At 65.7% G+C, this 57,671-nt stretch carries 45 protein-coding genes (1 of these 45 cut by a window edge); 21 read left to right on the top strand and 24 right to left on the bottom strand.

The features are described from left to right. The 3 genes from ABZ293_RS04440 to ABZ293_RS04430 all read right to left on the bottom strand — a co-directional run. Window positions 1-3,411: the 5' portion of a lipid II flippase MurJ gene (locus ABZ293_RS04440; RefSeq protein ID WP_355177296.1), read on the bottom strand. The gene continues 1,041 nt to the left of window position 1, outside the view; 3,411 of the gene's 4,452 nt are visible here — the first part of the coding sequence; its start codon is at window positions 3,409-3,411; its stop codon lies off the left edge, out of view. A gap of 184 nt (window positions 3,412-3,595) precedes the next feature. Continuing rightward, complete coding sequence (locus ABZ293_RS04435; RefSeq protein ID WP_355177295.1) at window positions 3,596-6,316, bottom strand: DUF6049 family protein; 2,721 nt, start codon at window positions 6,314-6,316, stop codon at window positions 3,596-3,598. Continuing rightward, window positions 6,313-6,849 carry an NUDIX hydrolase gene (locus ABZ293_RS04430; RefSeq protein WP_354960251.1) on the bottom strand — a complete coding sequence of 179 codons (537 nt, stop codon included), beginning with the start codon at window positions 6,847-6,849 and terminating at the stop codon, window positions 6,313-6,315. Before ABZ293_RS04430 ends, ABZ293_RS04435 begins: the two co-directional genes overlap by 4 nt. Before the next feature lie 381 nt (window positions 6,850-7,230). On the opposite strand from ABZ293_RS04430, the gene ABZ293_RS04425 reads away from it, so the two are divergent. Beyond that, on the top strand, window positions 7,231-8,691 hold the full coding sequence (locus ABZ293_RS04425) for a CCA tRNA nucleotidyltransferase (RefSeq protein WP_355177837.1): 1,461 nt from the start codon (window positions 7,231-7,233) through the stop codon (window positions 8,689-8,691). A gap of 79 nt (window positions 8,692-8,770) precedes the next feature. On the opposite strand, the gene ABZ293_RS04420 is transcribed toward ABZ293_RS04425, so the two are convergent. Then, window positions 8,771-9,586, bottom strand: a complete 816-nt coding sequence (locus ABZ293_RS04420) for a hypothetical protein (RefSeq protein WP_355177294.1) — start codon at window positions 9,584-9,586, stop codon at window positions 8,771-8,773. A gap of 172 nt (window positions 9,587-9,758) precedes the next feature. Here ABZ293_RS04420 and ABZ293_RS04415 point away from each other — a divergent pair, with 172 nt between their 5' ends. Then, the gene (locus ABZ293_RS04415; RefSeq protein WP_355177293.1) at window positions 9,759-10,148 is read left to right on the top strand and encodes a TOBE domain-containing protein; all 390 of its coding nucleotides are present in this window, start codon (window positions 9,759-9,761) and stop codon (window positions 10,146-10,148) included. 104 nt (window positions 10,149-10,252) lie between these two features. Here the strand turns inward: ABZ293_RS04415 and ABZ293_RS04410 are convergent, their stop codons facing one another. After that, entirely contained in the window at window positions 10,253-13,870 is a 3,618-nt protein-coding gene (locus ABZ293_RS04410; RefSeq protein WP_355177292.1) for a hydantoinase B/oxoprolinase family protein, read from the bottom strand. 78 nt (window positions 13,871-13,948) lie between these two features. Continuing rightward, the gene (locus ABZ293_RS04405) at window positions 13,949-15,592 is read right to left on the bottom strand and encodes a DUF4185 domain-containing protein (RefSeq protein ID WP_355177291.1); all 1,644 of its coding nucleotides are present in this window, start codon (window positions 15,590-15,592) and stop codon (window positions 13,949-13,951) included. Window positions 15,593-15,749: 157 nt separating this feature from the next. On the opposite strand from ABZ293_RS04405, the gene ABZ293_RS04400 reads away from it, so the two are divergent. After that, window positions 15,750-16,301 carry a hypothetical protein gene (locus tag ABZ293_RS04400; RefSeq protein WP_355177290.1) on the top strand — a complete coding sequence of 184 codons (552 nt, stop codon included), beginning with the start codon at window positions 15,750-15,752 and terminating at the stop codon, window positions 16,299-16,301. On the opposite strand, the gene ABZ293_RS04395 is transcribed toward ABZ293_RS04400, so the two are convergent. Next, entirely contained in the window at window positions 16,294-17,646 is a 1,353-nt protein-coding gene (locus tag ABZ293_RS04395) for an MFS transporter (RefSeq protein WP_355177289.1), read from the bottom strand. The genes ABZ293_RS04400 and ABZ293_RS04395 overlap by 8 nt on opposite strands. A gap of 92 nt (window positions 17,647-17,738) precedes the next feature. Further along, the gene (locus ABZ293_RS04390; RefSeq protein WP_355177288.1) at window positions 17,739-18,200 is read right to left on the bottom strand and encodes an NUDIX domain-containing protein; all 462 of its coding nucleotides are present in this window, start codon (window positions 18,198-18,200) and stop codon (window positions 17,739-17,741) included. Between the two features lie 260 nt (window positions 18,201-18,460). Between ABZ293_RS04390 and ABZ293_RS04385 the strand changes: the two genes are divergently transcribed. Then, a complete protein-coding gene (locus tag ABZ293_RS04385; RefSeq protein WP_355177287.1) occupies window positions 18,461-19,246 on the top strand; it encodes a pirin family protein in 786 nt (261 codons plus the stop codon). A 110-nt stretch (window positions 19,247-19,356) separates the two neighbouring features. Beyond that, entirely contained in the window at window positions 19,357-19,839 is a 483-nt protein-coding gene (locus ABZ293_RS04380) for a DUF4190 domain-containing protein (protein WP_355177286.1), read from the top strand. Here ABZ293_RS04380 and ABZ293_RS04375 read toward each other — a convergent pair. Then, a complete protein-coding gene (locus tag ABZ293_RS04375; RefSeq protein ID WP_355177285.1) occupies window positions 19,817-20,368 on the bottom strand; it encodes a hypothetical protein in 552 nt (183 codons plus the stop codon). The two genes, ABZ293_RS04380 and ABZ293_RS04375, sit on opposite strands and share 23 nt — an antisense overlap. A 132-nt stretch (window positions 20,369-20,500) precedes the next feature. Between ABZ293_RS04375 and ABZ293_RS04370 the strand changes: the two genes are divergently transcribed. From ABZ293_RS04370 to ABZ293_RS04360, 3 genes are all read left to right on the top strand, one after another. Further along, window positions 20,501-21,352: a Scr1 family TA system antitoxin-like transcriptional regulator gene (locus ABZ293_RS04370; RefSeq protein WP_354954183.1), complete on the top strand. Its 852-nt coding sequence runs from the start codon at window positions 20,501-20,503 to the stop codon at window positions 21,350-21,352. Between the two features lie 10 nt (window positions 21,353-21,362). Continuing rightward, a complete protein-coding gene (locus ABZ293_RS04365; RefSeq protein WP_355177284.1) occupies window positions 21,363-21,740 on the top strand; it encodes a DUF397 domain-containing protein in 378 nt (125 codons plus the stop codon). A 78-nt stretch (window positions 21,741-21,818) separates the two neighbouring features. Continuing rightward, window positions 21,819-23,837 (top strand): M13-type metalloendopeptidase, encoded by a 2,019-nt coding sequence (locus ABZ293_RS04360; protein WP_355177283.1) that lies wholly within the window; start codon window positions 21,819-21,821, stop codon window positions 23,835-23,837. 47 nt (window positions 23,838-23,884) lie between these two features. On the opposite strand, the gene ugpC is transcribed toward ABZ293_RS04360, so the two are convergent. The 8 genes from ugpC to ABZ293_RS04320 form a co-directional block, all read right to left on the bottom strand. Continuing rightward, complete coding sequence (gene ugpC, locus ABZ293_RS04355; RefSeq protein ID WP_355177282.1) at window positions 23,885-24,964, bottom strand: sn-glycerol-3-phosphate ABC transporter ATP-binding protein UgpC; 1,080 nt, start codon at window positions 24,962-24,964, stop codon at window positions 23,885-23,887. Between the two features lie 66 nt (window positions 24,965-25,030). After that, on the bottom strand, window positions 25,031-26,359 hold the full coding sequence (locus ABZ293_RS04350) for an ABC transporter substrate-binding protein (protein WP_355177281.1): 1,329 nt from the start codon (window positions 26,357-26,359) through the stop codon (window positions 25,031-25,033). A 69-nt stretch (window positions 26,360-26,428) separates the two neighbouring features. Continuing rightward, complete coding sequence (locus ABZ293_RS04345) at window positions 26,429-27,220, bottom strand: carbohydrate ABC transporter permease (RefSeq protein WP_355177835.1); 792 nt, start codon at window positions 27,218-27,220, stop codon at window positions 26,429-26,431. Between the two features lie 143 nt (window positions 27,221-27,363). Continuing rightward, the gene (locus tag ABZ293_RS04340) at window positions 27,364-28,293 is read right to left on the bottom strand and encodes a sugar ABC transporter permease (RefSeq protein WP_355177280.1); all 930 of its coding nucleotides are present in this window, start codon (window positions 28,291-28,293) and stop codon (window positions 27,364-27,366) included. 335 nt (window positions 28,294-28,628) lie between these two features. Then, window positions 28,629-29,525 (bottom strand): L,D-transpeptidase, encoded by an 897-nt coding sequence (locus ABZ293_RS04335; protein ID WP_355177279.1) that lies wholly within the window; start codon window positions 29,523-29,525, stop codon window positions 28,629-28,631. 477 nt (window positions 29,526-30,002) lie between these two features. Next, a complete protein-coding gene (locus tag ABZ293_RS04330; RefSeq protein ID WP_355177278.1) occupies window positions 30,003-31,403 on the bottom strand; it encodes a cytochrome P450 in 1,401 nt (466 codons plus the stop codon). 16 nt (window positions 31,404-31,419) lie between these two features. Next, on the bottom strand, window positions 31,420-32,643 hold the full coding sequence (locus ABZ293_RS04325) for a serine hydrolase domain-containing protein (protein ID WP_355177833.1): 1,224 nt from the start codon (window positions 32,641-32,643) through the stop codon (window positions 31,420-31,422). 86 nt (window positions 32,644-32,729) lie between these two features. Continuing rightward, the gene (locus tag ABZ293_RS04320; RefSeq protein WP_355177277.1) at window positions 32,730-33,284 is read right to left on the bottom strand and encodes a DUF6764 family protein; all 555 of its coding nucleotides are present in this window, start codon (window positions 33,282-33,284) and stop codon (window positions 32,730-32,732) included. A gap of 258 nt (window positions 33,285-33,542) precedes the next feature. Between ABZ293_RS04320 and ABZ293_RS04315 the strand changes: the two genes are divergently transcribed. Further along, window positions 33,543-34,211 (top strand): hypothetical protein, encoded by a 669-nt coding sequence (locus ABZ293_RS04315; protein ID WP_355177276.1) that lies wholly within the window; start codon window positions 33,543-33,545, stop codon window positions 34,209-34,211. Between the two features lie 39 nt (window positions 34,212-34,250). Further along, entirely contained in the window at window positions 34,251-35,702 is a 1,452-nt protein-coding gene (locus ABZ293_RS04310; protein ID WP_355177275.1) for an MFS transporter, read from the top strand. 49 nt (window positions 35,703-35,751) lie between these two features. Here ABZ293_RS04310 and ABZ293_RS04305 read toward each other — a convergent pair whose 3' ends face one another. Next, window positions 35,752-36,426 (bottom strand): S1 family peptidase, encoded by a 675-nt coding sequence (locus ABZ293_RS04305; protein ID WP_355177274.1) that lies wholly within the window; start codon window positions 36,424-36,426, stop codon window positions 35,752-35,754. Between the two features lie 630 nt (window positions 36,427-37,056). On the opposite strand from ABZ293_RS04305, the gene ABZ293_RS04300 reads away from it, so the two are divergent. The 9 genes from ABZ293_RS04300 to ABZ293_RS04260 all read left to right on the top strand — a co-directional run bounded on the left by ABZ293_RS04300 (window position 37,057) and on the right by ABZ293_RS04260 (window position 46,570). Further along, a complete protein-coding gene (locus ABZ293_RS04300; RefSeq protein WP_355177273.1) occupies window positions 37,057-37,875 on the top strand; it encodes an ABC transporter permease in 819 nt (272 codons plus the stop codon). Window positions 37,876-37,879: 4 nt separating this feature from the next. Then, window positions 37,880-38,743, top strand: a complete 864-nt coding sequence (locus tag ABZ293_RS04295; RefSeq protein ID WP_355177272.1) for an ABC transporter permease — start codon at window positions 37,880-37,882, stop codon at window positions 38,741-38,743. Between the two features lie 6 nt (window positions 38,744-38,749). Further along, a complete protein-coding gene (locus ABZ293_RS04290; RefSeq protein ID WP_355177271.1) occupies window positions 38,750-40,246 on the top strand; it encodes an MCE family protein in 1,497 nt (498 codons plus the stop codon). After that, complete coding sequence (locus tag ABZ293_RS04285; protein WP_355177270.1) at window positions 40,243-41,286, top strand: MCE family protein; 1,044 nt, start codon at window positions 40,243-40,245, stop codon at window positions 41,284-41,286. Before ABZ293_RS04290 ends, ABZ293_RS04285 begins: the two co-directional genes overlap by 4 nt. After that, complete coding sequence (locus ABZ293_RS04280) at window positions 41,283-42,281, top strand: MCE family protein (RefSeq protein ID WP_355177831.1); 999 nt, start codon at window positions 41,283-41,285, stop codon at window positions 42,279-42,281. Before ABZ293_RS04285 ends, ABZ293_RS04280 begins: the two co-directional genes overlap by 4 nt. After that, window positions 42,278-43,399 carry an MlaD family protein gene (locus tag ABZ293_RS04275; RefSeq protein WP_355177269.1) on the top strand — a complete coding sequence of 374 codons (1,122 nt, stop codon included), beginning with the start codon at window positions 42,278-42,280 and terminating at the stop codon, window positions 43,397-43,399. The genes ABZ293_RS04280 and ABZ293_RS04275 overlap by 4 nt, the downstream gene beginning before the upstream one ends. Next, on the top strand, window positions 43,396-44,502 hold the full coding sequence (locus ABZ293_RS04270; RefSeq protein ID WP_355177268.1) for an MCE family protein: 1,107 nt from the start codon (window positions 43,396-43,398) through the stop codon (window positions 44,500-44,502). The genes ABZ293_RS04275 and ABZ293_RS04270 overlap by 4 nt, the downstream gene beginning before the upstream one ends. Further along, the gene (locus tag ABZ293_RS04265; RefSeq protein ID WP_355177267.1) at window positions 44,499-45,677 is read left to right on the top strand and encodes an MlaD family protein; all 1,179 of its coding nucleotides are present in this window, start codon (window positions 44,499-44,501) and stop codon (window positions 45,675-45,677) included. The genes ABZ293_RS04270 and ABZ293_RS04265 overlap by 4 nt, the downstream gene beginning before the upstream one ends. A gap of 170 nt (window positions 45,678-45,847) precedes the next feature. Beyond that, window positions 45,848-46,570 (top strand): hypothetical protein, encoded by a 723-nt coding sequence (locus ABZ293_RS04260; protein WP_355177266.1) that lies wholly within the window; start codon window positions 45,848-45,850, stop codon window positions 46,568-46,570. A gap of 184 nt (window positions 46,571-46,754) precedes the next feature. On the opposite strand, the gene ABZ293_RS04255 is transcribed toward ABZ293_RS04260, so the two are convergent. From ABZ293_RS04255 to ABZ293_RS04230, 6 genes are all read right to left on the bottom strand, one after another. After that, window positions 46,755-47,360: a ribonuclease H gene (locus ABZ293_RS04255; RefSeq protein ID WP_354954143.1), complete on the bottom strand. Its 606-nt coding sequence runs from the start codon at window positions 47,358-47,360 to the stop codon at window positions 46,755-46,757. A gap of 10 nt (window positions 47,361-47,370) precedes the next feature. Then, window positions 47,371-47,841 (bottom strand): SRPBCC family protein, encoded by a 471-nt coding sequence (locus ABZ293_RS04250; protein ID WP_355177265.1) that lies wholly within the window; start codon window positions 47,839-47,841, stop codon window positions 47,371-47,373. Window positions 47,842-47,989: 148 nt separating this feature from the next. Beyond that, a complete protein-coding gene (gene lhgO, locus ABZ293_RS04245) occupies window positions 47,990-49,168 on the bottom strand; it encodes an L-2-hydroxyglutarate oxidase (protein ID WP_355177264.1) in 1,179 nt (392 codons plus the stop codon). Window positions 49,169-49,187: 19 nt separating this feature from the next. After that, the gene (locus tag ABZ293_RS04240; RefSeq protein WP_355177263.1) at window positions 49,188-49,811 is read right to left on the bottom strand and encodes a hypothetical protein; all 624 of its coding nucleotides are present in this window, start codon (window positions 49,809-49,811) and stop codon (window positions 49,188-49,190) included. A gap of 556 nt (window positions 49,812-50,367) precedes the next feature. After that, the gene (locus tag ABZ293_RS04235; RefSeq protein ID WP_355177262.1) at window positions 50,368-51,159 is read right to left on the bottom strand and encodes a TIGR03084 family metal-binding protein; all 792 of its coding nucleotides are present in this window, start codon (window positions 51,157-51,159) and stop codon (window positions 50,368-50,370) included. 194 nt (window positions 51,160-51,353) lie between these two features. Next, window positions 51,354-52,709: a hypothetical protein gene (locus ABZ293_RS04230; RefSeq protein ID WP_355177261.1), complete on the bottom strand. Its 1,356-nt coding sequence runs from the start codon at window positions 52,707-52,709 to the stop codon at window positions 51,354-51,356. Between the two features lie 548 nt (window positions 52,710-53,257). Between ABZ293_RS04230 and lon the strand changes: the two genes are divergently transcribed. Both lon and ABZ293_RS04220 read left to right on the top strand, forming a co-directional pair. Next, entirely contained in the window at window positions 53,258-55,675 is a 2,418-nt protein-coding gene (gene lon, locus ABZ293_RS04225) for an endopeptidase La (RefSeq protein WP_355177260.1), read from the top strand. Between the two features lie 107 nt (window positions 55,676-55,782). Continuing rightward, the gene (locus ABZ293_RS04220; protein WP_355177259.1) at window positions 55,783-57,411 is read left to right on the top strand and encodes an FAD-dependent monooxygenase; all 1,629 of its coding nucleotides are present in this window, start codon (window positions 55,783-55,785) and stop codon (window positions 57,409-57,411) included. The last annotated feature ends 260 nt before the right edge of the window (window positions 57,412-57,671 follow it).

Below are 57,671 nucleotides of genomic sequence, written 5' to 3'. Positions count from 1 at the left end.
CAGGGTGCCGGGGAATGCGAGCACCGCATCACCGGTCGCGCTGATCCGGACCCGATCCGGATGGTCGATGGACAGCGAACCACCGCCGCGGTGCGCCAGCTCGGCGGCCGAGGCCAGTGCCCGGATGGCTCTGGCGGCACCGATCGGCGACGGCACCGTCTCGGCCATTTCGCGCAGCGACCGGCCCGGCGTCCACTCGGCCACCACGATGCCGCCGGAGCTGCCGCGCACCACATCCAGTACGCGGGCCAGGCCCGGCGAGTTGATCCGGCCGAGGCGCAGCGTGCGCGACAGGATGGCCTGCGGACCGTCGTGGCCGGAGTTGTCGGTGGCCTTCTGATCGGCGTCGACGAAGGTGAGCGCGACCTCGCGGTCGAGCTTGATATCGAGCGCCTGCCAGAATTTGAGCCCACGGGAACCGCCGTGACTGGCCAGCAGCCGGTAGCGGCCGCCCGCGACCGATGCGCCCGGCATCAGCTTGGGGCCGCGCGGTGTACGTCGACCGGCCGGATCGCCGCCGCCCATCGGCGGCAGCTGCGGCGGGATCGGGATCATCCCGGTGTCGTACATCGGATCGCGCTGCGGCGCCTCCCGCGGTTGCTCACCGGATCCGGACCCCGAATCGTGCCCCGGCGGACCCTCGGCCGCCTGGTTCGCGTATGCGGGATCGGAGGCCTCCCCGGTGGACGGAACATCTGTGGAGAGCCCGCCTGCCTTGGTCGCAGCGGATTCGGCGGCTGGGACGCCGCCCAGCGCCGCGTCGTCGCTCACCCTCGTTCCTCCTTCGCCCTGAGATGTCGAAGTTCCGGCGAACTCGTCACTTGTGCTTCTCTGCCGAACAGGGTACGGGAACTCACCCATACCGGTGCTGTCAACGGTGTGAGCTCTGATCACGGGCAGCACCATGGTCTGGGCATCCATGTACGGGTCGAAGCCCGGGTATGCCACATACGGCTCGGGCCGCCGGAACACCTGCGTCGCGTATTCGTCCTCGACCGGACCATCGAGGTCGAGATCCGGTGCGGGCGGGGTGAAGCCGAGGCGCCGCGAGATGGCCACGGTGATCGCGACGATCTCTGGAATACCAGCGAGTCGCATGAGCCCGAACGCGACCGCGAACATGACGATCGCCGATATCGTCACCCGGATCAGCGAACCCGGTCCGCCGGAGAGCCGGTCCAGCCCGAGCACCTTGTCCACGATGAGCATGACCGCGCCGCCCGCGATCGAGGCGAGCAGGACGCGGGTCACCGTGCGTCCGACATTGACCATGCGCAGATCGCCGAGACTCCGATGCAGCAGATAGCCGCCGATGATGGCACCGGCGAGGAAGCCGAGGCCGGTCGCGACACCGAGGATGATCACGACCTGATCGCTGCTGCTCGCCAGGAACGGTGCCAGCGCCGAGAACAGGATCTTGATCGTGGTGATGCCGAGGATGATCCAGGTCGGGGTCCAGGCCTGCTCCCTGGCGTAGAAGACGCGCAGGTGGATCAGCACCAGTGAGTACGGGATCAGTGCGAAGGCCGACCAGCTCACCGCCTCACCGAGGCGTTCGGCGTCACCGGAGAAGCGGGCGTAGCCGAACAGCGCCTCGCCGACCTGTGGTCCGGCCAGCGTCAGGAAGGTGACGACCGGGACCAGGGCGATCATCGTCAACCGGGTCGCGACGGAGAGATCGTCCACCACGGCCGGGGTGTCGTCGGCGGCCGCATTGCGGCTCAGCCGCGGCATGATCGCGGTCAGCAGCGTGACACCGAGTACGCCGTATGGCAATTGGAGCAGCAGCCAGGCGTTGGTGTAGATCGCCGGTCCGGCCGCATCGGCCGCCGAGGCGATGTGGTTCGAGACGATCAGACCCACCTGGCTGATCACCACGTACACGATGATGGCCGAGCCCATCTTGCCGAACTGCCTGAGTCGCGCGTCGATGCCCCACAGCGGGCGCAGATCGATATTGTTGCGCCGGATCGCGGGCAGCAGGCTCAGCGCCTGGGTGGCGACGCCGAGGGTGATGCCGCCACCGAGGACCAGCAGTTTCGGATCACTCATCCGGACCGGATCCAGGGTTATCTCACCCGGTGTCAGGGCATAGAGGGCCAGTACGACCAGCACGACGACGTTATTGAGCACGGGTGCCCAGGCGCCCGGTTTGAAGTTCTGCCGGGTATTCAGGATCGCCGTGAACAGCGCCGACATGCCGTAGAAGAGGATGGCGGGTACCAGCAGATAGGTCAGCGCCGTCGTCAGCTCGGTATTGACCTTGCCGTCGGAGGAGACGAATACCCGGGTCGCCAGCACCGGCGTTGCCGCGGCGGCGAACAGCGTGGCGGCGGCGAGTACCGCGAAGGCGGCGGTCACCAGCCTGCGGACGAAGGCGGCGCCGCCATCGTCGTCCTCTTGTTCGGCGCGTACCAGCGTCGGCACCACCATCGCGGTGAGCACCGCACCGAGCACGAGCTCGGTGATCATATTCGGGATCAGGTTGGCCGAGGTGTAGGCACTGGCGATGGCCGGGCCGAGCGCGGTCAGCAACAGCAGCTGTTTGCCGAATCCGGTGACCCGGCTGATCAGGGTCGCGATCGCGATCGAACCGGAGTCGCGCAGCAGTCGCGAACTAGCGCTCTGCTTGGTTTCGGTGGCGACCTGCTGCGCGGCGGGTTCGGCGGGCCATTCCTGGGTGCGTGGACGGCTGCCCGGCTCCCGGGGCGGGCGCTGTTGTTCCACCGGTGGCTGCCGATCGACATGCGGTCGTTCGATCGGTGGCTGCCGCGTCACGGCGGGCTGCGGCGGCGGTGTCTGATAGCTCGGCCGCGGCGCCTGATAGTTCGGCGGCGGCGCGAAACGCTGGGGTGGCACCCGCGGCGGCTGCCCCTGCGGTCCGGGGGCCGGCTGGCCGGGCGGCATCGGGCGCGGGCGAGCCGGGCCGGGTGGTGGTCCGGCCGGGTATTGGCGCTGGCCCGGATGCGATTGCTGGCCCGGATGTGGCCGGGGGTCGGGGTATTGCTGGCCGTCCGGGTGCTGCTGGGGCCGGGGCCCCGGCCGCTGCGGCGGCGCCGGTTGGCGGGGCAATGCGCCCGACGGTGGCGCCATCGGTCCGGTAGGCGGCGGCGCGGGTTGACGAGGCAGTGCACCCGACGGCGGCGCCATCGGTCCGGTGGGCGGCTGGACGACGCGCGGTCCCGGGCGGGCCGGTGGTACCGGCCGCGGCGGCTGGCCGGGGCGGCTCACCTGGGGGACGCGCGGTGCATCGCCGTAGTGGTCATCGGGAGTCATATCCGCGTCCTCCGGTTCTTCCGGTGACTGCGCCAGGCGCCGCTCCCAGGGTGCCGCGGGCGCCCGGCGGGCCTGGGGTCCGTCGGGCCGATCAACAGGTCGTTGCCGATGAGCGGATAGATCATCGTCGCTCATCGTGCCTCCTGCGCCATGCTGTCCCCCCGCCACCCGGCCGATGGCGTCCAGGGTGTTACGCGATTGTCCTCCACGATGCCATGACAGGTGCGGTGTCGGTACCGATCAGGGGCGGCCGACTGCTTGCGGGTCGGTCGAACAGACTCAGCGACGACAGCCGAGCACAAGCGAGGTGTCGTCGTCCTCATCTCGCCTCCTGCTGCTCCTGCTGTCGTAGTACGCGCTGGCGCGCTCGCCGATACCTGTTCACCCGGCGCCGGGTGCCGGGATCGAATCCTTCGTCGGCCGGATCCGGCTGTCCGCGGAACCGGCGCCACAACCGGCGCCCAGCCAACAGGAACAGCAGTATTCCGGCACACGCCGTAATTATCGCCAAGGTCTGACCGTAGGCGTTCGAACGCACCGAGACCGAGGTGGGATTGCCGAGAGCGACACCGTCGGGCGTGGTAAGGGAGATCGGAATGACCAGGTTACGGCTATCACTGACCTCGGTCGGAATCTGGAACGACCGGCTCCCGGTGGGCGGCAGTGTCTCCTCGCCGGGATCGGTGATCTTCGTCTCCGTCGGCGCCTCGATCCGGAACCTGATCCGGATCGCGACCGGCAGCTCGTTGCGTGCGACCAATAGCAATGGGCTCTGTTCGGAGGCCAGCGTATACACCCCGCCGGGCGGCAACACCGTGACCGAACCATAGAGCCGGTCCATCGTGCGCGTCGTCTGGTCGAGGCGGCGCTGGGCATAGGTGTCCGGCTGCGCCGAATCGCCGGTGCGGCGGTCCGAGAGCGTCAGTACGCGCAGCAGGTCGTCGCGCAGCGGGGTCAGGAATTGGCGCGGTGTCGGCTCGTTCTCGGGCACCTCGACGAGTGCGCGCATGAGTTCGGTGATCCGGCGACCCTGGTCGCGGACCGCGGGTACCAAGCGATCCGGGACGGCGTCGTGGGCGGCCTGCGGCAGATAGTCGGGTTCGTGCGGCTGCGCGTCGGGCGGCTCGGCGACCAACTCGGCGAGCGTGCGCGGGGTGGCGAGATTGTTGCGCAGCAGCAGCTCGACCTGTTTGAGGATGGCAGCGGCCTCTTCCCGGTTCGCGCCCCACTGCTGCGGTGGCACCAGCAATAGCGAACGCGGGCGGTTCGGCTCCGGGTTCAGCGCGGTCCAGGTGATGGCGCCCAATGCGTCCTGCAGCCGGGCCATCCGGGAGTCGTTGGTGACGTCGTAGCGCACCCGGGACGGGGTGAACGACGGTGTCGGCGGGTTGGAGCCGACCGCGGCGAGGGCGGTCGCGGACCAGATGTCGAAGGTCGCCGCGTGCAAGGCCGGATCGGCGGGCGGGGTTGCCGGTAGGGCCGCGGCACCGGCGGGCGGCGTGCTCGAAGTGGTTGCGCCGGGCGCGGATGTGCTGGTAGCGGATGTGCTGGGCGTCGCGCTCGGCTGCGGCTCCGGTGGCGCCTCCGCCGTACCGTTCGGCGGGACCGGCACCGGGGCGATTTCGGCGAGGCGCACCACATCGGGCGTGCTCGTCTCCGGCAGCGGCGGACTCGTGGTGTAGGTCTGGTTGGCGGTGCTCTGATTGCCGTTGATACGTCCGTTGGTCGCCGGCTGTTGCGACGCCGCGGTGGTACCGGCGGTGCCGAGCGGGGCGGCGGCGGTGTCGGCCAGTACCGCGGTTCCGAAACCGTGGCTGCGCAACAACATTCCCGCGCTGGCATCGATCGAGCCGGAATCGGGCACGCTCACCCCGCGCACCGATTTGGTGGCCAGGATCGAGTCGACGATATCGGCGGGTGCGTCCAGCGCGCGGGCGGACAGGTCGGGATCGTTGACTGCGGCCAGTGCCGTCACATCGACCTGCGCGAACGGCAGTGCGACCGTGCAGACCGAGGCCGCGACCGCGCGCAGCCGGTCCAGCCAGGTCTGGGCCTGATCGGCACCGGAGCCCGCCCTGGTCGCGCCGTCCGGATCGGACGGGCTGGCCAGCACGCGATAGCCCTTGGTCATGGCCTGTGCGGTGATCAGCAGATCGGGATCGACCGCGACGCAGACCGCCGAGGTCAGCGTCCGATCGCGGGTGGCCGGATTGGTGCCGAGTACCGATTCCAATGCGCCGAGCAACTGGTCGAGGCGCCCGCCCTTGCCAAGGGATGCGGCCAATTCGTCATCGGTGAGCTCGGCCTTCCCATTGACCGAGCCGGGGACGCCCGCCACCAGTCGCGGACGGTCGGCAAGCGGCCACAGCAGCGTCGTCGCGACCGGCGCATCGGGCGCCGGCTGGGCCGCGGCACCGGAGGCGTCGGCCGCAGGCGGGACGCCGAGTACCGGGAGCAGGAACCGGGCGTCGTCGAGGCGTGCCTGTGTGCCGTAGGCCGGTTCCCCGTTGACGTTCAGCAGCAGCGGATAGACGCCGGGCTTGGTGATGTCGAGGGCGGCGGAGCTGGCGGACCGCAGCGCGATGCTGATCGTGAACTGTTTGCGCTGCCCGGGACTCAAACGTTCGGCGATGTCCTCGAACGGGCCGGTCACGTCGTAGTTGACCTGGTCGAGCCGCAGTGTCGAGCGCAGCGCGCTCGGTGTCGCGACCGCGGCGGCGCGTTGGATGCGGACGCTGATGTCCTCGACCACCCGATCGCCGATATTGGTCACGGTGCCCGCGACCGTGAGGGTGGGGTCGCTGGTCGTGGTCACCGCGGACGGATTCACCGAATCCAGGGTCAGCTTCAGGAATTTCGGCGACGACGAACTATTCGGCGTCGTCGGCTGAGCGGTGGCGTGCTGGGCGATCAGCACCGGTAGCGCCGTCGCCGAGCCGAGAATGGTCAGGACCGCCACGATGATCCGGAACAGGCCCACCCGTCGCCCGGCCACCACCCCCAACGGAATCGCTGCGCGATGCCGAAAAGTCTGGGTCATCGCTTGCCGGTCTCCATCCGGTCGATCATCCGGTTCGCCACTTCGGCGAGGCGCCGCTCGTCGGCGTAGGCCAGCCGAGAATCCAGTTCGCTCAATGGAACCCATGCGACCTGTGTGACCTCGACATCGGCGTCGGAGAGTTCACCACCGATGGAGCGCAGCAGATAATGATGCACGGTCTTGTGTACCCGGCGACCCTCGGTGACGAACCAGTAATCGATGCTGCCGAGTTCGGCGACCACGATTCCGTTGATTCCGGTCTCCTCGGCGACCTCGCGGATCGCGGTCTGCTCGGGCGTCTCCCCCTCTTCGATGTGTCCCTTGGGCAGCGACCACAGCAGTCTGCCACGCCGATCGGTCCGCCCGATCAGCGCCGCACTGCGATTCTCGCTCGGCCCGTCCAACCCGTCGACGACAAGTCCACCCGCCGAGGTTTCCCGTACCGTGCGCATGCGCGGTTTCGCCGCGTTGGCGGCCGAACCGCGGCGCCGGGGCTGGCGGCGTCGACTGTTCGCGCGATCGGCCGGAGACACCACGCAATCCTACTGTGCTGAATTGCCACGCCTCCGGCGCGGCGTGTTGGCGGCCCTGAATGTCAGCATCGCGTAGCGATTCGATGTGGGGTGGTGGTTGGGCGACGGGTGGGCCTCGCGTCCGAGCCGTCGAGACTCGCGCCTGCGGCGCATGCGCTTCGACGGCGCGGCGCGAAACGGGCTGCGAACTCCACGTTCGTAAGAGTCGCTTCGTGGTGGCTGAGCATCGCGAGCTGGTGTTGTGCCGTTCCGGCGGTGCTGGGTCTTCACGGGCGGCAGACGATAGCCAGCCTGCCGCATGCGTTTGGCCTTATATATCTGTGGCGGCTGCGCGGGTTGCGCTGGAATATCGGTTGGGCGGGCTCGGTAAGCTGCTACTTCGTGGTTTCGCCCAAGTCCGAGGATGCAGCGTTGGATCGACGTACCCGATTGCTGGCCGCGGCCGCGGTCACGCTCGGACGGCTATCCGATGTGCTGACGCCATTGGGCGAGTTGTTCGCCGCGCGCGGTCATGAGCTGTACCTGGTCGGGGGCAGTGTGCGCGACGCCGTGCTCGGGCGGCTGGGGACCGATCTGGATTTCACCACCGATGCCAGGCCGGAGCAGGTGCAGGAGTTGCTGCGCGGCTGGGCCGATCATCTGTGGGATACCGGTGGGCTGGCCTTCGGCACGGTGAGCGCGTCGAAGGCCGATCAGCAATTGGAGATCACCACCTTTCGCAGCGATACCTATGACCGGGTGTCGCGCAATCCCGAGGTGACCTTCGGTGATTCGCTCGCGGGCGATCTGGTGCGCCGCGATTTCACGGTCAACGCGATGGCGGTGAAGATCGGGGCCGAGGGGTCGCTGGAGTTCGTCGATCCGCTGGGCGGCATGGACGCGCTGCTCGCCGGAATGCTGGATACCCCGGCGGCGCCGGAGGATTCGTTCCATGACGATCCGCTGCGGATGCTGCGCGCGGCGCGCTTCGTCGCGCAACTCGGCTTCGAATTGCAGCCGCGGGTGCGGGCCGCGATCACCGCGATGGCGGGTGAGATCGAGCGGATCACCGCCGAGCGGGTGCGCACCGAACTGGATAAACTCATCGCCTCCGCACATCCGATCGACGGCATCAACGTCATGTGCGAGACCGGTCTGGCCCAGCTGGTGCTGCCCGAGGTGCCCGCGATGAAGCTGGAGATCGACGAGCACCACCAGCACAAGGATGTGTACTGGCATTCGCTCACCGTGCTGCAGCAGGCCATCGACCTGGAGGAAGGCGATCCGGACCTGGTGCTGCGCTGGGCCGCGCTGCTGCACGATATCGGCAAGCCCGATACCAAGCGCAATGAACCGGGCGGCGGCGTCAGCTTCCACCACCATGAGGTGGTCGGCGCGAAGATGGTGCGCAAGCGGATGCGAGCGCTCAAGTATCCCAAGCAGTTCACCGAGGACGTGGCGCGACTGGTGTTCCTGCACTTGCGTTTTCACGGCTATGGCAAGGGGCAGTGGACCGATTCGGCGGTGCGCCGCTATGTCACCGACGCCGATGATCTGCTGCCCCGGCTGCACAAACTGGTTCGCGCCGACTGCACCACCCGCAATAAGCGCCGGGCCGCCGCGCTGCGCGCCACCTACGACGAGCTGGAGTCGCGCATCGCCCGGCTGCAGGAGCAGGAGGATCTGGATCGGGTCCGCCCGGATCTGGACGGCAACGCGATCATGGAACTGCTCGGCATTCCCGCGGGGCCCGAGGTCGGCAAGGCGTGGCGGTACCTGAAGGAGCTGCGGCTGGACCGCGGACCGCTCAGCCGGGACGAGGCCGAGGCCGCGCTGCTGGAATGGTGGAAGTCCCAGGCCTGAATGTCCCGGTGCTGAATGTCGCAGGGCTGAATGTCGCAGGGCTGAATGTCGCAGGGCGGAAACGGGATTCGCTGCTCGGTCAGAAGACGATCAGCGTGGTCCCGGCCACGATCGCCGAGCGGATCTGCGCCAGCTCGAATGAGCCGGTGATCTGCGGCAGTTCGACCCGGAAGCGCACCAGATCGCCCTCGCGGGTGGCGTGCACGATGCGCGCGTCATTCGGCAGCCGATCCAGCAGGAGAGCCGGGACGGCCAGGATATTTCGCGGTATCCGCATGCCCGACCAGCTCGCCCGCTGGATCTCGACGGTCACCAGGTTGTCGCGCACCTGCGCCTCCACCAATGCGGTGATGCGGCGGCGTCGATGCTTCGCCCGGATCAGTCCACTCGCGTCGATGCCGAGCTGCCAGTCCGGCTGTTGGGTATTGAGCCAGCCGACCAGCGCCTTGGTAGTGACGGTCCCGTTCAGGTCCAGCTGCTGTACCCGCACCTTGGTCGGCACGCCGGGCACCAGGCGGACCCCGTGCGCGATCACGGTGACGTGTTCGATCGGGTGATTGTCCCAGCGCATCCTGGACAGCACGGTCTTGGTCTGGAAATGCGCGCCGCGGCGGCGCACCTTGAGTACCTGCAGCGTCGCGTGCAGGTCGTGGCCGAGCAGGGTGGCGCTGACCTCCTGGCCACCGAACCGGCTGAGAATGCCCTCACTCAGCACGGTCATCAGCACGTCCGGCATCAATGCGGTGACTGTGCCCGCACCGAGGTCGGCCACCGGATCGACCCAGGCGGTGGTGAACGAGAGCCACTGCTCCAGCAACGATTGGTCGAGAAGTCGCTTCCCCAAGTCGACGGCCCGCATCGGTGACCATGACGTCGGATCGAAATACGTGGCCATGATTGCTCCGAGCGTACTTGGCGTCGGCGAACACGACCATGCTCGCGGCTGTGACGAAGTGGCCAATAGTGCGTATCTACGGAATGACATGGCCAAATGCGGCGGCGATTCTGTCCGTATCTACGGATCGATACGCTTATTTCATCCGTATTTGCGGAACTATGCTGACGCGGTGGAGACTCTCCGGATACGTGATGCGGCCGAACTGCTCGGTGTCGGCGATGACACCGTGCGGTGCTGGATCGATTCCGGAGCACTGGCGGCGGCACAGGATGCCTCCGGCCGTCCGGTGATCGAGGGCGAGGAGTTGGCGGCCCTGGCCGTCGAACAGGCTCGGACTCGCTTCGGCGGTGCCGGTTCGGCGCGCAATCGGTTTCCCGGATTGGTTACCCATGTGGTGGCCGATACGGTCATGGCTCGGGTGCAGATGCAATGCGGACCGTTCACAGTGGTGGCGTTGATGAGCAGCGAGGCGGTGCGCGAGCTCGGACTGGAGCCGGGCAGTGTGGCGATGGCGAGCGTGACGGCGAACGCGGTCGCGGTCGCAACGTCCGCCGAATGAGACTGTCGTGACCCCCATCCGGAAATCTGAAAGCCCTTGCCGGACTGCGGCCCGCTGTGCCAGGTGGTGGCCAGGCGCCTCGACATCGGCCGCGTCAGCCAGCTTCAGCTACCGTATCCCCCACCGCCGGGTGTCTCGATGACCAGCACATCACCGGAATTCAACTGCGCCGAATCTGCGCCGCGCAACTCCTGCACCGTGCCGTCCGCACGCTCGATCCGGTTGCGGCCCATGGCCCCCGGCGCGCCGCCCGCCATGCCATAGGGCGGCACTCGTCGATGACTCGACAGCGTCGACACCGTGACCGCCTCGGTGAACCGCAGTCGGCGCACCGCACCATCACCGCCGTGCCATCGACCCGCGCCGCCGCTGCCCGTGCGCACCGAGAATTCCTCGAGCAGTACCGGCAGCCGCCACTCCAGCACCTCCGGGTCGGTGAGCCGGGAGTTGGTCATATGGGTCTGGACCACCGGCGCGCCGTCGAATCCGTCGCCAGCGCCGGAACCGGAACCGATCGTCTCGTAGTACTGGCTGCGGTCATTGCCGAAGGTGACATTGTTCATCGTGCCCGATCCCTCGGCCTGCACCCCGAGCGCCGCGTACAGCGCACCGGTAATCGCCTGGGAGGTCTCGACATTGCCAGCGACGACCGCGGCGGGCGGTTCGGGCGCGAGCATCGAGCCGGGCGGCACGATGATCTTCAGCGGGCGCAGGCAGCCGTCGTTGAGCGGGATATCGTCTGCGACCAGTGTGCGGAAGACATAGAGGACCGCCGCGTTCGCCACGGCATAGGGTGCGTTGAAATTACCGTCCAGCTGCGCCGAGGTGCCACTGAAATCGATGGTGGCGCTGCGGTTTTCCCGATCAACGGTGACCCGGACGTGAATGATGGCACCGAGATCGGTCTCGTAGGCGTATTCGCCGTCGTCGAGCGCGTCGATGACGCGGCGCACCGATTCCTCCGCATTGTCCTGCACGTGACGCATATACGCCTCGACGACATCGAGCCCGAAGTGCTCGATCATCTTCCCGACCTCGTCGACTCCCTTGGCATTGGCGGCGATCTGCGCACGCAGATCGGCGAGATTGGTGGCCGGATTGCGGGATGGATAGGGCGCTTCGGTGAGCAACCGGAAGGTCTGCGCCTCCCGGAACCGGCCGTTCTCCACGAGCAGCCAGTTGTCGAAGATGACCCCCTCCTCCTCGATGCGACGGCTGTTCGCCGGCATCGAGCCGGGGGCGATGCCGCCGATCTCCGCGTGATGGCCGCGCGAGGCGACATAGAAGAGGATCTGGGTGCCCGCGGTGTCGAATACCGGCGTGATCACCGTGACATCGGGTAGATGGGTGCCGCCGTGGTAGGGATCGTTGACGGCGTAGGTGTCGCCGGGGCGCATCGTCTCCCCGGATTGCCTGCGCCGGATGACCTCCTTGACGCTGGTGCCCATCGATCCGAGATGTACCGGAATATGCGGCGCGTTGGCGACGAGATTGCCGTCGGGATCGAACAGCGCGCACGAGAAGTCCAGGCGCTCTTTGATGTTCACCGATTGAGCGGTCGACTCCAGTCGCGCGCCCATCTGTTCGGCGATCGACATGAACAGATTGTTGAAGACCTCCAGCAGCACCGGATCCGCCTCGGTACCGGCCTGCGGTCCGGTCGCCACCGCAACCCGTTCCATGATCAGATGCCCGAGCTCGTTCAGCACCGCCTGCCAGCCGTCGTCGACGACCGTGGTGGAGTTGTCCTCGGTAATGACGGCGGGTCCGAGTACCGCCTTACCGGGTACCAATTCCGCACGCCGGTAGAGGAATATCTTGCGCCAAGCGCCGTCGGTGTGCAGCCGCACGGACTCCGGCTCGCCGGTGGCCGCGCGTCCGGCCAGATCGGCCAGATCGGCCAGATCGGGTGGTTCGGTGAGTCCGGTCGCCTCGACCGAAAGCGCCTCGATGACGATCGGGCGGTCCAGTACGAAGGAGTAGGTCTTGCGATGGCGCTCGACGAAATCCGCTGCCATGCTCGCCGGTTCGGTGAGTGCCACGGTCAGCGTGGTATCGGTGCCGTCATAGCGCAGCTGGGCGCGGCGCGCGACGCGCACCCGGTGTAGGGGCACATCCTCGCCGAGTAGTTCCGCGCGGGCGAGGGCCTCCAGATCGTCGGCGATTTCGCCGACGCGCGACATGGACTCATCGCGCAGCGGCAATTCCACCGATCGCTCCCGCATGGCGGTGGTATCGGCCAGACCGATGCCGAGCGCTGAGAGCACACCGGCCATCGGCGGCACCACCACGGTGCGGATGCCGAGGGAATCGGCCACCTTGCAGGCGAGTTGACCGCCCGCGCCGCCGAAGGTGGTCAGCGCGTACCGGGTGACATCGTGGCCCTTCTGCACCGAGATCCGCTTGATCGCGGCGGCGATATTGGCGACCGCGATCTCGAGATAGCCCTCGGCGACCTGCTCCGGGGTGCGATCGTCACCGGTGCTTTCGGCGATTTCGCTGGCCAATTCCGCGAATCGGTCGCGGACCAGCGCATCGTCGAGCGATTGATTGCCGCTCGGACCGAAAACCCTTGGAAAGTACTCGGATTGGATGCGCCCGAGCATGACGTTGGCATCGGTGACGGTCAGCGGTCCGCCGCCGCGGTAACAGGCGGGTCCCGGTACCGCGCCAGCGGAATCGGGGCCGACCCGGTAGCGGCTGCCGTCGAAGTGCAGGATCGAGCCGCCGCCCGCCGCGACCGTGTGGATATCGAGCATCGGCGCGCGCAGCCGGACCCCGGCGATCCGAGTGGTGAAGACCCGCTCGTATTCGCCTGCGAAATGCGAGACATCCGTGGAGGTTCCGCCCATATCGAATCCGATGACGCGGTCGAATCCGGCGAGTTCGGACATCCGCACCATGCCGACGATGCCGCCCGCCGGACCCGACAGGATGGCGTCCTTACCGCGGAACTGGCCCGCCTCGGTGAGTCCGCCATTGGACTGCATGAACATCAGCCGCACGCCGGTGAGCTGGTCGGCGACCTGCTGGACGTAGCGGCGCAGCACCGGCGAGAGATAGGCGTCCACCACCGTGGTGTCCCCGCGCGGCACCAGCTTCATCAGCGGGCTGACCTCGCTGGACAGCGAGATCTGCGGAAATCCGATATCGCGGGCGACGCGGCCGATCGCCTGTTCGTGCGCGGGATACAGGTGCGAATGCATACAGACCACGGCAATGGCGCGAATACCGGTGTCGTACAGCGGCTTCAGTGCCTCGGCCAGCGCGTCCAGGTTCGGCGGAGTCAGCACCGTGCCATCGGCCGCGACACGTTCATCCACCTCGATCACGTGCTCGTGCAATAGTTCCGGCAGCACGATCTCCCGCGCGAAGATCTGCGGGCGATTCTGGTAGGCGATGCGCAGCGCGTCGCGAAACCCCCTGGTGATCACCAGCACGGTGCGTTCGCCCTTGCGCTCGAGCAGGGCGTTGGTGGCGACCGTGGTACCCATCCGGACGGCTTCGATATCGGCGTCGCCCTGCCCCGCGTCCGCGAGGATTTCGCGAATGCCCGCCACCGCGGAGTCGTCGTAGCGCGCCGGATTCTCCGAGAGCAGCTTGTGGGTGACGAGCCTGCCGTCGGGTCGCCTGGCCACCACATCGGTGAAGGTGCCGCCCCGATCGATCCAGAACTGCCAGCCCGGTCCGTCCGCCGGGCGCGCGGTGGCGCTGCCCGTCACCGGAGCCGCCTGTGCTGAATGCGCTGGTCGATCACATGCGCACCATACCGAACCGCGGTCGGTCCGACCCGATCGCGATCAGTGCGGCGGATCGAGTTTCGCGTGCATGAGATACACGTTGTAGGAATCCCACGCCGAGATGGTGAAGTACAGATCTTCCGCCGTGGACCACGGATGGATGAAGCCGCCGTAGGCCTTCGGATAGTCGTCGGTCGAGACCAGCGCGACGCCATCGGTCCACGCACCCTGCGGCGTCGCCGCGGTGCGCAGCACGATCGCACCGCGGGCGGAGTCGAGGTAGGCCATCTGCCACTGCTTGCTGTCCTTGTCGAACCGCACCGACAGTTCGCTGGCCATGCCGAGAACCAAAGGCGTGGCCTGGTTTTCGGCGCACGGGGCCCAGCTGCCGCCGACCCAGTACTGATAGGCCGATTTGTTGAGCACCTCGGTCTTCGGCACCCTGGCCAGGCCGATCACACCGATCCGGCCATTGGGCGTACCGAACATGTAGACGTAATCGCCCTGCGGCACCATGGCCGCCACCTGGAAGCGGCCGAGTCCGAAGAAGTTGTCCCACTTGGCATGTTGGTCCTTGACCCAGGTGCGGCCATTGTCGTCGGAGTATGCGAGTCCGCCGTAGTTGGTCGACCACATGCCCGGGATCCGGCTCCAGTGATTCACCGACATATAGCTCATGAACTGGCGCTTTCCGATCGCGAACCCGGAGGTCGGAATGGTCGTCGTCTCCCAGTTCTTGATCTTGCGGCTGGACAGCAATTCGGCCGCGTGACAGCGGCTGTCCTGCACCATGGTGTCGATGCCGAGGCCATCGGCAAGGTCGTGGTCGGTGCTGTAGCCGAGCACATTGCTGCGCCAATCCGGGCCGCCGACGCCGCCGCTCTGCCAGCCCTCGCCGAAGGTGTCGCCGAAGGCGACGGCGACCTCGCCGGGTTTGGTCTCCCACATGATCCCGAGATCGGTGCCGTCGACCTGCCAGCGCATATCGGTGCGATTCTGCGAACCGTGTCCGGTCACCTGACCTACCAGATCCACCGATTCCACCAGCGGCGGGGCAACAGCCGCGGCCAACGGCCCCGGCTCGATCGGGTGCACGATCGGCGGCGGCGCGGGCTGCGGTTCGACTCCGTCACGGCCGGGCACCGGGATCGGAATGGGCTCGATCTCCGGGCGGATCTCTATGCGCGGCAGCTGGATCGATGCAGAACCGGAGCTGGATCCGGATCCGGAACCCGAACTCGAACCGGATCCGGAACCCGAGCTGGACCCGGTGTTGGGTGCGGTATTCGGTTCCGGATCGGTGGCGGGCTCCGGTGGTTTCGGGGTGTCGCGCACATCCGGGCACGGGTTGCGGCACGGGTCATCGGGCAGCGGCTCCGGATCGATCCGGGTGTTGTCCGGCGGTGGGTCGGGCACCGGCACCGGTGTGATCTCCGGAACCGGCACCGGGATATCGATCTGCGGGGGCAGCTGTGGGAGCGGCGGAGGCGGCGGTGCGTTCGGATCCGGGGCCCGGTTCAATGGATCGAATCCGATCTCGCCGCAACTGTTCACCGGCGGCGGCGCCCACGGATACTGCGCGGCCTGCGCGACGGGCGTCGGTATGGTCAGCGCCCCGGCCAGCAGTAGGCCGAACAACGCGGGTGCACAGGGATAGGTGGCCGCCGCCGCGAATACCCGCGTACTGGTCGGCCGAGATCCCATGTCTTGTTGGCTCCCTGTCGATTCGGGTCGATGGAAGATCAAGTTACTCGACCGCGCTGTCGGAATGCGGTATCGCGAGCGGGTGCGATGGTATCGAATTCGCGTTGGCTTCGCGCGATGACGGAACCGGATGGCCGGGCGCCGCGTCCAAATAGATATGAACGAGATCGAGTACGTATTCGGGACCGGCGACGGCACGGTCCACATCTGGACCACCCAGGCGGACCTGGATCTATCCGGATCGGGTGTGGGTGACGCGGTCGGCCTCGACTTCGACGGCGACGGCCTGGCCGATGACGTGCTATGGGATTCGCACGGCACCGGCATCGCCGATGTGGTCGGGTTGGATCTCGACGATGACGGTGTACCCGACCACTTCTTCACCGATCCGACCGGCAATGGCACCTGGAATCACGAGATAACCGGCAATCCGGCCGATGCGGACAGCGAACACCTCGACTGGATCGTGCGCACCGAGCCGGAGCCGGACCACCTCGCCGCCAATGGGTTCGGCGCCGCACTGTCGAATCATGATGAGCCGTTGCCGGATTCCCCATCGGCGGATCCGCATGCCGCGGCGGACGGCGTCATGCAGCGATTCGCTGCGGGGTGGCGGTCGGCAGACGGGTGGGCGCAGGTGGCCGCGTTCGGGGAGCACCGTACCTGGTCCGCCGATGAACCCGGTTACCCCGCAAGGCCGTTCAGTTGACGACCGGTGCGCGCCGGTTGTTCAGCGCGATGGCCGCGATTCCGGCGCAATAGATCCCGGCGCCGACCAGCACCACCCCGATCGAGCGTCCATCCGCCGGTATCACCAGAGCGGTAGCCGCGATTGCCGCCACGAACGCGATATTGAAGACGGTGTCCTGCAATGCGAATACCTGACCGCGCCTGGTGTCACAGATATCGATCTGCATCGTCGCGTCACCGGTCAGTTTGATGATCTGCCCCGCCAGCCCGAACAGGAACGCACCGACGAGCAGCAGCTGATGCGCCCGATGCGCCGCGGTACCGGCCGTTGCGATGGCGGTCGGCGTGACCAGCGTCAACTGGACCACGGTCGCGGTGCACAGACCGAGCACGACCGTGCGCGTCCGGCCCAGGCGCGGAATCAGCAGCGGTGCGACGACCGCCGCGACCAGCATCCCCGCCGCGGTGGCGCCGATGGCGAGCCCGAAACGGGTCAGCCCGGTGTTGGCCCCGCCGCCGTCGACCGGCGCCTGCCGCAGCACCAGCACCATGATCAGGGTGTTGGTGCCGAAGACGATCCGGTGCACGCCGATGCCGACCATCGCGGTGGTGACCTGAACCGCGCCCCAAACCGCCGCCGCACCATGGCGCAGGCCGGTCAGGACCGCATGTATCGCACTGTCACGCACCGCCGTTCCCGGCTCCGGGCCCAGTACCCCGGCCCCGAATCCGGCCGCGAGCACCGCACCGAAGACCGACCAGACCGCGCTGATCGCCACCGCGATCGCCGAGGCGAAATCACCGGCACCGATCAGTCCGATGATCGCGACCGCGGTGGCGGCACCGACACCGGCACAGCCGGAGGCCACCGTGGCGAGCACCGAATTCGCGGGCACCAGCCAGTGCTGGTCCAGCACCCGGGGCAGGGCTGCGGACACACCGGAGAGTACGAATCTGCTGATCCCGACCACGGCCAGCGCCAGCAGCAATAGGGGCGTCGAACTGCTACCCGCCAAGAGCCCGACGCTGACCGCGCTGATCAGAATCGCCCGCGCGACATTGGCGACCAGCAGCACTGCGCGCCGGTCCCAGCGGTCGAGCAGTGCACCGGCATAGGGTCCGATCAGCGAGTACGGCAGCAAGAGCACCGCGAAGGCCGCCGCGATGGCCAGCGGATCGGTCTCGCGTTCCGGATTGAACAGGATGGCGCCCGATAGCGCCGCCTGGAACATGCCGTCGCCGAACTGACCGGTGAAGCGGACCAGGGCCAGGCGCAGCACGCCGGGACTCTCGCGCAGCGCCGTCTGTAGCGATACCGGTCGCTCGTCCGCGGGAGTAGAGCCTTCGGGGCGACCAGTGGACACGTCGAAAGGCTACTGTGTTCGATCGCAGTGCCTTCGGAACGTCGCTCGTAAGACTCGCTCCGTAGTGGTCGGGAATGTGGCCGTGTCGCCGATCAAACGCATTTGACCAGGGCGGAGATCGTTTCGCGCATATCAGGGGCCATCGGCAGCTCGTCCAGGGCCGCGGCATCGATCCAGGCGAAGGCGTCGTGTTCACCGGGCTCCAGCGCCACCTCACCCGGTTCCACCTCGACCACGAAGCTGTACTTGCGGACCCTGGCCTTGGTGCGGGTGGCGTAGTCGAAGCCGCCGAGGAAGTCGGTGATATCGCGCACACGCAGACCGGTCTCCTCGAACAGCTCGCGTGCCACGCATTCGGCCAGCGTCTCCCCGGATTCGACTCCGCCACCAGGCAGTTCGTACATTCCGCCGTGGTAATCGTCCGGTACGCGGCGGACTACCAGTAGTTTGCCGTCTCGGAAAACCGCGACACCGACGACGAAATCGCTGATCCCATCGCGCTGTGCGGCATTGCGGAGTTGTCGCTCGATGCGGGCGAGTGCCTCGGGTCGCATCTGGTCGTCACCTCCGGTTGCGTTGTGGCGCATGGTGTTACGAATCCGCCCTGGGTGTGGGCGGCGGCATCGGTGCGGTAGCGGGTTGATCAGGGTGACGATTCGACGAACCGGTTGGTACTGCTCGCCTGCCGTTCACCCGCCGGTCGCTCGCGTAAAATGCCGAGTGCAGGACAATTTACTAGGAATTCGGAGTACCGCGTCATAAGTGCTCCTACCCTGAAAGGTGATCGGTGCACGGTCCCGAGAGGAGGACCATGATGTCCACACTCACGACACCACACATCGATGTCCATCGCGGCGGCGATCGCATGAAAACGCGCGTGTCCTGGCTGGATTCGAAGCACTCGTTCTCCTTCGGGGAGCACTACGATCCCGACAACACCCATCACGGACTGCTGCTCGTCAATAACGAGGATATTGTTTCCCCTGGTCAGGGCTTTGAAACCCATCCGCATCGGGATATGGAGATCGTGACCTGGGTGCTCGGCGGCAGCCTGGTGCACCAGGATTCGCTCGGTCACAGCGGCGTCATCTATCCCGGCCTGGCGCAGCGGATGAGCGCGGGCACCGGAATCCTGCATTCGGAGAAGAACGACTCCTGGCGGCTGGACCGCGGCACCGAACACGACGAGCCGGTGCATTTCGTGCAGATGTGGGTGGTCCCCGACGAGCCGGGCCTGGAGCCGGGCTATCAGCAGCTCGAGATCGACGACGAATTGGCGGGTGGCTCGCTGGTGACCGTGGCCTCCGGCCTGCCGCGTTACCGCGACCGGACCGCGATCGCCATCGGCAGCAGTCATTCGGCGATGCACGTGGCGCGCCTGACGGGCACCGGTGACACCGAGCAGTCGGTCGACCTACCTGACGCACCGTACCTACATCTGTTCGTCGCCAGGGGCGAGGTGGAGATGGAGGGTGTCGGCCCCCTGTACACGGGTGATGCGGTGCGGCTGACCAGGTCGGGTGGGCAGCGGGTGATCGCCCGCGGACCCGCGGAGATTCTGGTCTGGGAGATGCACGCGCGGCTCGGCTCGCAGCCCTAGCGATAGCTCGAAGGTCGCTGGAAAGGATCAGCCGGGCTCGGCATAAACATTCCCCGATAATGCGATCAGTAGCCGATTGCCGCGCAAGCGCACCGGTTGAGAGGAAGTCCATGTCGCAGTATCCGCCGCCAGGCCAATATCCGCCGCCCGGTGACTATCCACGCCCTGGGCCGTACCAGGGGCAGCCCAACTACTGGCAGGAATCGCCCAAGCGGAAGGGCCTGTCCATCACCACATTGGTGCTCGGCATCCTGGGCTTCCTGAGTTGCTGGACACTGATCGGCGGCTACCTGTTCGGCCTGTTCGCACTGATCTTCGGCATCATCGCGTTGGTCAAGATCCGTTCCGGCAGCGCGGGTGGCACCGGCATGGCCGTCACCGGCCTCATCCTCGGCGTGCTCGCCCTGGTCGCGGCGATCCTGCTCAGCATTGTCGGCTGGAGCTTCTTCGTCGACTCCGGTGGCAAGAACTACCTGGACTGCGTGCAGAAGGCGGGCAACGATCAGACCAAGCTCAACGAATGCCGGGACAAGTGGCAGCACAGCATCGAGCAGAGCTTCAGCGTGACGCTCACTCCGCGCCCGAGCCCTTGAGGTGAGCGACCACCGACTGTTCGAGTTCGCGCCCGCCTTTGCTGGCACACGCCCTGGTCGCGGCGATGACATCGCAGAGTTCGGGGCGGTAGTCGTCCTCGGGCGACGCGATCCAGACCCGGTAGCCGCTGTGTTCGTCGGTCGGCGAGGGCAGCACGATCCGGCTGCCGGGCAATGCCACCGAGGCGCACACCCGGAACAGTTCTGGGAACAGTGTCATATCGAGATATGAGTTGTCGGTCGGACCGGTGAGGAAGGACCAGCGGCTGGAGCGCGGGTGCGCGATGATCGGTCCGGTGCGCCCGCAGGCAGCCAGCAGGTGGGCGTGGACACGCTTGCCGAGTACGGCGGGCATGACGACCGCGCCGACCGCGCCGATCTCCAACAGAATGCGCCCGAGTGTGGGATCGACAACCCCGTAGAGTCCGTTGTCCTTGCGGTAGCGGCGACAGCGGGCCAAGGCTTCCTGGGCCGCCGCGAAGTCCTGGGCTGCAAGGTAGCTACCCGGTTCCATACGCGACGTACTCATGACGAACCTCGCCTCGACTTTGAGTGGATCGACGTGAAAAGCAAAGTTGCCGCTGAGCTCGACCATAGACCGACACTACTGAGATGACAATAGTCACACGCCGGAAAATCCTTCGGCGTAACATCGTTAGCCATGGCACCCGTTTCCCCTACAGTTGCTCGTTGGGAACTGGTGCTGCGTCTGCGGGAGTTGCGCGAACAGCGCGGCTTCGATTCGGCGACCTTCGCCAAGCGGGTCGGCTTCACTCCGGCCAATTGGTCGCACGTCGAGAAGGGGCGGCGAGTTCTCACCACCAACACCATCGGCCCGGTACTCGAACTGCTAGAGGTGGACGCCGAGGAGCGCGAGGAGTTGCTGGCCCTGCTCGAGGCGAGCAAACAGCGTGGCTGGTGGGCCAAATCGTCGGCCCTGATCGGGCCGGAACTGCAGCGGCTGTATGGCATGGAGTTCGGCGCACACAGCATTCGCAGCTATGACAGTTTGGTGTTTCCCGGACTGCTACAGACCGAGGATTACGCTCGCGCACTCATCCGTGCGGACGTGATGATCCGTCCGGTACAGGTCGAGCAACTGGTAGCCATCCGGATGCGGCGCCAGGATCGGCTGCGCGGTAAGGGGGCGGTCGAGCTAACCGCGGTAATCGGCGAGGGCACCCTGCTGCAGCAGACCGGCGGTCCTGAAGTACTGCGCGGACAGTTGGAGTATCTGGCGAAGTTGATCGAGCAACTCGACAATATCGAGGTGCGGGTCATCCCGTTCGCTGCCAAGGCGGGTGCGGTGCTCGGCGGTTCCAGCTTCCATCTGATCGACTTCGCCGGCGAACAGCTGCCGACCTTCGCCTGGGCCGAGAGCGCGGTCTTCGGCGGAGCGGTCGACGACCCGGAACAGGTACGCGATTTGAGCTTCGCTTACGTTCGCGCGCTGGAGCAGTCGTTGACTCGTGACGAGTCATTGGCCCTGATCAGCCGCTATGCACGAGTGTAAAATCCTGCCCATGGCCACCACCGCTACCCTCCGGTCGGTTTTTACTGACTGGTTCACGTCGACTCGATCGAACAACGGCAATCAATGCGTCGAGGTCCGGTTCGATGGTGACGCGGTGCTCATCCGTGACAGCAAATACCGCCGCAACCCGGCCAACCGCCCCGCCGAAGAGCCCGTCATCACCGTTACCGCGAGCCTGTGGACCTCGTTCATCAACCTCCTCAACAGCGGGCGATCGCACAACGAGTTGATCGCGCATACGCACGCCGACGGCAGCGCCACCGTGCGCCACGGCGACATCACTCTGACCTACACCTCCGAAGAGTGGGATGCCTTCCTCGCCGGAGCGCGCGACGGCGAATTCGACCGCATCATTCTCCCCGCCTGACCGTTCCGCCCCGGCCGTCCGCGCGGCCGGGGCAAACCACGGCGACGGCATTCTCGTCACCTCGGCATACTGGAGATCGTGACTTCCGATCTGAGCAGTCCCTCCGGTATCGATCTTTCCTACCTCGACCAGGCCGTTCGGGTGCAAGACGACCTGTTCGCCCATGTCAACGGCACTTGGCTGGATACCTATGAGATACCCGCGGACCGCGCGGTCGACGGTGCCTTCCGGGCGCTGTACGACCAGGCGGAACTGGATGTCCAGGCGATCATCCAGAACACCGCTGGCTCATCGGCCGAGCACGGCAGTGATGCGCGCAAGATCGGTGATCTGTATTCGAGCTTCATGGACACCGAGACGGCGGCCTCGCTCGGACTCGCGCCCATCGCGGGTGAACTCACCGAGATCCGCGAGATCGCCGACCGCGGTGCCTTCGCCGCGCTGCTCGGCAGGTTGCAGCGCACCGGCGTCGGCGGCGCGCTCGGTGTGTACGTCGATACCGACGATAAGAACTCCAATCGGTATCTCGCGCACGCCACCCAGTCCGGGATCGGGCTGCCCGACGAGTCCTATTACCGGCAGGACGAATTCGCCGAGATCCGGGCCGAGTACATCGCGCATATCGGGCGGATGTTCGCCCTGGCCGCCGCCGAACCGCAGATCGCCGCGCTACTGCCCGACGATCTGGCGACGGTCGGGCAGCGGGTGTTCGAACTGGAGCGCAAACTCGCGGCCGGGCACTGGGATGTGGTGCGCCGTCGCGATGCCGAACTGAGCTACAACCTGACCACCTACGACATGCTGGTCGCCGAGAATCCGGAATTCGATTGGCATGCCTGGACTTCCGCGCTCGCCGAGGGGGTATCCGAGTCCGGTCCCGGGCTGTTCGCCGAAGTGGTTGTGCGCCAGCCGGATTACGTGCGCACCTTCGCACAGACCTGGGCCGCCGAATCGCTGGCCGACTGGCAGGCCTGGGCGATGTGGCGGCTGTTGCGTTCGCGCGCCGCCTATCTCACCGATCCCATTGTCGAGGAGAACTTCGACTTCTACGGCCGCACCCTCACCGGAGCGCAGGAGAACCGGGAACGCTGGAAGCGCGGTGTTTCGCTGGTGCAGGATCTGCTCGGCGAGGCGGTCGGGAAGCTGTATGTGGCCGAACACTTCCCGCCGGAGGCCAAGGCGCGGATGGTCGAGCTGGTCGCGAATCTGCAGGAGGCCTACCGTCGCAATATCGCCGATCTGGACTGGATGGGCCCCGAGACCAGGGCCGCGGCGCTGGCCAAACTGGAGAAGTTCACCCCCAAGATCGGCTACCCGGATAAGTGGCGCGACTATTCCGCCATCGTGATCGTGCCGACCGATCTGGTCGGCAACTATCGTCGCGGCTACGCCGCCGAACACGACCGCGATCTGAACAAGCTCGGCGGACCGGTCGACCGCGGCGAATGGTTCATGACCCCGCAGACGGTGAACGCCTACTACAACCCGGGCATGAACGAAATCGTCTTCCCCGCCGCCATTCTGCGGCCGCCGTTCTTCGATATGCACGCCGACGCCGCCGCCAACTACGGCGGCATCGGTGCGGTGATCGGGCACGAAATCGGGCACGGGTTCGACGATCAGGGCGCCAAGTACGATGGCGACGGCAATATGGTCGACTGGTGGACCGATGCCGACCGCGCCGAATTCGGCAAGCGCACAAAGGCTTTGATCGATCAGTATAGCGTGCTGTCGCCCAAGGCGCTGTCCGAAGACCACACCGTCAACGGTGAATTCACCATCGGCGAGAATATCGGCGACCTCGGTGGTCTCTCCATCGCCTTGGCCGCGTACCAGATCGCTCTCGAGGGCGCGGAGCCGCCGGTGATCGACGATCTCACCGGTATGCAGCGCGTCTTCTACGGTTGGGCCCAGGTCTGGCGCACCAAGGCCCGCGATGAGGAGGCCATCCGCCGCCTGGCCACCGACCCCCACTCCCCGCCGGAGTTTCGCTGCAATGCGGTGGTTCGCAATATCGACAGCTTCCACGAGGCTTTCGATGTGCAGCCGGGCGACGAGCTGTATCTGGAGCCCGCGCAGCGCGTCAAGATCTGGTGAGCATCCGACTGCCGGGTCGCCGATCACGGCGACCCGGCAGCCGGGTTTCAGCGCAGACGTTCCTCGGATTCGGCGTCGAAGAAGAAGATCTCGTCGAATTTGGGGCGCAGGCGTAGGCGATCGCCGAGGGCCACTTGGAAGCGGCGGTCCACCCGGGCTACCACCTTGCCGGAGCGGCTGTTCCATTCATCGGTCACGCCGTGGCTGTAGATGAACGATTCCGCGCCGAGCTCTTCGAGGAGTTCGGCGGTCACGGCGAGGCTGTTGTCCGCATCGGTGGTCGCTGCCCAGGATTCCGGACGAATGCCGACCACGACCCGTTCGCCGGTTGCACTGCGGGGCAGGGGAATTCGCAGCTCGCCGAGGACGGCGGCACCGTCGCGGACCGGGGCGTCCAGCAGGTTCATACCGGGTGAGCCGATGAAGCCGGCGACGAAGGTGTTCACCGGGTTGTCGTAGAGCTCACGGGGTTTGGCGATCTGCTGGAGTTTGCCGTCACGCAGCACCGCGACCCGATCACCCATGGTCATGGCCTCGACCTGGTCGTGGGTGACGTAGACGGTGGTGGTGCCGAGCCGCTTCTGCAGCGCGGCGATCTGGGAGCGGGTGCTCACCCGCAGTTTGGCGTCCAGGTTGGACAGCGGTTCGTCCATGCAGAAAACCTGGGGGCGGCGCACGATGGCGCGCCCCATCGCGACGCGCTGGCGCTGTCCACCGGAGAGTTTTGCCGGTTTGCGGTCGAGCAGATGCTCGAGTTCGAGCATTTTCGCCGCCTCCTGGACGCGAACCGCGGTGTCCGCCTTGTTCATTCCGGCATTGCGCAGCGCGAAGCCCATATTCTGCGCGACGGTCATATTCGGGTAGAGCGCATAGCTCTGGAACACCATCGCCACATCGCGGGCCCGCGGCGGCAGCCCGGTGACATCCTTGCCGCCGATCAGGATGCGGCCCGCCTCAACCGATTCCAGTCCCGCCAACATCCGCAGGCTGGTCGACTTACCGCAGCCCGATGGCCCGACGAGGACGATGAATTCCCCGTCGGCGATATCGAGCTCCAGGTTGTCGACAGCAGGCGTCGGCGCACCGGGATACAGATGCGTCACCCCGTCGAAGTGCACTGTTGCCATGCTGTCGCTCCCTGTGTCGGATTCCTGGCGCGCCCGGGCCGGATGCGCGCCGCGGTTGGTCGGTGCTTACTTGGGCAGCTTCGGCGTGATCTGCCGATCGATAATGGCCTGCAGCTGGCTGGCCACATTGGCGAAAGCCGTTGCCGGATCGGCGTTCTGCAGACCGATCTGCTCCAGTCCGGTGCCGATGATCTGGTCACCGCCGGGCACGAATACCCGCGCGTAATCCTGCGATTTGGTCACCGCGAGCTGCTCGATGGCCACCTTCGAGTTCGGGTTCTTGGTGAGGAAGTCGACCTCGCTCGGATCGGACACCGCCGACTTGCGCACCGGCATATATCCGGTGCCCTGCGAGAAGTACGCGGTATTGGCCGCATTGGTGATGAACTCGATGAACTTCAGCGCATTCACCTTCCGCTGATCGGAGATGCGCGATGGAATCGCCAGGCCAGCACCGCCGGTGGTGACGCCCGGTCCGTTGGGGTGCGGCAGGAATGCGGTACCGAACGTGAGTTTGCCCTCGGCGTTCTTCTGGATGCCCTTCAGATCGCCGGTGGAGGCGATGGTGGAGGCGATGACACCGGTGCCGAAGTCGACGGCGATCTGCGGTTTGATGCCCGCGTATTTCTTGGTGTGGATCATATCGCGCAGGAACTGGCCCGCCGCAATGGTTTTGGGATCGGTGAACTTCAGCGACCACTGATCGGAGTAGGCGCCACCGAAGGTCCAGTTCGGTCCCTGGAAGGTCCAGGCCAGGTAGTTCTTGGCATCACCCCAGCCGTGCGCGAGCTTGCCGTCGCCGACCACCGACTGGATCTTCGGGCCCCACTCGTCGAATTCCTGCCAGCTCTGCGGGCCGCGGTCGGGCAGACCGGCCTTCGCCCAAACATCCTTGTTGTAGTAGAACAGCGGTGTCGAACGCGAATACGGCAGCGCGTAGTGCTTACCGTTGAACACATAGTCCGCGGCCAGCGAATCGACATAGTCGTCCAACTTCACCCCGGCATCGGCGAAGTGCCCGTCCAGCGGCTCGATGGTGCCGTTGAGCGCGTAGTTGAACCACCAGACATCCGAGAGCACAACGACATCGGGCAGCTTACCGCCGGACAGCGCCGCATTGAACTTCTGCGACACCTCCTCGTAGTTCTTGCCCGCGTCGACCAGCTCGACCTTCAGGTCCGGATATTTCGCCTGGAACCGGTTGATCAGCTCGGTCTCGAGGTCCTTCGAGGTGCCAGGGTGATTCGACCAGAAGGTGATGGTGTTGTCGTCGCCGGACTGTTTGCCGCCACCGCCGCTGCCCGCGCACGCGGTCAGTGCGGTACCCGCGGCGAGCGCACCGGCCAGTCCGATGAATCCGCGCCGCGACAGTGCGGGGAACTGTGAAGTGGACACTGTTTCTCCTAGTTGGTTCAGTATCGCGTAGCGATTCCTCGACCGGTGGTGGACGGGCGGCGGGTGGGCTTACCCCTTGACCGCACCCGAGGTGAGGCCCTTGATCATGTGGCGCTGCAGCAGCAGGAATACGACGAGAATCGGCAGCATGGTCAGCAGCGTGCCCGCCATCACCGGTCCCCAGTTGGTGACGCTCGGATTCTCGGTGTTCTGCAACAGGGTGAGGCCGACCGGCAGGGTGGCGACCCTGGTGTCATCCGCCATCAAGAACGGCCAGAGGTATTCGTTCCATTCGTTGACCAGCGTGACCACCGCGAAGGCCACCATGGTCGGTCCGGACATCGGCAGCACCACCCTGGTGAGCAGCCGCCACCAGTTGGCACCGTCCATCCGCGCCGCTTCGATCACCTCCGAGGGCAGCGACAGGAAATGGTTGCGCATCAGGAAGGTGCCGAAGGCCACTCCGCAGAGCGGAACGATGATGCCCTGGAAGGTATTTCGCCAGCCCACCTGGGCGATCAGCGCGTAATTGGAGATCACCGTGATCTGGTTGGGCACCATCAGCGCCGCGATGATCACCAGGAACATCACGGTCTTGCCCGGAAAGCGCAGGAACACCAGGCCGTACGCGCTGAACACCCCGAGCACGAATTTCACCAGCGCGACGATCCCGGTGACGATCAGCGAGTTGCGCAGGAATGTCCAGAACGGCAACGCGGTGGTGGCCTCCTCGTAGTTCTCCGGATGCCAGCTGTGCGGCCAGTACACCGCGGGCTGGGTGTAGATATCCGGACGCGCCTTGAACGAGGTGATGAAGATCCAGAACAGCGGAACGCCGACGATGATCAGTACGCACACCATCGCGGCGTAGCCGAGCAGGGTGACCACGCGCTGTCGGCGCCGATACGAAAGGGTCTCGATACGGTATTGATGCCGTCCTTCGCGGGGCGCTCCGTGGTTACGCAAGCTACCGCCTCCGCGCCCGTCGCTACGGCCGGTGTGTTTCACTGCTCGCCCCGATCCATGATGCGCACCTGCACCAGCGTGATGACCAGCAGCACGAGGAACATGATGGTGGCCACCGTCGCGCCGTATCCGGCCCGGAAGTTGCGGAAGGACTCCTCGTAGACCTGGTAGACCATGGTCGTGGTGCCGGTGCCGAGCGGTCCGCCGCGCGTCATCACATTGATGATGTCGAAGACCTGCAGCGAGTTCAGCAGCACCGTGATGGACAGGAAGAATGTCGTCGGGCGCAATTGCGGCAACAGCACTTTGGTGAAGGTGGTCCAGCGGCCCGCGCCGTCCATTTCGGCCGCTTCCATCAGGTCGGCGCGGGTGCCCTGCAGTGCGGCCAGGTAGATGACGAAGGTGTAGCCGAGGTTCTTCCAGATATAGGTGACCGTCACCATGAACAGCGCCCAGTGCGGATCCTGATAGAAATCGGGCACCTTGTCGACGCCGATGCGGTGCAGTACATCCTGGACCAGTCCGAAGCTGGGATCGAAGATGAACTGGAACGCCACACCGATGGCCGCGCCGGAGATGACGAACGGTGCGAAGATGGTCGAGCGAACCACATTGCGGCCGAACAGCTTACGGTCGAGCAACAGGGCGAGTGCCAGGCCGAGCACCATACTGCCCAGCACCGCGGCCAGGGTGAACACCACTGTGTTGGTGACGATCTGCCACGAATCGTCCCTGCCCCACCACTCTTTGTAGTTCGCGAACCCGATGTAGTTCACGAACGTATCGGAGATATTGAAGTCGGTGAACGAGAGCCGGATATTGTCGGCCAGCGGGCGGTAGACGAACAGCGTCAGCAGCGCCAGATTCGGCCCGAGCAACACCAGGAACAGCGCATAGTCCTGCCACGGCCGGTTACGCAGTCCACGCCCCCGCGGTTGTGGCAGCACTCGTTCCGGCCTGGTTCGCACCGCCGCGACTCTACGTCGCGCAGCAAACAGTCGGTTAATGCTGGACGCCGAACCGCTGAACTTCTCGTGCGCTCCCCGAACCTGGTGCCGGTCGTGCGGTGGCGTGAGTGTTTCGTCGCGGGCCGACGGTCGTGTCGGCGGCTGGAATCTGGGCGTCCCCGGCGAGTTACCCATGTTCTCCCGAAATCAGTTGTAGCGTTGCGCCACTCGGGAGGTTATCCGGCAACTGGTCTGCCGTCCGGAAAATCCGGAACACCATCTGCTGAACAAAAAGAACTCAGCCCAGGCCGTTTGTGCCTGGGCTGAGTTGGGCTCGGGAGCTGTCCGGTCGGCGCTCAGTCGTTCCAGTCGCCGTAGCCGTCACGCGCATTCAGCGTGCCGCCAGTGGTGTTCTGGACGATGACCGGATCGCCCTTCTTCGCGTTCTCGAAGAACCACTTGGCGTTCTCGGTGCTGACGTTCAGGCAGCCGTGGCTGGCATTCGAAACGCCTTGCTGCGCAACCGACCACGGCGCCGCGTGTACGAAGATGCCGCTATTGGAGATCCGGGTGGCGTACTCGACCTCGACCTTGTAACCCTCGGGATCGGTGGTCGGCACACCGTAGGTGGACGAATCCATGGTCATCTTGCGCAGTTGTTCGCCAACGAAGTAGGTGCCGTTCGGGGTCTCGTGCTTGGTCTTGCCCATCGAGGTCGGCATGGTCATGATCTCCTCGCCATTGCGAGTGATCGTCATGGTGTGGGTGGTGTCGTCGGCGGTGGTGATGAAGGCATCGCCGATCCGGTAGGCGGTACGGGTGCCGCCCGCCTCGACGGTCACATCGGTATTGGCGGGCCAGAACTCGTACGGCCGCCAGCGCACCTGCTTGTCGCTGAACCAGTAGAAGTGTCCGGGCGCCGGATTCGAGGAGGTGATCTTGATGGCCTGCTCGGCGGTGGCGTGATCGGTCACCGGATCCTTGAAGTTGATGATGACCGGCTGCGCGACGCCGACGGTCTCACCGTCGCCGGGGCTGATGGCCGGCGGCGCGAAATTCGCCTGGACGCCGGGGTCGGTGGCGGGCGCGGTCGAGCCCGAGCCGAAGCCGAGCGGATCGGCCTGTGCGGGCGCGACGGCGGTGACACCGATCGTGGCGATCGCCGCCGACAATAGGACGCCCTGCCGGAGTCGGCGGGCTAGCGCTCCGCGACGAGGAGCAGTCGACGTCCCGGTGTTCAAAGCGGCATGCATAGGTTTCTCGTCCAATCCATCTCTCGTCGACGCCGGTGGCGCAGCGAGATCTCTCATAGGTGTGGCGCTCGCATGGTGGTTCCACGAAGATCGATGTGGAATCCGCCTCGCATATGCCCACGGAAAAACGGCGCGGGGAACATAGGGCACCCCACGGGTATTTATGACGCAACCCGACCCTGACGTCCTTCCTACCGTCCCGGGGCGGTCCGAAGCCAGTGGCGTTTCGGATTAATACGGTATGCACATCAAATGTGGCGTGTGACACATATGCCGTTGTGGGTCACCATCTTTCGCGATAAGTGCCGGTCACGGCGGTAAATCTCGATGTATTCGAAGGGTGGGCCGCTGCCATTCTCGCGGGAATTATCAAACCGATTCGTGACATAAATCACGCAGTTTCGCGCCGCGGTATCCGATAATGGCGTTCCCAGCGCCCTACGTGGTTACGCACGCCGCCTCCTCCCGGCCTGTCGCTCACGCCACGACTTCGAACGGAATCGACCGATGCGGACCCGTCGCGATGTTGTGTGGCACCGATAGCGGCGCGCGGCCCCGCGCATACCGCGGCGTGAGCCGCAGCCGCACCCGGCCCAGCACGGTGGCGAGCACGATCCGCAGTTCGTAGTCGGCCAGCGACGCCCCGACACACCGTCGATGGCCGCCGCCGAACGGCGCGAATTCGAACGGCCGGTACTTGCGGTCGAGGAATCGCTCCGGCCGGAACTGCTCCGGATCCGACCACACCGCGGGATCGGAGTGCAGCAGCGGTACCGCCACGCCGATCGTCTCGCCCGCCGCGAGTGCGACTCCACGCAGTGTGAACGGCGCAGTCAGCCTGCGCAGGACGATCGGCACCGCGGGATGCAGCCGCAGCGTCTCCTGACAGACCGCGTCCAGATACGGCAGACCGGCCAGTTCGAGCGGGGTGGCATCGGGACCCGCCGCCCGCAGCTCGGCGCGCAGGCGATCCAGCGTCGCGGGTTCGCGATGCACATGGAACAGCGCCCACACCAGGGTCGTCGCGGTGGTCTCGTGCCCGGCGACCAGCAGGGTGCGCAATTGTTCGCACAGCTCGGCATCGGAGATCGCGGTGCCGTCGTCGTAGCTGGTCGTGAGCAACATATCGAGAATGTCCGTGCGCACCGCGCGGCCGTCGGCCACCGCACGTCGGCCTGCGATATCGGTCAGGATCAGCTCGTCGAGTCGCTCGCGCGCCGCGCGGAACCGGTCCCACGGCGCATGGCCGAACATCCCGTGGCGCAGGGCGGGCACCAGCATCAGCGGTCCGGAGAAGGCGGTGAGGAATTCCGCGACTGCGGCGGTGTATTCGGCGCGTCGCTGGTGGCTGTCCACTCCGAATACCGCCTCCAGAATGACCCGCAGTGTGATCGCCCGGGCCGCCGCGCGCGAGTCGATGCGGCTGCCCGGGCGCCAGGCGGGGCGGGATTCGCCTGTGCTGCCAGACATTTCGGCCATGACAGAGTCGCGGATGAGCTCGCCGTAGGCCCGGATCCGGGCGCTGTGGAACGCGGGCACGAGCAATGCCCGGTCGCGTCGGTGCCGTTCACCGGCGGCCAGAATCAGCGAGGCGGCGCCGACGAGTGGTTCGATCGGATTCGGTCGCGGCGGTTCCAGCAGTTCGATCGGCGCGCGAAAGATTTCCCGGGCGCCGATCGCGGTGCCGGTGAACAGCACCGCGCCGAAGCCGGGAAACCGGACATAGAACGGATCCCCCTCGTGGCCCCGCCGCCACCGGAAGTAACGCTCGAAATCGATGCCAGCGGCCAGCGCGTGCGCGAGCACCATCCGGGGTGCGCGCGGCGTCGAATACGCACCGTCCAGCGCCGTTTCGGGTGGTGCGTCCGCCTGCTCCATATCTATAGCTACGAATTCACCGCTCGCTGGGTTCGACCGCCCGCTCTGGTTTCGCTCGGCGCGCGATGTTGCTGGTAATGGCGGCCAGGCGCGCGAGGCGGGCATCCCCGAGCGCGGTCACCGCATTGCCGAGGCGATTGGTGACAAAGGCGATAGACATCCCGAGATCCGGATCGGCATAGGCACCCGAACCGCCGAGACCGTAGTGGCCGAAGGCATTTCGCGGCTGCTGCTTGGACATCACCACCGGTCGGTGATAGCCGAGGGTGAATTTCAGCGGCAGCCCCAGCACATAGTCGCGGCTGTCGGCCCGCTGGGTCTGGTTGATGAGCTCGATCGTCTCCGGTTTCAGCAACTGCACCGCGCCGATGCCGGGTCTGCCGCGTCCCGGAGCAACCGCCTCGACTCGACCACCATTGGCAAGCGCCCCATACATCCTGGCCAGTGCGCGCGCCGAGAAGACGCCGTTCCAGCCCGGCATCACCGCATCGTGCACGCGCGGATCGCGGACCAATTCGTCGAAACTCTCCGGCATACCCGCCTCGGCGAGCCCGCGTATCGGCCGCACCCAGGACAGCACCGATGACGCGGTGTTCCAACGGATTCCGGGCGGGCTCAGATGCGGAAAGATCTTGGCGATCCGGTAGCGCTCGGATGCCGGTACCTGGAACCAGAATTCGTCGTAGCCGAGTGGTTCGGCGATCTCGCGCCGCACCACATCGGTGAACCGATCGCCGGTGGCGCGCTGCACGATCTCGGCCACCAGCCAGCCGAAGGTGATGGCGTGATAGCCGGAGGTGCGGATCCGCCGCGGATCGGCCGGGCTCTCGGCCAGCGCCGCGACGACGGCGTCGTAGTCGAGGATGCCCTCGCGGCCGGGGACCAGGCCGCGGACCCGATGCAGTCCGGCGCGGTGCGAGAGCACATCACGCACGGTGATGTCATCCTTGCCGTGCGCGCCGAATTCCGGCCAATAGGTCGCGACCGGGGTGTCGTAGACGATCAGGCCCCGCTCGGCCAGCCGGTGCAACACGGTTGTCGCGACGCCCTTGCCGGTGGAGAAGGTGAGTGCCACATTGTCGCCGTTCCAGCGGCGATCCTTGGCCGCCCAGCCCGCCCAGATGTCGACGACGGGTCGACCGTCGAGATAGATGGCGAGTGCGCCGCCGCCGCGCGTCGGCTGGGTGAACATGCCGAAGAAATGGTCGGCGAGCCGGACGAACCTCGGGTCGACGAGCATTTCCCGTGGCACGGCCGGCCGCCGATCAGGTGCCGGGATGGCAGAAACCACGGTCGCACCTCCTGCTGGTCAGCGGGACCGGAATATCAGCCTAGCTCGGATCTCGGGGTTTGCCAGCGCCCGAAAGGCGTGGTCAGGCACGTCCTACCGGTCGCCGAATTCCAGGCGAAGGCCGCCGTGCCGAGGCACACCACCGAACTGTCGGCGGTTGCGACCTGTGCGCGCGAGCCCTCGAAGGCGATCGATATCGCGAACAGCGGTATGGCCGCCTGTGCTCTGCCGTTCTCGGAATCGGTTGCCGGAGCGGTGATCGTGGTCAGTGCGACCGCATCCTGGCCATAGCCGACGGCGATCTGGATACCGCCGACCCCGTCGCTGGCGCCGACCCCGCCCGCGGCGCCGACCCCGAGTGCCGCCGCGCCGGAGGCGGCGTGCGCGTAGCCGACCCCGTCATATCCGGCCGACCGCGCCCGGCCGGAGGCTTCCGCCGCGGCCCGGCATGCGGTGTTTCCGTCGATGACGGTCACATCCGTGCCGATGTCGGATGCGCAATGCACATCGGTTGCTGATGCCACCGCGGGCAGTATGAGCGAGGTGCCGACCGCGGCGGTGGCAAAGGCGATTGCGCTGATCAGCTTCACGGACGGCCTCCTCTCACACCGGAACCCCAACCATACTCAGATCGGTTGCTGGACCGCTGATTCCGCTGGTACGCCGTCCCGCCGGGGCGATCGACCAGGTATATCGGCGCGCACTGTGCCGCTGCGGCGTCGAAGCTGTCGACTCGACGCACGCGCGGTCGGTGGTGTATGCATGGCGGGTATCTCACGCATTGCTAGATCAACTTCGGATTCCCACGGGGGTATGAGTTCGGAGCGTTACAGCCGGGAGGACTGTACGTGTCTCGTCAACTGATCTCGGGTCGCCTCGCGATGGCGGCCGTCGCCGCGGTTGCGGTGGTCGCCGCGCTTTCGCTCGCGGGCTGCGGCAATAAAATCAGCGGCACCGCCCAGCCAGCGATAGGGAACGGGACCATTGATGCGGTCTCGTCCACCAATACTCCGAAAACCTCACCGGCCAGGCCCACTTCGGGTCGGCCGACGACCACCGCCCGCCCGTCCTCGGGCAAGCCGACCGCGACCACCTCGGCGACCAAGGGCGGTAGCACCGACTTCCAGGCCAATGTCGGTGATTGCGTAACTCTCGGTGGTACGACCGATAACGCCACCATCGCCAAGGCGTCCTGCGGCAGCCGGGCGTCGAACTACAAGGTGATCGGCAAGGCGGCGACCAGTTCGCAGTGCGTGGCCGACCGCGACTCCGCCTACTTCGAAACCCTCAACGGCACGCAGCAGGGCGCGATCTGCCTGGATATCGACTGGGTTGTCGGCGGCTGCATGGATATCAGCGGTGAGGACCCCAAGCGCATCGACTGCACCGAACGCGCCAGCCAGGGTGTCAAGGTCACCAATATCCAGCAGGGTGCCGACGATGCGAGCGTCTGCGGCAGCAGCAGTGGTTTCGAGTATCCGACGCGGCACTTCGTGGTCTGCGTCCAGAATCTCTGACCTGACCGAAAACCGGCCCGCGAAGGTTACGTTGGGCCGGTGAGTACGCAAGAACTACCCCGGCTGAGTTCGGCCACCGGCCGCTGGATTCTGTTGGCCACCATCCTCGGTTCCTCGGTGGCGTCGCTGGACGCCACCGTCGTCAATATCGCGCTGCCCCGCATCGGTGCAGCTCTGAATACCGATGTCGCCGGATTGCAGTGGACCCTCAATGGCTACACGCTGACCCTGGCCTCGTTCATCCTGCTCGGTGGTTCGCTCGGCGACCATCTCGGTCGCCGCAAGGTCTTCGTCTGGGGTGTCATCGGTTTCGCGCTTGCCTCGGTGCTCTGCGGTGTCGCGGTGAATATCGAGATGCTGGTGGGCGCGCGAATTCTGCAGGGGGTGGCGGGTGCCCTGCTCACACCGGGCAGCCTGGCCCTGATCTCCTCGTCCATCGATCGGCGCGATCAGGGTGCGGCGATCGGTCTGTGGTCCGGCTTCGGCGGTGTCGCCGGCGCGCTCGGGCCGTTCCTCGGCGGCTGGTTGATCGAACTGGCGGGCTGGCAGTCCATCTTCTTCATCAACGTGCCGCTCGCGCTGGTCGTCGTGCTCGTCACGCTGAAGCATGTGCCGGAGAGTCACGACCCGAATGCCACTGTGCGACTGGATATTCCGGGTGCGGTGCTGGTGGCACTGGCCTTGGGCGCGTTGACCTTCGGTCTGATCGATAAGATGCCGCTGCTGGTGGTCGTCGGTCTGCTGCTGCTCGCCGTCTTCGTGGTGATCGAAATGCGCAGCGATCACCCGCTGGTACCGCCGTCACTGTTCGCCTCCCGGATCTTCACGGCGGCCAACTTCGTCACCCTCGCGGTCTACGCCGCACTCGGCGGGGTCTTCTTCCTGCTCATCCTGCAATTGCAGCTGGTGGCGGGGTATTCGCCGCTGATGTCGGGGATGGCGACGGTTCCGGTGACACTTGTCATGTTGGTGCTCTCCGCGCCCGCGGGCCGCTGGGCGCAGGTGCACGGTGCGCGCATTCCGATGACCGCCGGCCCGCTGCTCGCCGCGGCTGGGCTGGTGCTCCTGCTGCGCATCGGGCCCGACACCACCTATCTGACCGATGTCCTGCCCGGTGTGCTCGTCTTCGGGCTCGGTCTGTCGGTGCTGGTCGCCCCGCTTACCGGCGCCGTACTCGGCGCGGTGCCGTCGAGCGAGGCGGGTATCGCGTCCGGGGTGAACAATGCCGTCGCCAGGACGGCCCAGCTGCTCGCCGTCGCCGCACTGCCCGGACTCGCCGGAATCTCCGGATCCCTCAGCGATCCGGTCGAATTCGACCGGGGCTTCGGTGTCGCGATGTGGATCTGTGTCGGCCTGCTGGTGACCGGGTCACTGCTCGCCGCCGTATTGCTGCGGACTCCGCGACACACACCGACGCTGGACAATGTCGACTGCATGCCGCAGTGCGGGGTGGCGGGTCCGGCGCTGGCCCCACTCCACAAAACCGAGTGAGCGGGCCGTTCGACCCGCTCACTCGGCGTTTCACTGATCCGGCAGTCGGCTAGATCGGATTGAAGCCGGCCCCGATGCTGCCGCGGGCATTGATATCACCCATGATCGAGCTCATATTGGTGCCGACCTCGGGGCCGAAGCAGGCGATGGCGAGATAGGCGTTCACCATGCCGACCAGGGTGGTGCCGACGACGACCGGCGCGCCGGAATCACCCTCCACCACGCACATCTGCGCCCAGGTCTCCATATTCGTGCCGAAGAGATCGCCGTAGGCGAGGCCGCAGGTGTTGCCGGTGGTACGGCCTTCCTTGCAGACGATCATCGGGAACTGGGCCGGGCCACCGATCCCGGTGATGGTGACGTTGCCGATCCGGTTGACCGGGACGATCTTGGCCGGATCGAACTGGATGATGGCGTAGTCGAGATCGTGGTTGGAGTAGACGAACTTGCCGATCACGCCAGCGCCACGGTCGGCCTCGGCCCATACCTGAGCGCCCGGGTCGCCGCAGTGTCCGGCGGTCAATCCGACCAACCGGCCCCCGCCGTCGTAACCGACCGTCGTGACAGTGCATTCGAACTGATTATCGATGATGATTCCCGACCCACCGCCGACAACGGTGGGTCCCGGCGCGGCATCCGCGGCCCCTGACCCCGTTGCGACCAGCGCCGCACCGAGAGCTACGGCGAAGGCGGCGTTGGCCACCTTGGCGAGTTTGCTGAACATGTCCCTCCAGACGTCGGAAGTCCGCACGATATCAATCTGTCGCACCCATCGTGTCAGTATTCGGTTCCGGGCGCGTGTCGTATCCGTCGCGATCTGCTCGCGAGTCGCTCGAGAGGGTCCCTGGCGATCGCTCGCAGGTCGCTCGAATGGATCTGCTCTTCGTGTCGATCGCGTCGGCGAGGCCTCACTTTTCGACATTTCGGATGCAGCGTCTCATTCTGCGCAATAGCGATTCTCTATAACAGTGTGCATCAGAAAGCGCGCAATAGTGTTTCAGTTCTGTCGAACCGTGATTGTGCGAGCTATTCCAATCGGCACTTATTTTACATGAATATCGTCCGTACAAATAGTCGAACATGTCATATGCGGGGCATATAGGGCCTGGTCGAACTGTAACTTGTTCCAGAAGTATCACGGTTAACTTTGGGACCGGTCCCAACCTTCGAGCCGCTGCTCATAGCGTTTCTCCAACAGTGACTCCGATCTATGACTGCAATCACACGAGGATGGTGTGTTCTCCACTACTCCGTAGTAAGGTGCGTCAAGCAAACAAGTCGTCGGGGTTTGGTTACCGGCGTCGAGAGGGGTTAGCCAGTGCAGTCGACCACGAGTCCACCAGCACGGTCACGGATGAGTGATGCGGTCGATTGGACGAAGGCCTACTGGGAAGACCATCCGAAGCGCTCATTGGAGACCTTCGGTAGACAGATCACGATGGGGTTCGCGGCAGTCGCGGAGTTGTTCATCGCGATATTCCGCCGCCGCTTTCCTTATCGTGAGTTCATCCGTCAGTGCGCCTTCATGGCGAGTGTCGCCGCGGCGCCGACGCTACTGGTCGCGATCCCCATCGGCGTAATCGTCTCCATCCAGGTCGGCGCGGTCGCCAGCCAGGTCGGTGCTACCTCGTTCATCGGTGCCGCGAACGGCCTCGGCATCATCCAGCAGGGCGCTCCGCTGGTCACCTCGCTGATGATCGCGGGCGCGGTCGGTTCGGCGATCACCGCCGATCTCGGTTCCCGCACCATCCGCGAGGAGATCGACGCGATGCGGGTGATGGGTGTGGATCCGCTGCGCCGCTTGGTCGCGCCCCGGCTCGGCGCGGCCATGCTGGTCAGTGTGCTGCTCTGCGGCTTTGTCGTTTTTGTCGGATTCTTGACCGGTTACATTTTCAATATTTTCGCGCAGAACGGCACCCCGGGTTCCTATGTCGGCACCTTCTCCTCGTTCGCCGTCACCATCGATCTTCTTGTCGCACTGGTGAAATCGTTGATCTTCGGGTTGCTCGCCGCGATCATCGCCTGCGATACCGGACTCAATACCCGTGGCGGTCCCGGTGGTGTCGCCAACTCGGTGAACTCGGCGGTCGTCAGTTCCGCGATCATGTTGTTCGGCGTGAACTTGATCATCACCCAGATCTACAACGTTCTCCTCCCCCCACAGGTGGTCTGAGCCGGTGTCTTCAACCTATATACCGCCGCTGCTGCGGCCACTTCAGCAAATAAAGAAGTCCGCGCAGGCCCCGGTCGATATGGTTGCGCGCCTGGGCCACCAGGTGTTCTTCTTCCTGCGGTCGGTCGGTTCGATCCCGTTGGCGCTGCGGCACTATCCGAAGGAAGTCTGGCGGCTGCTTTCGGATGTCACCTGGGGCAACGGCAGCCTGGTCGTCGGTGGTGGCACCATCGGCGTCATTCTCATCCTCAGCGCGTTCGGCGGGATGACGGTCGGCATCCAGGGCTATACCTCACTGAACCTGCTCGGCCTCAGCCCGATCACCGGCGCCATCTCGGCATTCGCGACCACCAGGGAATTGGGGCCGCTGCTCGCGGCGCTGGCCTTCGCGGCACAGGCCGGATGTCGATTCACCGCCCAGCTCGGTGCCATGCGGATCTCCGAGGAGATCGACGCGCTGGAGTCGATCGCGATCCGGCCGCTGCCCTATCTGGTCAGCACCCGGATGTTCGCGGCGATGATCGCCATCGTCCCGCTCTACTGCCTCGGCCTGGCCATGGCCTACATCTCGTGCTCGCTCACGGTGCAGCTCATCGGCAACACCTCCAGCGGTACCTACGCGCACTACTTCTATCAGTTCCTGATTCCAGGAGACGTCCTCTACTCACTGCTCAAGGCGATGGTGTTCGTCGCGATCACCACCTTCATCCAGTGCTACTACGGATTCTTCGCCTCGGGCGGTCCGGAGGGTGTGGGTGTCGCGGCCGGTCGGGCCATCAAAATGTGCATCATTGTCGTGGTATTCGCTGACCTGTTCATGACATTGGCGATCTGGGGCGTCAATCCCGGCATCCGGATCTCGGGGTAGGACGAGATGATCATCGATCCCAGTGGGCGCGGGCCCACCATGCGACAGTTGCTGATCGCGGGCGTCTGCGGACTCGTTGTCTTCGCGCTGCTCCTCGGCTTCCTGATGGCCAGGTACCGCGGCTATTTCGTGCCCAAGGTGCATGTGGTCGCCGATCTGCGAACCACCGGCGACGGGCTGCCCAGCGAGGCGGATGTGAAGTTCCGCGGCGTGCTGGTCGGCGCGGTCAAGGAGGTCGAGGTCGCCAACAAGGGCGAGCTGCAGAAGGTGCAGATCGACCTGAAGCCGGAGTTCGCGGGTGACATTCCATCGAATGTGACCGCGCGGGTGGTGCCGAGCAACCTGTTCGCCGTCACCTCGGTGGAACTGGTCTTCAACGGTCCCGCGGACCAGTACCTGCACGAAGGATCGGTTATCCCGGAGGACCAGAGCCAGGGCACCATCGCGCTGCAGGACACCCTCACCACCGTCCGGAGCATCCTCGCCAAGCTCGACCCGGTGCAGTTCGGCCGGGTGCTCGGCACGCTCTCGCAGGCATTGGACGGCAGCGGCCGGATGCCGGGCTCCACCATCGAGCGGTTGGACAGGTGGCTGACCTCGGTGGACGAATCCATTCCGAATCTCGGTGTGCTGCTCGATGATTTCTCGGCCTCGTTCCGCGCGCTCAACCAGTCCGCGCCCGAACTGCTCGATGTGCTGGGCAGTTCGGTGAAGACCGCGCAGACCATCGCGGATCACCGCGCCGCCCTGGTCGCCTTGATCAGTGGCACGGCGGGCACGGTGGATACGGTCAACGGCCTGTTCGCCCGCAACGGTGATATCGGCAAGCAGGTCACGGCGGGCACCAGCGATATGTTCGGCGCGCTCGCCTCGGATGCGAACTCGATCCCGGAAACCATCGCCTCGCTGAACAACTCGCTGCGCAAGCTGAGTACCACCTTCCACTGGGGGCCGCAGCGGCAGATGGTCTGGAACGCGGGCGTCACGCTCACCCCGTACCGCCCATACGAACAGGCGGACTGCCCGCGCTACGGCGACTTGCCCGGTCCGAGCTGCGCCACTGCACCCGCGGTCTCCGATCCCGGATATCTGCCACAGTCGATGATGCCGCGTTCGCTGGAAACGGCGCAGGGCCTGGCGAAACTGCCACTGCCCGCTGGCTTCCCGGAGATCCCGGGTCTGACCTCGCCGGGTGATCCGCTCGCGCCGACGGCCGAGCCGATGCCGGTCAGCCCGTTCGCCGGTACCCCGCTGGAGGGTCTGTTCCCGAATCTGGTGCAGCCAGCACCGGGGGCGCAGCCCTCCGCCGGTCAGCCCGCGGCTCCGGCCCCGCCCGCGCAACCGGCAAGTGCGCCGGTGACCGCCGGTCCGATTTCCTACCAAGGCGATGCCGCGATCGTGGCGCTGCTCGGTCGTCGGCCGACAGCGGCCGAATATCTGCTGCTGAGCTCGGCAATGCGCGGCGGCACCCTGCAGGTCGGCGAAAGCGGTACTGCCAAATGAGCATTCGTAAACCACTGATCGGCTTCGGCCTCTTCGCGATCGTCTCGATCCTGGTCACCGTCGTCGTCTGGAATACGCTGGCGCGGGTCGTGGAGGGTGATACCAACACCTACACCGCGACCTTCAGCGATGTGCTCGGCCTGCGCGAGGGCGATGACGTCCGGATGGCTGGCGTGCGGGTCGGCAAGGTCGAGAAGATCGAGCTCACCCGCGATTCCAAGACCAAGAAGTCCGTCGCCGATGTGACATTCATCGTGCAGCGCAACCAGACGGTGTACGACGACACCAAGGCACTGGTGCGCTACCAGAACCTGATCGGCCAGCGCTATATCGCGCTGTCTCCCGGCAAGGCGGCGAGCCCGGCGGCCTTGAAGAACAAGGCCACCATTCCGCTGGAGCGCACCGAACCGTCGTTCGACGTGTCCGGACTGCTCAACGGATTCCAGCCGCTGTTCCAGGTGCTGCAGCCCGAACAGGTGAACCGGCTCTCGGAAACCTTCATCCAGGCATTGCAGGGTGACGGTGTTTCGTTGAGCGCGTTCATCACCCAGGCCGCGACCCTGGCCACGGATTTCCAGCGCAGGGACGCGATTCTCAGCGATGTGATCACCAACCTCAGCGGCGTCATGTCCGGGTTGGCCAAGCGAGGTGATGAATTGGAGACCCTGGTTACCCAGACCCGGGCACTGATCGGCGGCCTGTACGACCAGGGCCAGTCGCTGCAATCGTCCACGGTGCAGATCGCGGATGCGACCAGTGGCCTGGTCGACATGTTGGCCAAGATCCAGCCGAAGCTGGCGACCGCACAGGATTCGACGAGCGCGGCACTGACGCTGTTGATCGCCAACGGCGCGAAGCTGGATCAGGCCGCGATCGATCTGCCCTCGGTGCTGGCCGACCTCGGCAGGTTCACCCAGGACGGCGCCTACGCCAACGCGTACTTCTGCAAACTGGATGTCTCGCTGTACGGCATCCTGCTCCCCCGCGGCCTGCTCACCCAGATCGGCGGCAACGGACAGTCGGCGGTGTGCCGCCCATGATGACCAAGGTCAAGGACAGGTTCAACAGCAACCGGTACTTCTGGTTGGGTGTCATCGGCGCCGTCGTCATCATCGCCCTGCTGATCGGCTCGAGCGTGTACAAGCTGATCGGCGTCGGTGAGCAGACGGTCAAGGCCGAGTTCGTGCAGACCGCCGGGGTCAAGATCGGTGACAAGGTCAATGTGGCCGGTGTCCCGAGCGGCCATGTGGCCGGTGCGAAGCTCGAGAACGGGCATATCCTGCTCACCCTCAGCGTGAACAGCGACGTCGAGCTCGGGCCCGATGCCAAGGCCTCGATCAAGATGGCGACGCTGCTCGGCGCGCGCTACGTCGATCTCGACCCGGGTGACGGATCGGGACTGAAGGACAGCCGAATTCCGTTGGCCAACACCTCGGTTCCGTACAACCTGGCCGATGTGGTCGAGTACGGCACCCCGAAGTTCGAGGCGCTCGACACCAAGCAGTTGGCCACCTCGCTCGACCTGATCAACAAGCAGATGGGCGATTCACCCGCGCTGACGGCACAGGCGCTGGACAGCGTCGGCGCGCTGGCGAAGGTGCTGGATTCGCGCAAGGCGGAGGTCGACAGCCTGCTCAAGGATCTCGACCGGGTTACCAGGATTCTCGGCGACAACCGCAACAGCGTGCTGTTGGTGATCACCCAGGGCGAGGCCATCGCCAACCGGGTGATGGAACGCCAGAACCTGCTGCGGCAGCTGCTCGACAATGTAGCGACGCTGAGCCGTCAGTTGCAGGCGATCGGCGCGGCCAATAACAACCAGCTCGGCCCGACCATCGCGCAGTTGAACACCATGGCCGAGGGTCTGCAGAAGAATAAGGACAACCTCGACCGGCTGCTGCAGATCATGCCGGTATCGGTGCGCTACTTCAACAATGCATTGGGCAACGGTCCATACGGTGAGGTCGGCACGCCGTGGGTCTTCCCCGACAACTGGTTGTGCTTCGCCCACATGATCGAGGGGTGCCAGGGATGAAACTGACGCGAATCAACCTGCGGCGGCCCAAACTTCGGCAGTTGGCCAAACCGCTGATGATCAGTGCCGCGGCCTTGGCAGTCGGCAGTTGCTCGCTGGTGCCGAGTTCGGTGAACAGCGCACTGGGCAACACGATGACGATCACCGCGGACTTCGAGAACATCGCGGGCGTATTCGAGGGCAACCCGGTCACTGTGCTCGGATTGCAGGTCGGCAAGGTCGACAAGATCATTCCCAAGGGCACCCTGGTCGAGGTGCACATGACGATCGATAAGGACGTCAAGATCCCGAAAGACGCGATGGCCGCGATCGTTTCGCCGTCCATCGTGACCGACCGGCACGTCGAACTCACCCCGGTCTACACCCAGGGCGAGACCATGTCCGCCGGCGCGCATCTGCCGAAGGCGAAGACCAAGACGCCGGTCGAGCTGGACACCATGCTAAAGACCATCGATCAGTTCGCCGCGGCGCTCGAGCCGAAACCGGGCACCGAGGGTATCGGCCCGCTCTCCGGCCGGGTGCTCTACCCGATGTTGAACGGCAATGGCGAGAAGATGCGCGACACCCTCAATGCGCTCTCCGGTGCGTTGAAGGTCGGTGTCGACAATAAGGACGCGGTCGCCAATATCATCGTCAAGCTGAACGAGCTGACCACGATGCTTGCCGAAAACGACCAATCCGTACGCGATTTCAGCAATCGGGTGACGCAGATGACCGGGCTGCTGGCCGATCAGGCCCCCGGGCTACAGGCCACGCTGCAACAGCTCAACGACTTCCTGTCCAATACGAGTTCGGTATTCGTGCAGTACCAGGATCAGCTGGGGAGTTCACTGGCCGGTCTGACCGCGGTGACAGATCAGTTGCGCGCCAACGCCCGCGGTATCACCGAGGTCGCCGACTTGACGCCGCTGCTGATGCAGAACCTGGACCGGTCGATGAACCGGGAGTTGGGCTACGTCCGGCTGCACGGCAACCTGCCGACCTTCCTCAACGGCGAACTGCTGAGCGTGTTCTGTGAACGGATTCAGATGCGCTCCGATGGCTGCCGAACCGGCAAGATCGAGGACCTTGGCCCTGACCTGGGGATTACGGCGGCACTGCTGGGGATGACCAAATGAACGCACGGTTCACATGCAAAGCCCGCCGCGCACTGATCGCACTGGCCGCGGCATCCGGGGTGGCCGTCACCTCCGGATGTGGTCTCACGGTGGAGAATCTGCCGCTGCCCAAACCGGGCATGGCCGGTGAAACCTACACCATACAAGCGAAATTCGAGAACGCGCTGAACCTGCCGGATCAGGCGAAGGTGAAGATCGGTGGCTCCGATGTCGGTGTGGTCTCCAATATCAAGACCAAGAACTTCGAGGCCATTGTCGATCTGAAGATCAGCAAGGACATCGAATTGCCGGTCGGCAGTACGGCGGAACTGCGCCAGGCCACCCCGCTCGGCGATGTGTTTGTCGCGGTGTCCAAGGCCAAGGCGGAGCCGGGTACGCCGATGCTGCACGACGGCGACGTCCTCGGCCTGGACAAGACCTCGGCGGGCGCCACCGTCGAGGAGCTGTTGATCTCGGTTTCGCTGCTGTTCAACGGCGGCGGCGTGGCCGCGCTGACCAAGCTGACCTCGGAGTTGGATTCCATCGTCGGCGGTCGCGGTGATCAGATGGCGCATCTGATCACCGAAATGACCGGCGTGGTAGGCAGTTTGAACGACAACAGCGCGCGCGTGGACAGCGTGCTCGCCCAGTTCAGCTCGCTGGCCAACACCATCGAGGGCAGACATGCGGAATTGGGTCAGGTCGCCGATACGCTGCCGCAGATGATCGGCGCCATCGCGGAGAACAACCGCGCCATCGGCGATCTGCTGCAGAAGATTTCGGTGACCAGCGCGGCGCTCGGTGACTACGCCAACACCTCCAGCGATAAGCTGGGCGATCTACTCGACAATGTGCACAGGCTGATGAACGCGCTGTCGCAGACCGAGCAGAACTTCGGTCCTGCCTTGGATGCTCTGCACGATATCCGCGGCGGGGTCGACGCGTCCTTCCGCGGTAACAGCCTCGCGGTCTATGCCACCATCACCAATCTCCACAACCTCAGCTTGTTGTCGGATCCGGGGCAGGGCAAGTTCTTCGATGGCCGCGATCTCAGCGACTTCGCGGGCAGTCTGATCACCGTCCTGCAGGCGATTCAAGGACGACTGCAGGGGGGTCACCGATGAGTTGGCTCGGCAAATTGATGCAGCGCAAGATGCTGTTGTCCACCATCGGCCTGGTGCTGGTGTTCATCGTCGGGGCCAGCTATCTGCTGGTGAGCGTCATGCGGGTGAATCCGCTGAAGTCGACCTATGCCGTGACAGTCAACCTGGACCGCTCCGGTGGACTGCAGCCGGGCAACGATGTGACCTTGCGTGGCTATCGCATCGGCAAGGTGACCTCGATCGAGTTGGTCGACCGCGGACAGTCGATCGCCGCGAAGACCGAAATCGATTCGAAGTACAAGATTCCCTCCGACACCAATATCTCGGTGGGCGCGCTGTCCGGCGCCGGTGAGCAGTACATCGACTTCCGGCCGAATGTCGAGCAGGCACCGTATCTGCGCGACGGTTCGGTCATCAAATTCGATGCGGCCAAGATCAAGACCCCGACCCCGATCTGGGCGGTGCTCGACAACTCCAGTGCGCTGATCTCCCAGATCGATCCGGATAAGTTCAGTGTCATTCTGACCAATCTGGACATCGCGCTCAGCGGTGGCCCGGATCAGTTGCGCGGCATGGTGAACGGCATCAGCGTGGCCATGGCCGGTTTCGACAATCTGCTGCCGCAGACCAAGAATCTGATCTCCAACCTGCGCACCATTGCGAACACCACCTCGAACGCGCAGCCCGATCTCGCGACGCTGACCCGCAATTCGGGCCAGCTCTTCGACCAGTTCAACAATGCCAACGCCGAATTGCAGGCGGTGCTGGAGAAGGCACCGGGACAGCTGACCAGTCTCGGTGCGGTGCTGGACAAGACGAGCGACCCGATCACCAGTCTCGCGGCCAACTTCGCGGCGATGACCAAGGCCGCGCAGCTGCGGATTCCGGCGCTGCAGGCGCTGTTCCCCTCCCTCAACATCGGGTTGTCCGCCGCCGGTGTGCCCGCGCACGACAACGAGTTCTACGCTGTCGCGGATATCTGGATTCGGCCGATCTGCCAGTACAAGAACACGCCGATTCGCAATGAGGTGGTCCAGGACGGCTCGCTGCCCAAGTGGAACTACTGCGAGAATCCGCCGCCCGGACTGCAGGTTCGCGGTTCGGCGAATGCGCCGCGGCCGAATGTGCCGGATAACGGTGCGCAGATGCCGCCGGGCGCGAATCCGAATGACATGACCCCGCCGCCGCTGCGGTGAGTCAGTTGACACAACGAGCGGTACGTATTCGACGGTGCGTTACCCCGGCCCGGCAGTGAAATCCGAGGCCGGGAATACTGCCCCGCAGAGTGCGAACGGTTCGTTCGACGCGGGCCGACAACGCAATATCGGTGCGCTCGGGTGCGCCGGGAAAGTGCAGGATTGTATCGATGTCCACTGATGATGTCGGCGCCGAGAACCAGAACTCGGACGCCCCGAAAGAGGACGCCAAGGCCGACGCGCCCGCCGAGGACAAGACCGTCGAGATCGGGAAGTCCGGCGATGCGGCTGCCCCGAAGTCCGCGCCGAAGCAGACGGACACGCCGCTGGCCAAGGGCGCGGCGCAGCCGGGTGCACAGAATGGCGGCAAGGAACGGGGCACGATGGTGCCCATCGTCGCCGCATTCGTCGCCGGCGTGCTGCTGGTCGCGGCGGTGACCGCCGTTATCGTCTTCTACCGGCAGGCGAGCAATCGCGGCGACCAGTTGGACGCGCACGCGGCGGCCACCACGGCCGCGTGCGAGTACGGCAAGCTGATCTCCACCTACGATCCGCAGACCATCGACGACTACCTGAAGAAGGTGGACGCCGCGTCGGCCGGTGAGTGGAAGGACCAGTTCGCCAAGCTCGGTCAGGATCTCAAGGGTGTGGTCGTCGACGCCAAGGCCTCCTCGTCCACCTACGACATGCAGTGCGGCTTCCAGTCCGGCGATACCGAAAGCGCGAAGGTGCTGGTGGTGATCGGTCAGACCACCACCAATGTGAATATCGCCGCCGCGAACAAGCCGCCGAGCAAGGTCGAACTCGTGGTGGTCGCCGGTCTGCAGAAGGTCGGCGACAAGTGGCTCGTCGACAAGTTCGACCTGCCGATCCTCAAGCAAATGGGCAACTGAGTTACTGCCGAGTTGGGCCCGGAGTTGAGCGGACCAATAGCGGCCCTGGTTCGGAGTTTGCCACGCTGAGTTCGCGAAGGACTCCTACCGATAGCCCTGATGAAACGCCTCCGGGCGGGTGGGAATGGCACCACCCGCCCGGAGGTCTTTTCCGGCGGTCTTGCGCCCGGTCGCGCCGGCGGTCTCAGAACAGGGTCAATGCCTGAGGTGCTGGCGCGACCGGCTTCCCCGCGGACCGCGGCCGGGAGGTCTTGGCTGCCCCGGCCGAATTGCCGAGAGCGGTGGTCTTTTCGGTCTTGTGCTCGACTACCGGCGGCAGCTCGGGGAGTTCCGCGGTCGGCACCTCACCGGCGGCCGCGGAGGCCGCGGCCTGTCTGGCCGCCTCGCCCGCGAGGGTGTCGGCCATCTCGTTGAAGTAATTGCCGACATGTCCACGCACCCAACGGAACCGGACCGGTCCCGGCCGGGAGGCGATGGCCCGGTCGATCTGCTTGATGAGTTCGACGTTCTTCACTGCGCCGCCGGTGGCGGTGCGCCAGCCATTGATGCGCCAGCTGGCGATCCATTCCGACGCGCACTTGATCGCGTATAGCGAATCACTCTCGATGAGCAGCGGCTCCTCGCTGGGATGGGCGACTATCGCCTCCAACAGCGCGCGCAACTCCGCGACCTGATTGGTTCCGGTGGCGGCTCCCCCGCTGCGCGAGCCGCCCTGATGATTGACCCAAGCCCAGCCGATGGCGCCGCCGGGATTGCGGAGGCAGGATCCGTCGGTGCTCACGATGATCATGGCTGGCACCCTACGCAATCCGACCGACAAGATCGGTACCGTGGAATTCCTCTATCTCCCTTCGCAACTGAGACTCGGTGCGGCGCAGCGCCGAGCGCACGGCGGAATCCACCAGGCGCAGGCACAGGCGGCCGAAGAGTCCACTCGGTGGAGCGTACTCCGCCTCCGAAGTCAGCACCGAGCGTCCATAGCCGAGTGGGTCGAAGCGCAGCCGCAAAGTTCCCGACAACCGTCCGCGTAGCGTGTAGCCGATCACCACATTGCGCCGGTATTCGGTGATCTCGCATGTCATGGTCGGCCGCCACGGCCCGAACCTGGCACGGGTACTGAAGACTGCGCCGAGCCCCTGGTCGAGCTCGCCTTTCGGCTCGAACGCGGCGACACCGAACATCCAATCCGGCACGAACTGATGGTTGTCCGTATAGGTGAAGGCCACCTCGACCGGGGCTCCGACGTCGCTCGCGTACTTGATGTGGCCCATAGGCCCTCCCTGTTGGCTGCCGCTAAAAGTACTACAGCTCTCCTCTTTATTGGAGTGGTTGCCCGCAATTTGGTTGGGCCGCTTTCCACATCGGCAACCGGTTGGACGCTTGGTTTGCTGGGATGGGCGACTCAGCTACCGAATCGGGTCAGAGTTGGTCGACGATGTATTCGGCGATCGGCATCGCGGAGGTGGCCGCCGGTGACGGGGCATTGAGCACATGGACCGAGCGCGGCGTGCGCTCGATCATGAAGTCGTGCACCAGGGTGCCATCGCGCAGTACCGCCTGCGCGCGGATCCCCGCCTCCCGCGGCCGCAGGTCCGCGACCGTCAACTCGGGGCAGTACCGTCGGCATTCGGCCAGGTAGCCGTGCTTGAACAGCGAGTTGCGCAACTCCCGCAGCCCGGTCCGCATATGCGCGCGAGCGACCCGGTGGAAGCCGGGAAAACCGAGTACCGCACGGGCGTCGCGGGCGTCGAAACTGCCCTTGCGATAGCCCTCCCTGGCCAGGCCGAGCACCGCATTGGGGCCGACGGTCAGCGCGCCGTCGATCGTCGGACTCAGGTGTACGCCGAGGAACGGCAGTGCGGGATCGGGGATCGGATAGATCAGCGTGCGCACCAATCCGGTTCGGCTGGACGGTAGCTGGTAGTACTCGCCGCGGAACGGCACGATGCGAAAATCGGTTTGCAGGCCCGCCAGCGCGGCCATCCGGTCGGCCTGCAGACCCGCGCAGACCACCAGGGTGCGCGCGGTCCAGGAGCCCGCGGGGCCGGCTGCGGTGACCGCGTCGGTGGTCTCGGTGAGTTCGGTGATCTCCGCGCCGAGCACGATCTCGCCGCCGGTGGCCCGGACCTCATCGGCGAGTGCCGTGGTGACGCGGGTGAAATCGATAATGCCGGTGGCGGGCACGAACAGGGCGCCGACGCCGGTCACATGCGGTTCCCTGCGGGTGAGTTCGGCGGCGTCGATCAGTTCGACATCGACGTCATTGGCGACCGAGCGTTCGTGCAGCGCGAGCATTCGCCCGTGCTCGGCGGCATCGGTGGCTACCAGCAGCTTTCCGCAGACCTCGAACGGTATGCCGTGCGCCGCAGCGAAATCCTTGGTCCAGGCGGCACCCTGCCTGCACAGCCGTGCCTTGAGACTGTCCGGCGGGTAGTAGATGCCGGAATGGATGACACCGCTGTTGTGCCCGGTCTGGTGCGTGGCCAGGGCGCTGGCCTTGTCGACGAGCACGAGGCTCGCGCCGGCATGGCGTTGCAGAATCCGATGCGCCGTCGCGACTCCGACGATCCCGCCCCCGATGACACAGAAGTCGTACATGGGACGCAGAGTAGGCGGACTACACCACGATGGTGCGGTTCGCCGTCATCGTGGCGGGATTCGGTGCCGCGTCGGCCGTGGTCGGCGCGTCGCTGGCGGGTGCGGTCGAGTCGTCAACGCTGGGCGCGTGTTTCGTGGCGGGCGCGGGATAGCGCTGCAGCCGGAGTCCGTGTTCGCCGAGGGTCGGATCCGAGAAGGCCAGTGTCACTTCGCCATTGTGTGTATCGACCTCGGCGCGCAGCAGGGTGATACCGCCGGGATCGGCGTGGATGCCGAACTGCTCCCGGACCGGTTCGGCGAGTACGAGATCCGCCAGTGTGGTCAGTGCATCGGTATCCACCGTGACGGCGACGGAATTCGTGCGGCCGGTGGCGACCTGTGCGCCGACATATGCGGTGCCGACCCGCAGTTTGCCGCCGATTCCGGCGGGCACCGCGGTCGGCGAATCGGTATTGGTCGCTGTGGTTTTCGCGGTGTCGGCCACGGACTCGGCGGGAAAGCGGGCGAACAGTGCGGGCAGATCGCGACTTCCGCCGCTCAGCAGTGCATCCGGGAACTCGGGTCCGGAGTCGGTGCCGATAGCCGGAATGGCCCGCGCCGGTGCTGCCACGATTTCGCCGGTGGGGTGCCGGGTTTCGGCCATCTGATGGACGATATAGGCCCCGGAGGCCACCGTGAGGCTGAGGCTGGCGGTGCCCGCGAGGACAATCGCGGTGTGCCGTGCGATTTGGGCAGGCTTGCGTGCTGGGTTGGATCCGCGGCGCCCTCCGTGCGCGCGTATACCTTGCGGGGTACCGTCTTGCCGGCCCCCACCGCGTTCCTCCGGGCCCGTCGCTCCCACCGCTGGCACGATGCGTTCCTTTCCCTCCGCCCCTGGTCCCCTCGTCGGCACGGCCCGCATCGTTGAAAGCCGTACAGGTGTCCAGGTTACCGCGGTGGCGGCAGGTGCCGCCGCGTGGGGGAGATCAGCATCACAATCCCCAGGTGGCCGGCACGATGGCGAACTCGAGCCGATCGGCGTCGTTCATGTTTCCACCAGCTGACAACGGGGTAAATAGACATAGCTGGCGAGCGTCATTCTCGACTGCCACATCGAGACACCCGGCCAACGGCGTCCGGCCGACACGAACGGCGCACCCAAGTGTGGCGCTCGCCCGCTCCGCTTCCATCGGTGGACCGGGTGTTTCGGATTCGGCGGGTCAGTCGAACTGGCCCGCTGCCCGTCCGGTTCCCGTCGGTCCCGCGAAAGCCTGTGCGATGGTGAGCCATTCGGCGGCGTCCGCACCTTCGGTTTCGAGTGCGAGGTCATCGCGGTGGCGGCGCTGCGTCACCAGCAGACAGAAATCCAGGGCCGGACCGGTCACGCGTTGCGTGGCGTCCTCGGGTCCCCACGACCAGATGTCACCGTCGGGTGCGGTGAGTTCGACCCGGAATTCCTCGGCCGGTGTGTTCTTGCCGTGCACCGTGTAGGCGAAGTTCCTGGTCCGCACGCCGATATGGGCGACCGTGCGCAGCCGGGCGGTCGGTGTTCTGGTCACCCCGAGTGCGTCGGCGACGTCCTGGCCGTGCGCGAAGGTCTCCATAATGCGGGCGCTGACCATCGATGCCGGGCTCATCGGTGGTCCGAACCACGGCAGCTTGGTGCCGGACGGGACCGCGCGCAGGGCGTCGATCAGATCGTCGCGGCCCCGGCGCCAGCGGTCGAGCAGTTCGGCGGCGGGGGTGGTTGCCGCCTCCTCGGCGGCCGCGTCGACGAAGGTCAGCACCTTCGGGGCGGCGTCCTCGAGCAATTTCGCGAAGCCGTCGGCATCGGCGGCGGCCATCGTGGCTACCTCATCGGTCCAGGCCAGATGCCCGATCTGATGGGCGATACTCCAACCGGGGGCTGGCGTGGGCTGCGACCAGTCCGCCGGTGCCAGTGCGGCGACGATTCGTTCCAGTTCGGTGCATTCGTCGGAGAAATCGCGCAGCAGCGCGTCGAGGTCAGCCATTGGTTTCCTGTCTCGTTCGCGGCGTGCTCGAATCCCTGCGCAGGCTGCCTCCTCCGGCCCATCGCTTGCGTCGGGCCCGGCGAGGCGCACTACTTCGTACGCCGTCCCAGTTCAGCATCGCAGTGGCTCCGAAAAAATGCAAGCATGCGTGCTTGTATTTGCGACGAACCGCTCTGCTGCCCGGGTGGTGCCGGTTACCAGCCGAAAATCGTCAGGTGGGCGGCGCCGACCACCAGGCCGAGCAGCGCGCCGTGCAGGTACAACAGCCAGGCATCCTGTTCGACCGAGGCGTAGAACATCTCCATGAACTCCCCCGGGGTGAGGTCCTGGAGCTTGCGCGCCGCGAACTCATCGATCTTCTTAGCCTGTTCGAGGGTGAACGCCTCGTCCTCGACCAGACTCGGGGCCAGACCGACCGCGGCGCCGGCCGCACCGACCTTGAGATTGTCGAACTGGCGGCGGCCGAAGGCGACGCGCACGATCGAGGTGGTCGGGCCGAGCTGGCGATGGATCTCATCGGAGACCAGCCGCTCGATCAGCTGCCGGGTCTTGTCTCCATTGGGGCCGTCGAGCAGTTCCTTGGACAGGTTCGGCAGCGTGAGCACCTGGTAGGCGAGGATGTGCGCGAGATCGGTGGCGGCCTGCGGCTGCCGCTTGGCCAGCAGCGCCTGCTTCCACAGGTATTTGTAGCGCGGCTGCGGATCACCGGGTTCGAAGACCATTTTGACGGCGATGACATTCACGATCACGCCGATCGCCGCGGAGGCCAGCAGCACGATCACCCAGCCCGGCACCCAGCCGAGCACCGGAATGGTGTGGTGCACATGCATATACAGTGCGAGCAGCAGGCCGAACGGCGCGCCGAGCAGGCCGATCCGCACCATGAATCGCAACTCCGGTGCGGCGATGGTGGTGGTCAAGTCCTTCAGAATGTACGGGTTTTCCCGGAGATAGCGGATGACAAAGGATTTGATATCGATGAGCTGGTCGACATTGTCGCCGAGCGATTCGAAGGCCCGCTTGGTCAATGCGGGCAATTCCCGATCCACCCGTTGATAGATGATCTGTTTCATGGTCTTGGGCACGCCGCGCCACAGATCCGGATTCTCCCGATACATCAACTCGTCGACCAGGGGCTGCACCTGCTTGCTTGCGAGTATCGCGAGGTAGTCGGCAATACCTTGCAGATCCAGTTCGTGAATGAAATCGCGCGGACTGCCGATGCGCATGAGCGCCTTGTCGACACAAATACTGGCCATCTTCTCGGCACGCGCCGGAATGAAGCCCTGGAATCCGAACCGGCGGCCGTCGCCGGAGAATGTCGGCAGCACCTGGACCCGCCGCGGAAAATACGGATACAACACCTGCAGGCCCGGAATACGGATGCCGCGGAATATGATGGGCCAGAACAGCATCAGCACACCGGTCCAGTTGGTGAGCCATCCGGCGAGCGCACTGAAGATCGGGAAGGTGATCAGATCGACGCTGAACTTGGACAGGCCGGTCAGCTGTTCCCAATCGATGAACACTCCGGAGGCGAGTGTTGTCATCGTGGGATCCCCCTAAGCCTTAGCGACTGCCTACCGGTCGCTAGATATCCCGATTCTGAGATATCTAGTTGCCAACATTCTCATCGGCTCGGACGGGGTGTCAATGCTGGCCGGTCGCTGGTGGCGGCATCGGGCCTGTTCGAGTGGGCGGTCCGCATCCTCCTGCGCATCGGATTCCGCTGGGGCGGGAGGGCGTACGGCAGGCGATTCTGGACAGCTACGAATCCGAGCGCCGCCTGCACGCCAAGGCGATGATCGATGATCGCGGTCAGCTTCCACGACAGGTTGTCCGCATCATGGACGCCCGAGTTCATGCCCTGCCCAGGTTTCTGATGAAACCATCAGATGAGTCGCCGGAAGGTTGACGCGTGTGACGCCCGCGCCACTGGACGCACCCGGGTGACCCGCCTCACTCGGTGGGCCCCAGGGTCGGAAGGCGGCTGACGTGGGGGTTATTCGCCGAGAGCGAACGGGCGGGGAGAGCCGGAACAAACGCGATCACTGCGGGGTTGACTGGGCATCGCTCAACTTTTGGAAGGGTCGAACACGTGACTACACCACAGAACCTGCCGGTGCTGTTCCTGACCGATCCGATCGTGCTGCCGGGCATGGTCGTGCCCATCGAACTGGACGAATCGGCGCAGGCCGCCATCGACGCCGCGCGCGCCGCGAATACCGACGCAGTGCTGCTCGCACCCCGCTTGACCGAGGGCTACGCCTCCTATGGCGTGGTCGCCACCATCGAACAGGTCGGCCGGATGCGCGGTGGCGCCCCCGCCGCGGTGCTGAAGGCCGAACGCCGCGCCAAGATCGGCCACGGGGTCACCGGGCCGGGTGCCGCGCTGTGGGTCGAGGCCGAACCGGTCGAGACACCCGCCGCCGACGGGCGCACCAAAGAGCTTGCCGCCGAATACAAGAAGCTGGTCGTTTCGGTGCTGCAGCGCCGCGAGGCCTGGCAGATCATCGACGCGGTCAATCAGCTGACCGATCCGTCGGCGATTGCCGATACCGCGGGCTACGCCCCGTACCTGACCGCCGACGAGAAGCGGGAGCTGCTCGAAACTCCGGATACCGCACAGCGTTTGACCAAGCTGATCGAGTGGACCAAGGCGCATATCGCCGAGGCCGAGGTCACCGAGAAGATCAGCGAGGATGTCCGCGAGGGCATGGAGAAGAGTCAGCGCGAATTCCTGCTGCGCCAGCAGCTCAACGCCATCCGCAAGGAACTCGGCGAGGACGAGCCCGACGGCGCCGACGATTACCGCACCCGGGTCGAGCAGGCCGATCTGCCCGATAACGTGCGCGCCGAGGCGCTGCGCGAGGTCGGCAGGCTGGAGCGGGCCAGTGATCAGAGCCCGGAATCCGGCTGGATCCGCACCTGGCTCGACACCGTGCTCGAACTGCCGTGGACGGTGAAAACCACCGACAGCACCGATGTTTCGGCCGCTCGCGCGGTACTCGACGCCGATCACCACGGGCTGGACGAGGTCAAGGACCGCATGGTCGAGTACCTGGCCGTGCGCTCCCGGCGTGCCGCGCGCGGACTCGAGGTCGTCGGCGGACGCGGCTCCGGCGCGGTGCTGGCGCTGGTCGGTCCGCCCGGTGTCGGCAAGACCTCGCTGGGTGAATCCGTCGCACGGGCGATGGGCCGCAAATTCGTTCGCGTCGCGCTCGGCGGCGTGCGCGACGAGGCGGAGATCCGCGGTCACCGGCGCACCTATGTCGGCGCACTGCCCGGCCGGATCGTGCGCGCCGTGAAGGAGGCGGGTTCGATGAATCCCGTTGTCCTGCTCGACGAGATCGATAAGGTCGGCTCGGACTTCCGCGGCGATCCGGCTGCGGCGCTGCTCGAGGTGCTGGATCCGGCGCAGAACCACACCTTCCGCGACCACTACCTGGATCTGGATCTGGACCTGTCCGATGTGCTGTTCATCGCGACCGCGAATGTCATGGAGACCATCCCCGGCCCGCTGCTGGACCGGATGGAGCTGATCACCGTCGACGGCTACACCGAGGACGACAAGGTGGCCATCGCCCGCGACTTCCTGGTGCCCCGGCAGCTGGAACGCAATGCGCTGACCGCGCAGGAGGTTTCGATCACCGACGAGGCGTTGCGCGAGGTCGCGGCCAATTACACCCGGGAAGCCGGTGTGCGGCAGATGGAGCGGTTGATCGCGAAGGCGTTGCGCAAGGCCGCGACTCGGCTGTCCGAGGACGGCAGCGGTTCGGCCGCCGACGACACCGAGGTGTCGCTGGGCTACGACGCCGGGCTGGGTTACGACTCATCGGTGGAATCGGAGTCGTTGACCATCGATCTGGGCAATCTGAAGGATTACCTGGGCCGTCCGCGCTTCACCCCGGATTCGGTGGAACGCACCGCCGTCCCCGGTGTGGCAACGGGTTTGGCGGTCACCGGTCTGGGCGGCGATGTGCTCTACATCGAGGCCAATGCCGCCGAGGGCGAGCGCGCGCTCACCCTGACCGGTCAGCTGGGCGATGTCATGAAGGAGTCGGCGCAGATCGCCCTCACCTACGTGCGCTCGCACCTGGAGGAGATCGGCATCGAGCCGTCGGTGCTGGATCGCAATATCCACATCCACTTCCCGGCGGGTGCGGTGCCGAAGGACGGTCCTTCGGCGGGCGTCACCATGGTCACCGCCCTGGTTTCGCTGGCGCTGGGTCGGCAGGTGCGTGCGGATGTCGGCATGACCGGTGAGGTCACGCTGAACGGCCGGGTGCTGCCGATCGGTGGTGTGAAGCAGAAGCTGATGGCCGCCCAGCGCGCGGGTCTGAAGACGGTGTTCATCCCGGCGCGCAATGAGCCGGATCTGGACGAGGTGCCCGCGGAAGTGTTGGCCGCCTTGGATGTTCGCCCCGTCGCCGATGTGGCCGACATCCTGGCCTACGCCATCGAACCGGTTGCCGAACCGGTCCTGAACGCTCCCGTCTTCGCGGCGAGCGCCTGATATTCGGCCGAAACGGGCCGTGCACCTGTGCACGGCCCGTTTCGCGTGCATGGTCACCGTGACCGCGACGCAAGGGCAGTGCAAGCCCGCGCGCACACGATCGGTGCATGACTACTACTGAGCACACTCCCGTACTCGTTGTCGGCGGCGGCCTGGTCGGACTGTCGGCCGCGCTGTTCCTCGAGTACCACAATGTCCCTTATGTTCTGGTCGAGCGCCGGGCCAAGGCGTCGGTGCTGCCAAGGGCGCGTGGTCTGCACACCAGAACCGCCGAGCTGTTCCGCCAGGTCGGCGTCGAGGATCGGGTCCAGCAGGCCGCCGCGACCGCATTGCGGGCGGGCAGCTTCGGCGGTGCCAGCATGGGCACCAGTCTGATCGCGGCCGAGCCGCTGGATATCAGCCATTTGGGGCGGGCAATGGCGGCTGCCGATCCCAGCCCATCGCGGTTCTGCTTTCTGCCGCAGGTGCTGCTCGAGCCGGTGCTCGCCGAGCAAGCCCGCGAGCGCGGCGGTGACCTGCGATTCGGGGTCGAGCTGGTCGAATTCGAGGCCGATGATGCTGGCGTCACGGCAACTCTGCGCGATGCGACGGGCAGTACTTCGGTGATCCGGGCCGACTACCTCATCGCCGCCGACGGTGCGGCCAGCCCGATTCGTCGGGCATTGGGTATCGAGGGCTGGGAGGTGCCGCCGACCCACCACTACATCAATGCCTTTGTGCGGACCGATCTCACGGGCGTACTCGGTGGTCGCACCTTCAGCCAGTGTGAGATCAGCAACGACACGGTGCGCGCACTCGTCCTGTCCAAGAACAACACCGACGAATGGTCGTTCCACCTGGAATACGATCCGACGCGCGAGAGCGCCGCGGACTATTCGGACCAGCGATGTGTCGAGCTGATCCGCGCCGCGATCGGCGTGCCCGATATCGCGGTCGAGCTGTTGGCGCGAAGTGCTTGGGACACTGGCAGTTTCGTGGCCGACGAGTACCGGCGCGGCCGAGTGTTCCTCACCGGCGACGCGGCGCACCGGCACGCGCCGTGGGGTGGTTACGGCGGCAATACCGGTGTTGCCGATGCACACAATCTGGTGTGGAAGCTGGCGGCGGTGCGCTCCGGCACGGCCGCGCCCGCACTGCTGGACTCCTATCGGGTCGAACGCTGGCCACGTGCGATCATCGGCGCCGAACAGGCCAACCTCGGCGCCGACTTCCGTGCTCGCTACGGCATCGAAACCCCGGACAATGCGGACCGGGTCGCGCGCATGGTGGAGTTCGGGGCGGTGATGTCGCGCTTTCGCTACTCATCGGATGCGGTATCGCACCGGGCCGTTCGAGGCGTCGAATGGGTCGAGCCGCATGTCGATCGACTGACAGGGCAGGTTGGCACGCGGTTGCCGCACGTGTGGATCGATGCCGAACAGACCACCTCGACCCTGGATCTCTGCGGGCCCGGCTACGCGCTTCTGATTGCGGGCAGCGCCGCGGCCTGGCGTGATGCCGCCGCGCATGCGCAGCGGCAGACCGGAATCGAAATTGCCGTGCACGGTTTGGCCGCCGAATGGCGTGCCTGCACCGGTCTGCCCGAGGGCGGTGCGCTGCTGGTGCGTCCGGACGGACATGTGGCCGCGCGCTCGGATGAGGGTCTGCATCCGAGATCGCTGACCGGAACCATGCGGGTGCTCATGGGCTGGTCATCGGATACCGCGTCGGCGCTCGACATCAAGGCGACTGCTTGATTTCCAAGCGGGTGCTGCACAGGAGCTCGTGCAGCACCCGAAGTCGACTGTGCCGCAATATGATCCGCGGCATCAGGCCGCGCGGTGCGCTCGGCTGCCTTGCGGGCCCCGTCGCACGTGAGCAGGCGGCGGACAAGCGCGCGGCCGAGGCCTGGACGAGGCTGGGGCCTGGACGAGGCTGGGGCCTGGACGAGGCTGGGGCCTGGACGAGGCTGGGGCCTGGACGAGGCTGGGGCCTGGACGAGGCTGGGGCCTGGACG

Origin of the sequence: Nocardia sp. NPDC005998, from assembly GCF_040614395.1 — a bacterium.
GTDB lineage: Bacteria > Actinomycetota > Actinomycetes > Mycobacteriales > Mycobacteriaceae > Nocardia.
This window is presented reverse-complemented; position numbering and strand designations above follow the sequence as displayed.

What these genes read in the sequence shown, in the direction of transcription:
- ABZ293_RS04435 (WP_355177295.1), bottom strand. Translation starts at nt 6,316, where the DNA reads ATGACCCAGACTTTTCGGCATCGCGCAGCGATTCCGTTGGGGGTGGTG.
- ABZ293_RS04420 (WP_355177294.1), bottom strand. Translation starts at nt 9,586, where the DNA reads ATGGCCACGTATTTCGATCCGACGTCATGGTCACCGATGCGGGCCGTC.
- ABZ293_RS04405 (WP_355177291.1), bottom strand. Translation starts at nt 15,592, where the DNA reads ATGGGATCTCGGCCGACCAGTACGCGGGTATTCGCGGCGGCGGCCACC.
- ABZ293_RS04400 (WP_355177290.1), top strand. Translation starts at nt 15,750, where the DNA reads ATGAACGAGATCGAGTACGTATTCGGGACCGGCGACGGCACGGTCCAC.
- ABZ293_RS04390 (WP_355177288.1), bottom strand. Translation starts at nt 18,200, where the DNA reads ATGCGACCCGAGGCACTCGCCCGCATCGAGCGACAACTCCGCAATGCC.
- ABZ293_RS04385 (WP_355177287.1), top strand. Translation starts at nt 18,461, where the DNA reads ATGTCCACACTCACGACACCACACATCGATGTCCATCGCGGCGGCGAT.
- ABZ293_RS04380 (WP_355177286.1), top strand. Translation starts at nt 19,357, where the DNA reads ATGTCGCAGTATCCGCCGCCAGGCCAATATCCGCCGCCCGGTGACTAT.
- ABZ293_RS04375 (WP_355177285.1), bottom strand. Translation starts at nt 20,368, where the DNA reads ATGAGTACGTCGCGTATGGAACCGGGTAGCTACCTTGCAGCCCAGGAC.
- ABZ293_RS04370 (WP_354954183.1), top strand. Translation starts at nt 20,501, where the DNA reads ATGGCACCCGTTTCCCCTACAGTTGCTCGTTGGGAACTGGTGCTGCGT.
- ABZ293_RS04365 (WP_355177284.1), top strand. Translation starts at nt 21,363, where the DNA reads ATGGCCACCACCGCTACCCTCCGGTCGGTTTTTACTGACTGGTTCACG.
- ugpC (WP_355177282.1), bottom strand. Translation starts at nt 24,964, where the DNA reads ATGGCAACAGTGCACTTCGACGGGGTGACGCATCTGTATCCCGGTGCG.
- ABZ293_RS04345 (WP_355177835.1), bottom strand. Translation starts at nt 27,220, where the DNA reads ATGGTGTGCGTACTGATCATCGTCGGCGTTCCGCTGTTCTGGATCTTC.
- ABZ293_RS04335 (WP_355177279.1), bottom strand. Translation starts at nt 29,525, where the DNA reads ATGCATGCCGCTTTGAACACCGGGACGTCGACTGCTCCTCGTCGCGGA.
- ABZ293_RS04330 (WP_355177278.1), bottom strand. Translation starts at nt 31,403, where the DNA reads ATGGAGCAGGCGGACGCACCACCCGAAACGGCGCTGGACGGTGCGTAT.
- ABZ293_RS04325 (WP_355177833.1), bottom strand. Translation starts at nt 32,643, where the DNA reads ATGCTCGTCGACCCGAGGTTCGTCCGGCTCGCCGACCATTTCTTCGGC.
- ABZ293_RS04305 (WP_355177274.1), bottom strand. Translation starts at nt 36,426, where the DNA reads ATGTTCAGCAAACTCGCCAAGGTGGCCAACGCCGCCTTCGCCGTAGCT.
- ABZ293_RS04300 (WP_355177273.1), top strand. Translation starts at nt 37,057, where the DNA reads ATGAGTGATGCGGTCGATTGGACGAAGGCCTACTGGGAAGACCATCCG.
- ABZ293_RS04290 (WP_355177271.1), top strand. Translation starts at nt 38,750, where the DNA reads ATGATCATCGATCCCAGTGGGCGCGGGCCCACCATGCGACAGTTGCTG.
- ABZ293_RS04285 (WP_355177270.1), top strand. Translation starts at nt 40,243, where the DNA reads ATGAGCATTCGTAAACCACTGATCGGCTTCGGCCTCTTCGCGATCGTC.
- ABZ293_RS04280 (WP_355177831.1), top strand. Translation starts at nt 41,283, where the DNA reads ATGATGACCAAGGTCAAGGACAGGTTCAACAGCAACCGGTACTTCTGG.
- ABZ293_RS04275 (WP_355177269.1), top strand. Translation starts at nt 42,278, where the DNA reads ATGAAACTGACGCGAATCAACCTGCGGCGGCCCAAACTTCGGCAGTTG.
- ABZ293_RS04270 (WP_355177268.1), top strand. Translation starts at nt 43,396, where the DNA reads ATGAACGCACGGTTCACATGCAAAGCCCGCCGCGCACTGATCGCACTG.
- ABZ293_RS04265 (WP_355177267.1), top strand. Translation starts at nt 44,499, where the DNA reads ATGAGTTGGCTCGGCAAATTGATGCAGCGCAAGATGCTGTTGTCCACC.
- ABZ293_RS04260 (WP_355177266.1), top strand. Translation starts at nt 45,848, where the DNA reads ATGTCCACTGATGATGTCGGCGCCGAGAACCAGAACTCGGACGCCCCG.
- ABZ293_RS04255 (WP_354954143.1), bottom strand. Translation starts at nt 47,360, where the DNA reads ATGATCATCGTGAGCACCGACGGATCCTGCCTCCGCAATCCCGGCGGC.
- ABZ293_RS04250 (WP_355177265.1), bottom strand. Translation starts at nt 47,841, where the DNA reads ATGGGCCACATCAAGTACGCGAGCGACGTCGGAGCCCCGGTCGAGGTG.
- lhgO (WP_355177264.1), bottom strand. Translation starts at nt 49,168, where the DNA reads ATGTACGACTTCTGTGTCATCGGGGGCGGGATCGTCGGAGTCGCGACG.
- ABZ293_RS04240 (WP_355177263.1), bottom strand. Translation starts at nt 49,811, where the DNA reads ATGGCCGAAACCCGGCACCCCACCGGCGAAATCGTGGCAGCACCGGCG.
- ABZ293_RS04235 (WP_355177262.1), bottom strand. Translation starts at nt 51,159, where the DNA reads ATGGCTGACCTCGACGCGCTGCTGCGCGATTTCTCCGACGAATGCACC.
- ABZ293_RS04230 (WP_355177261.1), bottom strand. Translation starts at nt 52,709, where the DNA reads ATGACAACACTCGCCTCCGGAGTGTTCATCGATTGGGAACAGCTGACC.
- ABZ293_RS04220 (WP_355177259.1), top strand. Translation starts at nt 55,783, where the DNA reads ATGACTACTACTGAGCACACTCCCGTACTCGTTGTCGGCGGCGGCCTG.